Here is a 57671-nt window from a genome sequence, read left to right as displayed (position 1 = left end):
AGCTGACCAGCCTTCTAATTCGTTCATAGCATCGATTAGTTCACGACTAGTCGCATGTCCCATTGTCCAAATTGCTCTCATAACCATCCATTCAGAATCGGTGATGGTTACATTCTTTGCATCCTTCAATTGGCCTCCTCCATTAATTGAATTCTAAGTTTACGTTTGTAGTCTCTTAACGCTTATTAGTTTACAACTGTAGTCACAATAATGCAACCTTTCTGCCAGAAAATACCATGACACTAAAAAAACGCCTAGATAATATTCCAGGCGTGGTTTGATACGATATGTTAAATTAATGATCTGGGAATTTTTGGTTTTCTTGTTAGTATGGTGAAATGCCTCTTAGAACCTGTCTAGTATCTGCTGAATCTGGTAGAATTGTGGAAAACCGACTGAGGAGTTTGTCATGCCAGATTATCCAAGCAATATTTCTCGAGCGCAATTTGCGTTAATACAACCTGATTTAGAAAACTTCCGCAAGCATACAAGACCGCGTCGTTATGATCTTTATGACGTATTCAATGCCATCCTTTACTCGCTTACTACAGGGTGTCAATGGCGTGAATTACCGCACGATTTCCCGGAATGGCACACTGTCTACCGCTATTACGATATGTGGCGAGATAAACCAGACCCGACAGCTGATTCGCTATTAGAAAGGCTTTTAAAAAAACTGTTGCTTCCTATCGCTTTGCACAGGGCCGATCGGCCCGAACGTCGTTTGTGATTGTTGATGCTCAAAGTGTTAAAACCACTGATTTAACGAAAAATAGTGGCTACGATGGCGGCAAAAAGATTTCAGGGATTAAGCGTCATATGGCGGTTGATATTAATGGTTTACCACAAGCCATTCTCGTGACACGAGCTAATGTATCAGATCGTTCAGGTGCATTGGCTATGTTTAGTTTGGCTAGCCAAAATTTAGAGCTGGTTCAGCATGTCATGGTTGATGGTGGCTACACTGGCAATGACTTTGCGGATCAGGTGAAGCTCATTTTGAATGCTAAGACGACGGTAGCTAAACGCAACGAGTTGCATACGTTCACGGTGTTACCGCAACGATGGATCATTGAACGTTCATGGAGTTGGCTAGACAAATGTCGGCGACTTTGGAAAAACTGTGAACGTGCCCTTAACAGCAGTCTTCAAATGGTTGTATTGGCCTTCCTGAAGATAGCTCTTAAAAGATACTAGACAGGTTCTTAAAGCTTTGCAGGACACGATTGACGACTACGGTGTCAAGGAGTTTGAGAGTATCACGTTTGACAAAGGTTCCGAGTTTGCCAAGTTATCAGAGATTGTTGGAACCCAGATCTATTTTGCTCATCCACACTCGCCTTGGGAGCGCGGCACTAACGAGAACACCAACGGACTACTCAGGGAGTACTTCCCGAAGGGAAAGTCTCTTAGGGACGTTACGCTGGTCGAAATTCAGGCAGTCCAGTCCGCTCTGAATAATCGTCCCAGACGTATTCTGTACTATCTTAGACCATGCAATTACTACCGACGCATGGTCTAACAACTTGACCACTATCAAGGATTCATTATCATCCGTTGCACTTGGCTTGAAAATTGAGGAGACCAAAAAGGCCATGATGACCTATTCTTATAAGCAACCAAGCACATAAGAAAGGCACATCATGACCAACATCAAGCGTACCATCTCTAAGGCTTACCAACAACTATCAAATTTTGATCGCGTTCGCATTGAAACTCTGCTCAATCAGGGATTCTCCCAAGCACGGATTGCCCGCGAACTCAACCGCTCTCGTAGTACTATTTCGCGTGAGATCACTCGTGGCTCCGTTCTACAGCGAATTCCCGGGCATAAGTTAGCGTTGATTTACTTTGCTGATACGGCAGCTTATCTGCACGCTCAGCGGCGGGAGCGGTGTCGCCCCAAGACGATACTTGAGAAGAACCCCGAGTTCTACGCCGCCTGTGCCGCTGCCATCAAGCAACGTCCACGCGTACACAGTGTGGACAGCTTCGTGCACACCTTCAAACGGGAACACGCAGACGAGGTTGTTCCTTCAACACCAACGGTTTACCGGGATATTGAGGCCGGTAGATTCGAACTACGGACCCACGACTTACCGCGCAAACCCAGCTTGCGAATTAAACGAAGCCATTCCCATACCCGCACCAATAAGACGAAGCTTGGTACCTCGATTGATGAAAGACCCATTGAAGTTCAAGACCGTCGGCAAGGGGGCCATTGGGAAGGAGATTTAGTGAAAGGTAAGCGCGTTGATAGCGAACCTGCGTTGCTGGTTTTGACAGAGCGGACGAGTCGCTTCGAAATCATCATCAAGCTCGCTAACTACAAAGCAAGTACCTGTAAGGTGGGACTTCAGTCCATCATTGATGATTACGGTGCGGAATACTTCACCACCATCACCTTTGATAACGGCAGTGAGTTCGCACAACTAGATTCAGTAGAAGGAACATTCAGTAGAAGGAACATTCAGTAGAAGGAACTGATGTCTACTTTGCTCATCCGTACTCACCATGGGAGCGCGGAACAAATGAGAACCAGAACGGCCTTCTACGAGAGTTTATTCCGAAAGGTCGCTCACTCCACCATTACGACATCATTGATATTCAGAGCTTCCAGGACGCACTCAACAGCCGGCCTCGTCGTATCTTGGGCTACCGGAGTGCGGCGGAACTGATGCCGGAACTCTAAGCTGTGTACCACTTATAGGATTGGACTAGAAACTGTTGCACTTAGATTGACAATACGGGAATCTTTTTTCTTAGTGTTCCACTTCAATTGTAAATTCAAGTACTAAAAAGGGTCTAGCATCTCCAGTGTTGATTACTACCAACACCAAAAATTCTAGACCCCGTAAAGTCCGCGCCCGTGACACTGCTACGCAAGCAGAATAACGACAAGACCCGGCACGACCCATGCGCATGCTTGCGTGGAGGCCGTGTCGGGTCTTTTGTCAGATACCGTCAGTGATAAACCAATTGTAGCTTTGCTTGGATAGGGTCAGGGTGTATTGCGAGACTTGGCTCATATCATTGTCAGTGTCGAGATACTTCACTGATAAGGTGACGGTCAGGCTGTTCTTAGTCTTCTTAAAGACCGGATCTAGAAGTTCCACGAACTTAAGGTTGCGTTCGATTGGTCGCGTGCCGTCCTTGACGTAATACTTGAGTTCGTTGCGATCGCTTTGCGGGTACAAGGTGAAGAACGTCTTAAGAAACTTGGTTACGTCGTCTGCGGTGGCACTGTCTACCGAGTTATCAGATTGCGTATCTGGCAGCTTGATCCGTGCCGTCGCGGGTTCCGCAGCGAGGGTGGGATTCTTGGTGATGACCATATCACCGTTGTTATTTTTCATGATGTTGATGGTGTAAGAGCTGGCCACAGACTTCTTATCTTTACCCTTAGTGAGGTCTTGCTTCACCGTGAACAGCACGCGGAAGGTGTCTTTGGTCGTCTTGCTCACGTCCCAAACCTTGACCTCACTGACCGCGGCAGTTGTGGGAATGTCGCTCCGCACGGTGTCGGCGTTCAGCGATTGCAGTTGCTCCACAAGATACGGCTGCAAAGCTTTCTGCCGCTGATCTAGTGCTTCGTGGCTGGGTTGCCACGAATAGTAGAGCTTGGCAAAGTCGGTGGTGAAGGTCGCCAAGGCGTGCGTGTCAATCACCTTAGTCTTGATCACTTGAACTTCATGCACCGTGTGGGTGTCGATGGCGGTCATGTTCTTGTAGACACCGAAACTGGTGCTGCTGATTAACACTGCCCAGCAAAGCAGTGTGACCGGGCGGCGCAGACCATGGTGCTTAATTTTAGGCGGTTTTGGGGCGGCTGGCTTCTTCTTGAACCAGCCTTTCTTTTGGGCTTTATCTTTACTCAAGGTTCATTCACCTTGTCCTTTCTAATTTCATAGCAGCGGTAAAAGTCATCGTAAATATCGAGAAAGCGCACGAATAGGCGTTGAAGCGAGATCCGCTTGTAGCCCTCATAGTCAGTTTCGATATACTGACCGAGTTCACGGTCGTTGTTGAAGTATTCTTCGGCCAAGTAGCGTTCGCGGTCGAGGATATACTTACGGTCTTCTGGTGCAAACACCTTGCCTTTGAGCCATCGATCAACGGCCACTTCATGCGCGACGGCAAGGCGATACTCACGCCGGTGCCCGTATTCCATTTCCGGCATTCGGTCAACGAAGCGGTCAAGGACGTGGCACAGGTCGTCGGTATTGGGCAAGCGTTGTTTGAAGAATTTGATGCGTTCCCACTCGCCTGACGCAAAGTCGAGTTCCTTGTTGCGTAGTGCGCGATTATCACCAAATTTTAGATCGACATGTGCCTTTTGCAGCGCGTCGTCGTAGGTGTTGGTGATGAGATCCATCCAGTCAAAGTAGCTGATACCGTTTTGATTCATTATCGTCACCTACTTCTTCACGCGCCCAGCGCCGATCAGATGAGCGTGCCAGTAACTTGAGTTCAAATCGGCATAGCCCAGCGGGTCGCCGGCGTTGTACATTTTCATGCCGCCGACGTAGATGCCAACGTGGGTCACGTAATCTGCGGTGTCATAGGTTGAGTGGAAGAACACTAAGTCGCCGGGTTTTGCGTCTTTGATGTTCAGGTGTGCCGTGGTGTCGTATTGTGCTTGTGCGGTGCGGGGGAGTTTGATCCCAGCTTTGCCGTAGCACCAACTCGTCAGCCCGGAACAGTCAAAGCCCGTTGTTGGCGTTGAGCCACCGAAGACATAGCGAGTGCCTTGATATTTGAGTGCTTCATCCATAATGGCTTGCACCGTTTTGTCGTCGAATTTCGCACCACCAGTGACAAGGTATTGCGAGATGACCGACACGTAGTACATGTTCCCATAGGCATAGCGCCAACCGTCCTTGGCAACCGCGTTGGTGTAGGTGACTTTCTTGCCACCAGACTTTTCTTTAGCAAAAGATGTTGCCAGCTCAAGCGTGTACTTTTTGCCGTGCCTAGCAACGTAGTCAATAAAGCCGCCACCGTAGTTGTAGCTTTGAATCGCAGTGTTGAGATCCACGCCCGCAGCTTTCATGCTTTTCAGCAGCGACGCGAAATATTTCACGCCTTGCTTGATGGACGCTTCGGTATCTAGCGTATTGACCGGTAGTCCCAGCGATTCACTAGCTTGCATCACGTCGCCACCTTTGCCGCCAGATTCGACCTGCATGATGGCGAGTATCACCATTACCTGGTCTGAAATGCCGAACTCTTTACAATACTTTTCGACCGTCAGCTTATGCTTGTAGACTTCAGCGGATAAGTTCATCGCGTCGGCTGTGATCGCAGAGGCCGGCTGATCTTCGTCATCATCAGAGGCGATGACTGCAAAGAACAGACCGCCAATCAACAGTATCGGGAGTGCGGCAAGAGCTAACCAGCGCCAGAGTTTCATCGCTTCTTATGCCCCTTAGCCTTTTTGATCCGCTGTGGCTTTGGGTTGCGTGACTTAGCTGGTTTTTCGGAAACGAGGGTCAGTGGTTTCTTGGTTTTATCCGTTGGCGGAGTGGGTTCTAGGTGTGGTGTGATTGTGGGTTCTGCTTGCGGCTTCGTGACTGGACGTGGAGGCCGAGTTGAAGTTGGCTTCGTGGCAGTACGCTTAGGTTGCCCACTGGTATCAGTTTGTTCGGGCTTTGGCTTGGTAGGTGTGGCAGTTGTCGGCTTACGAGTTGGCTCAACCGGTGGCTTGGTAGCCGTTGGTTTTGGCTTTTCAGGATCAGCTTTCGGCTTGATTGCGAGCTTGCGTTCTTGCATTTGCTTACGCCGTTGCTCAAGCTGCTTGTCACGTTCTTGCTGATTGGCCTCACGCCGCCCCTTGAAGCTGTCCTTCGCAGTTTCGGCGGCCTCCTTAGTCAGTTGCTTACCACGATGTAGACCATATAAAACGTTGGTTGGTGCGTCCTTCACCTGGTCAAGGCCACGTTTAGTCTTGTTCTTGAGCTTGTTGCCGACATCAGATACATCGGCAAGTTTCTCACCCAGACGTTGGCTGCGTGGCTTCTTGGGTTGTTGCGGTTTGGTAGCGTCCGCAGTTTGTTCGCGTTGCGTACCAGCGGGGAGCTGTGGTGTTTGCGGCATTCCGCGACCTTTACCATATCCCCGTGACAGGAAACGTCCTGCCATCGCGCCACCCATGGCACTACCGACGAACTGCCGAAGCATTCGGTTACCATGACGCGAGAAGCGTTGTGCGCCTTGCTGGGCGTCAGAGCTGTGGAGCTGCATCATGCCCATCAAGTCGCCGAGCTTCATCCAAATACCGGCGAAGATAGTGACTTGCAGGAAGGCCACGAGGAAGAACGGTGAGGTGGCCGATAATCCGTAGACCATTGCCGATAGCGAGAACGCCATCGTGATCACCAGCGTCACGCCAACTCGTGTCATGATGGTGTTAAAAAGCTTCATAATGTTCTGCTTCATCAATCCGTTAAAGGACGGCAGCATAGCGAGTAAGAACGACACCGGTAAGAACGTCGCGTAGATGATAAAGAGTATCTGGCTGAACAGCATCATTGCCGTCAGGAAGAAGACAAACAAGGTGATCGCAATGTTGAACAGGACAACAAAGGTCGTGGTACCAAGGCGATTGATCGTCATAGTTGGCGAGAGATTCTCGTTATCGTTGTCTTCAATTTCAGCCTTGACCACGTCGGTACGGGTTTTGCCTTTGTCGCCAAACGGGTCGGTTTTCATTAACGTGTTTACGCGATCCTTGCCAACGGTATCAGCGTCGCTGTCGCCAAACTGCAAAAGTGTCCACGGCTGCTTCACCTGAATTTCAAACAGAGTGTCACGGATCGCGTCGACGCCTGATTTATCGGTGGCTGTATCAGTGCCCATAATCATCTTGGAGCCAGTGTTGAGCGCGCTGGCGCTGATGTCTGAACTGAACTCATTGATTTTGCTGACGTAATCTGGTGCGTAGGCGATAAAGCTGGCTGACGTGATGAAGATCACCACGAAGTTGACGATCGCCGAAATGGCTTTCGAGGTTTCGCGCTTGATGATGCCGGTGTAGGCCACGTAGATACCGACCACCAGCGTAATCATCAGGAGCATTCCGGGATAAAAGCCGTCGGTGGTGAAGCCCTCTTTTGACACGCCGGCCAAGAGCTGCATGTTCTTCCCAATCGCGTCAGACGTATCTTTGATGAAGTCTAGCGAGTAGGCTTGCTGAATTAGGTAGCCCGCAGCGTTTGAGAGGTAGACCGAGAGTGTCCACAAGAAGTTGGTGATCGCATACAGGCCATAGCTCACGGACTTACCAATGCCGTCGCCCCAGTTCCACGGGAGCCAGTCCCAACTCGTATCTACAAAGTAGTCGAGCTGGTAGTGCGATAACGGATACTTGGAATACTCGTTAGAGCCACCAGACTGATCGTCTACCAGCCCCGCAGCGTGTACCGGTTGACCGCCAGCGATAATCAGTACCAACATGAATGCCGCGATAATACCGAGGAACAGCAGTAGCCGCCGACGGTTAGCTCTCGTCATCAGCGATCACCTCCACGAGTTTCGGTGGCCGAGTATCAAAGGCGTGGTGCAGGTGTTCAAAGATATAGTCGAAGTGCAGTACGCCGACGTGCCCCCAGATGTCTTGGAACAAACACTCCCCGTTGTCTAGTGAACGGAGCCGGTTCTGATTACCTTCGTCTTCGGCATCAAGGCCAAAGAAGTTCAGCGTGTTCTTGATTTCCGTGATGTCGGTACTACGGAAGGCGAATTTCTGGGCAATGTTGTTCTTCATCTTTTCGTCGAGCAAGTCGTCCGCATTTTGAGTGACGAGGTAGACACCGGCGTTCATTGAGCGACCTTCACGAATCAGCTTCATCGACAGAGCTTTGCCTTGCGCAACGTTGAGGAACGCCCATGCTTCGTCCAAGTCTACAATCTTGAACTGGGCGCGGTCTTGGTGAATGAAGTCGATCGCGAATGTGCTAATTATCATGAGCATGGCGACGGATAACATTTCCGCAGTGATGTACTCCTCCTGCGTCTTGTCGGCGTCCGGCAGCACCAAGTCTGCAATCTGCACGATGTTGATCTTGCGGTCAAGCGCGATTGTCCGCCGCGCCGTCCCGTCAGAGAACAGCAACGCCGCAAAGTCGTAGTCCGTGAAGGATTCGATATGATCGGCAATGTTGCGTGCGATTGGCGTGTCTTCGCAGCGGAGTTCATCAATGACTTTCAACAGTCCCGGTTCGGGCGCTTGTGTCACTGCGCGAATCGCTTTGCGCAGCGTTGGGAAGCGGTCAGCGTCACGGCTTGAGATCCCCGTGAGGAAGGTTAGGGTGTCAACGGCCAACGATTCCGAATCTTTCAAGTTTGACAAGATGATATAGGGATCAAGTAGCCCACGGTTTTGTTCCTCACTGGTCAAGTTGACGATATTGATCTCGTTTTCCATAAAGTCGAGGTTCTCTGCCCAGCCGGTACGTTCCGACTTCGGGTCAAGAATCAGCGCCTGTGCCCCGTAGAGCACCGCATAGTAGACAAGCAAGTTATTGGAGAAGGATTTCCCACCACCCAGAGAGCCGAGGAAAGCAGCAGATAAAGCGTTGGTGACAGTGCCCTTGATACCTTGCGCAGCAATATCTGGTTGCAAGTAGACGTTGTGTCCGGTGTCCACGTTGTAGCCGATGTAGATACCTTCTTTTTCACCCAAGGACTGGGTCGCACCGAAACCAAGACTGGCGATGAAGTCGCTGGTCACATATTGGATATAGTCGTTGATGTAACGCTTGGAAGCGGGGATAAACTCACTGTGTAGTCCCAGCATATCGCCAAACGGTCGCACGAGCTTGATGTTGAGGCTGTCGTAGAAGTCGAGTAGCTGATCAGCGCGGCGTTTCATTTCGTCTTCGGATCGCCCGGCCACGCGAATGACGTAGCTGATCTTGTACATGGCGTTCTTAGTCTGATCAAGGTTGCTTTCAAGCTCATCGACTGAATCTAACGCGTCGCTGACGCCACGTGTAGTTTCGTTGCCGGACTGATAAGCGTGTTCGTCGAGGTCTTTCAATTCTTTCTTCTTGTTGCGTACCTTGGTCAGCGCCTTCTTGTTCGTCACGATCTCAACGTTCAAGCTGGTGTCGATTGGAAAATCGAACTGGCTTTGTTGGAAATAAAAGATTTCACTGCCAGGAAACTCCAATTCACCAACAATGTCGGAAAGCGTCAGGTACGTCACGTAACTGCTATCCAGCCCGTGGGTGATCTTGATCGAGCGTTGGTGCTGCTCAATCAGTGAGCGGGTTGGCTTGATCAGGTCATAGCGCTTGATAATCGTGTCGCGCTTGGACTTCTTGCGGGGCAAGTGATAGTCATAGTCATCGTAGACTTGCCCCGCCATGCCGTATAAGTGCTCCAACAAGTAGCCGAAGTCGTTCTTGTCGAGCGGACGGACTTTGAACCGGCGGCCAATTTTTTCGGCAAGAAACTTAGCGGACTTGGCGTAGCGTTCCACCTCTGCGTTGTTCATGGTGAAGAAGTCACCAGCAAACGTTGTGTTGAACTCGGCGAAGAAGTCCCGAATGCCCAAGGACATATCCTTGAAGATAGACTTGGCGGTAACCTCTGCGTCGTTCAGCAACAGCTTAAAGCCGATGAAGAAGCGGTAGTCCACTTGGTTGTCCCCGACGTTTTCAGTCAATGCTTCGGCTTGGCCGTCGATATGCTGGAAGGCGATGTCTTTCAGCGACCCCTTGACCAACTTCTTCGAGCGGTCGAGAGTGTCTCGGACACTAGCTTCGGTGGCGAGCTGCAATAAATGGAGCTTGCCGTCGCGATTCTGCGAGATTAACTGCCGGAAGTTCTCGTGGACTTGTTGTTTCTGTTCAGGGCTTAGAAACGAGTAGTTGTACGGGATTAATTCAAAATAGGCAAAGCACTCGCCGTCAGTGTTCCAGACGAGATTGTCTTCGATATACTTAATTGGAAATTTCATTGTGGTACCTCCAAACGTAGGTCACAGCAGCGGTTTGTTTCTCTTTCTGCGACTTCACGGGTTTACCAGCATAGATGAGCTTCGGGGTAATGGCGTAGTTGATCACCGACCGCAAGAATCCCATTGGCTTCTTGTTGTCGAAGGTCTTCTGGCTCATGAACCACGTTAGCCCAGCCGGAATGCCGACGTACTTGAGAAACGCGCCGTCAATGAATGATAGTGGCGGCAAGTCGCCCAGCAACATGACCGCAAACAGACTGACGATGAACCACGTCATTTGCGTAAATGTGATTGGAAACGGCAACTGCAAGTCGTTGATGGCGTACAGTACCTTTTCCACCGACCAAATACTGGTGTAGGATCTGACTTTCTTCATGTGATCTCCTTTCGTTGTGAGATAAAAGGACTGACGCCTTTTGCAGCGCCAGCCCAGAGAGTTAGTCTATTAATTGGTAGATGCCATAAGGTGTTTCAACGAAACCACCTTCAATTTCGAGGTCACGGCCGACCTTGGCATAGTCGATATAGTTTTCGACTTGTGGCGGAATGTCGCCGAACCAGCCTTCGTCAGCCAGTTCTTCGGCTAACTCCGTCATATTCGCAACGTGATAACAAGCGATGTCATCCTTGTGTGCAGCGAGCTCGATTACGTTATCGTACCATTCGCCAATAAGCTCTTTGATAGCGGGGTAAATCTCGGTGCCTTTCAACGCGTCAACGGCTGCGGCAGCTTCGTTGATCTCGCCAAGCGTTGAATACTCACTAAAGACGATGGGGCCTTCGTAGTCTTGAACCATGTATTCTTCGTACTGGTCGTTCAGTCCTAACTTTTCAGTGAGTTCTTCATTATTGATTGGTGGCGTGAACCATGCGCCGACGATCTCGCCCTCGTTGTACTTGCCAAGATTGGCAATAAAGACTTTGATGTCGTCCATCGGCTAAGCCCCCATGACGCGGTTGAACAGGTTCAGCAGCACGTCTTTGACCCCGGCAGTATTGAACACCAGCCCCACGGCGATGATCGCAATGACCAGAAAACCAATGAGCTTAGAGAACTCCCTCTTGAAGCCCAGGTAAACACCGATAATGGCAATCGCCATCAGTACCAAGCTCTGGGCGTTGGAGGTGAACCAGTTAAATAAGTTTTGTCCGAAATTCATAATAATCATCCTTTGATTTTTAGTTTTGTGACCGAAGCTCCTTTCAAGATTGCTGCTGTTTTGGCGCGGTCAGCAGCGACCGGATCAGGGGTAACGAATCAGAAAAGCTCGGTTTGAGTTGCGTGGTGGTGCTTGATGCGATCAAGGGCACGCCGCCAGTATTCTTCGCTAATTTCATAGCCGATGAAGTGGCGGTCAGTGTCCATTGCGGCAATCGCGGTGGTGCCAGACCCCATACAGTTATCCAGCACGATTTCGCCGGGCTGGGTGTAAGTCTTGATGAGGTAGGCAAAGAGATCGACAGGCTTTTGCGTCGGGTGCCAGCCGGTGCGATCAGACTTGTAGTTGAGCACGTCAGACGGGTAGTTCGTCCACTCTTGCGTGTAACTATCGGGAGCGTTCCACGGGTGCAGTTGATTGGAGTTTTCATACTTACGCGAGTTGACGGTTTTGTTATAGGGGAGCAGCCCTTTGGGGGAAGTAGTGCATTCCTTTGGTGTCAGGGGAGTTGCCAAAGTTGGCTGTGCCTGATTTTGAGAAGATGAGAATCTCTTCGAAACGAGATAGCGGACGGTTTTTAGCATTGACGAAGTTGGTGACAGTATTCTTGATCCAGACCCACTTGTAGCGATACAAGGCCGGGTTTGATTGCACTAGGTCCGCAGAGAACCGTTCAGTTGCGGTGAGCACAATCGCGCCTTGGGGTTTGATGAGCCGTTCGTATTGACCCCAGAGGTGGGCAAACGGAATCACCTTGTCCCAAGCGTTGGCTGTGGTGCCATACGGCAAGTCGCACAGGATCATGTCGATGGAGGCTGTCGGTAAGTCCGCCATACCTTCCAGACAATCGCGATTGTAGATGACGTCTAGTTCGATTGCGTTGATACTCCTTTAGTTGAATTTGTGACCATCACTCCCTTTTGAATTGCGATTGTTTTGGCACGGGCAATCGCGACCAAGTTAGTTAATCGAAAAACAGGTCTTCCACTGGTGCAGCGAAGACCGGCCAGCCTGAAGCTTCGGCTGTTTGATAAAGCAGTCGGCGCAGTTCGCCGTAGTTCAAGGCGCGCCCATCGCGGCCTATCAGAGCTGCCGGGTGTTCTTGTTGCTGGTGCCGCCAAGCGATGTAGTCTTGGGCCGTGAAGCCAAAACTATTCATGTCGCAGATGCGGCGGTACTGCTTGTGTTCGACGACACCGACTAGCTCGGCCTTGTAGACGTAGACGTTCAGTACGCAGTCTTTGAATGCCTTGCCGCGCAGCGGGTGAGAAGCAAGCACGTCATTGACCAAACATGTCACCTCCTAATTCCTCGCTACCGACAGTCTGTTGCTCAATCAGCTTGAGGTGCTTGTCGGTCAGCTCGGCGTCCTTGATCATGAGCTGTAAGTCAGTAGTGCCGAAGTAGTTGTCAATTTCCTTTATGACCTTGAGCGTGGGCATGACCTGCTTTTGCAGCCACGCCTTGGTTTTGTTTAGGTCAAAGGGCTGAGGATCAGTCGTCAGGCGGATCGGCTGGCGTCCTTTGCCAAGGAAGTATGCCCAGCGGTCGTTGAGCGGCCACTTGAGGCGGCTTTTGTCCGGGACTTCATCCACGAAGCGCATGTAGCGGGTGATGATACCGAACGCGACCGTTTCGGCGTCACGAGTAATCAGCATGTTCTCAATCGCCTTGATGGCCCGCTCGTTTTTCAAACGAATCTCAAATCGGTTGATGATTGGCGTGTCAGCAATGGCGATTCCGCGCTTAGCGGCTTGTTCGGCGGCCTTTTCGTAGATACAGAAGTACACGTCGCTTTTCATCGTGCCGATGTACAGTGTATTGCCCCGGCCGGCCTCGTCGAGATCCACGAGTTTGCCTGATTGCAATCCTTGAAATGACCGCATGACCGAGATGCACTCGTTGTTCAGACACTTATCAACCAGTTCTGGAATGCTTAACAGGCCAACCATGTCGTTGATTGCAATATCGACCCGTTTGAAAATACCGCCAGCTTCATCGACCCGAAGGAAGTAGTCGTACCAGTTCTCACCGTGGCTAAGCAGAATGCCTTCAAACTCTCGGCAGCCTTGGCCTTTCATTTCAACTAACGTGCCGAGATTGGAGCCAACTGGTGCCACCATGACCTGAATGTTGGAGAAGATATACATGGCCGAATAGCCGTAGAAGCCGTGTTCCTCAAATATCAGGTGCTCCGGGGTCAGGCCGAGAATCTTGGTGATCACAGCCTTGGCGTCATGGGTCGGGAACCGCACGCGCATGTAGTCAAACATTAGCGTCAGTTCTGGTTCGTCGTTCCAGTTCTTGAGCAGCCGGTCGATTTCCATTTGCAGCGACGCACTAGGGTTAGTCTTGCCGTTTTCTACTTGGACGTAATGCATCCGTGTAACACCTAAGCGCCGAGCGACTTGAGCTTGCGTCAGTCGTAATTGTTTTCGATGTAGCTTAACTTGTTCATGCCAAGAAATCACAATTTAGCCTCCTTTGATTTTTGGACAAAAAAATGATGGATGCGGGGTGCAATCCATCATTTTGTAACTATTCAATTTAAGCCTGTCATATCAGGCTTTCTACCTTGTGTTCAGGCACAGACGTTGTATTTAATACCCCCCTGTTAGAGTACTGGGGGTAAGCGGTCGGCTGGCGCCGACCGCTGCCACTCACGCTTGCGGCTTTCGCGCTGCCCGCCGCGCGTGGCGGCAGGCCCTTTTAGGCCAGTGGTTTTAGTTGCACAATATCGGCCTTGAATCGGCTGATCGGAACTCCGATGACCTGTGCAAGTATTTCCGTTGGGAAAGCCACCCCGTACTCACTGTTGAGTATTCCCGGCAATTCTCGTGCTTGTAAAACGTTTGCGCTTTCCAATAAGTCGAGAGACTGATGTAAGAGTTGCGGCTTTGAGGGCTCTACGATACCATCAAGTTTCTCTTTCTTTCGCCAGCCGCGGGCACTGATGCGTTTTTGAAGGCGAAGATACTGATCGGCATTGATTAAGCGGAGCGAGCGAGCACGGTGCACCATTGCACCGGCAGCTACGTACCATTTCATCTTAAGGCGAATATATTCATCAAGATCCATTAGATTGCCACTAATAGATTTCTCAAATGCTTGTGCGGGTAACAAAAATTCTGAAGCAAATTCGTCAGCTTCTTTTTCCATTTGACGATATTCTTGAGTATCAAGAGTTTGTGGCTCCACACTATCTGAATGAAGGATAAAATGTCCCAATTCATGTGCAAGGCTAAATTGCTGACGAAAGAAGGTTGTGCTGTTAGCATCTACAAGTACGACGTAATAGCGGTGTTGGTTGACATCGACATAGCCGCTATGGGCGTCAATTTTTTCAGAACCAGAATTCACGAGTGCTACCAAAATACCATGACTTTCTAGAAGTCGAAGTACATTTTTGATTGGATCATCTCCAAGCTCCCAAGACTGACGAAGCTGGATAGCAGCAGCCTTGGGGGACTTTGATGTGATGTCCTCCTGAAATAGCGAAGGAAACTCGACATATTCACTGAACATGTTCCGTACAAGGCCGGTTGCTTTTTTGTACGTTTCACTTGGCATTTTTTCAGACTGGGTGGAAGTCAAGCGGCTTCTAAAGTAGGTTCCTTCATCTTTATATTCAAATTTGTTGGTACCAGTAAAAAAATCAACTGGGAATTGAAGCTCCCTGACGATTTTCTGAAAAACTTCAAGACCCGGCTGAGCAGTTCCTCTTTCATATCGAGAGACCATCTGTTTTGAAACACCGGCTTTTTCGGAAAGGCTTGTAATGGTTAGCCTACGATAGCGCCGAGCTTCCCGAAGACGGTCACCATTCAGTTCAAAGCCCATTTTGCAACATCCTCACTAATAGTTAATTGTAGGCATTATGCCTTTTTGATTTTAAGCTTGACCAACGGGGTCGACTCGCTAGGACGTTTAACAGGATCAGTTCCCAGCGAATCTTCTTCAGTTGTTTCTTCTTGATCAACAAGCATGTCGCTGATGTCCATGCTTTCAATCGTCGAGCCGTTTTGGTCAAGCAGATAAACAGCGCCACCAGTCGGTAATGATTCAGCATAATCGAATGCTACGACATATACGCGATCGATTTCACCAGCGAATTCACCTAAGATATTGTCACAGTCTTTTTCTCGTGCTGCTTCTTCATCTTCGTCAAGTTGGAAAAGTGATTGTTGCTCACTTTTCGCTTCGGGATTTAGGCGAAGTAGGCTGAATAAGTAGTGGTGGCAATACCCGTTGGCTTTAAATCTTTTTTGCAGTGCCTTTAAGTTGTCATGCGTCATCAATAGGAAGACTTCGCGTTGTTGTACATCGACAACTGCTTCAAACTGCCAAAAGCCGCCACGTTGAACGTGACGAATTTTTATATTATCATCTTCTGGAAACTTGTCAGTAATCTGTTGACCACGACGAGCCCAAACAGCTTGGGATAAACCAGTATGATTTACGGAAGCAATCGAGGCATCAAAGTCAGGGCGTACATCGCGAGCGGTCGTAGACATGACATCGACTGCTGCGTGGAGGATAGTTGGGTTTGGTTTCATTGCAAACCGACCTTTCGTATTTGATATTAGAATCATATCACGTCGGTTGACGAAATTCAACAAAATCCGACTTTTACGCATTTTAGTATCACATTTTCTCAAAACGACGCAGCTTAATTTTTCCCATTTGAGATATAATCAGTAGTGGTGCGCCAAGTCATGGTAGGTGAGAACCATGCCGTCGCCAGAAATATCAGCCGTGAACCAGAAGTACACGGGTTTGCCTGATACGGTGCGGTCAGCGGTAAGCTCTAGCCAGTGATCACCGTCTTCCCACGGCTCGATGTAATCGCAAAGCTCCATCAAGGCGTCTTCGGCGTCACTCATTGTCCCAGCTTTGATTGTATTGGCGTATTCTTCTGTAAATTGCATCTTGTTTCTAAATTGTGGTGTAATCATTCTTCATCACCTTCATCTGCGACGTTGGTGTAAGTCATGATCAAGCCACCGTCGTCGCCAGTAGTGACGTTGAACCAAAAGCGCTTCGGAAAACGATCAGCGGTCAGTCCGCCGGGAGCGCCCATCCAGATCCGTGAATCCGGGTACTCGCGGGCGTGCATTGCCATCCATTCAAGTTGGTCTTTCGCGTCTTCGTCAGACTGAAATGGTACATTCTCGTGAAAGTCGTTGAGGAATTGCGTGCGGTTTTCGATTTTGACATCAGTGCTCATTTGGCACCTCCTGTTCTGTTGGGGTTGCAGGAACGGTATTAGCGGCGGCGCCGATTTCGGTGAGGAAGTCATAGCCGCGTGGCACTAGTGGTGTGTAAAACTCTGAGATCACGCTACCGCCAGTGTCCACATAGCCGCGTCCCTTGATTGGTTTTTGAAAGAAGTCTTTGTTGGTTTCGCCGAACATCATGGAATAGCCCAACTCACTCATGCGCCCAAGCGCAACACGGAACATAAACTGGTCTCTGATCCCATCGCCCAGATATTTTGCGTCAGGTCGTTGGCAAGCCAACACGAGAAAGAAGCCCGCTTGGCGCCCAAGCATGACAATCTGCTTGAGTTTGGACATGACTTGCATGGCATCGCGGCCAAGCATATCCATAAAGGCCACGTATTCATCAAAAACTAGGAAATGGGCGGGTAGTCCAAGATAGGCGTAGTTCTCGCCGGTCTTGTATCCGTCCATTTGTTTCATTTTGTCGTTGCGAGCCATCATGTCCTGATAGAAGGTTTCAAGTGCACCAAGCATGGCCTCCTTCTTCGAGTAGACCCCTGGCATCACATCAGCTAGATCGGCGAGGTCAGCATTTTTCGGGTCAAGAATAGTGAGTTGGGCACCGTCTTTCAACAACGCTTCAATCAGCGTCAAAATGAAGTAGGTCTTACCACCACCCGTGCCACCAGCGATTAACATGTGAGGCAGCGCATCATAGTGCCAAGCCACGGTTTTCATGAGCTGCATGGAGCCATGTTCACAGGTCACGTCAGCGATGGTGATACGCTTGCCGATCGTGTCGTAAAGCAAGGTGTATTCGACGTAAGAATCGTGCAGAATCTTGTCGACCAGCTCGCAGTACAGACCAGCCTCTAACTTCTTTTCCAAGTGCAGGAGCTGATCCTGATAGGAAGACATGACGATTTCAACGGAAACGTGGATCAGCCCGTCTTTGAGTCGGTAGTAGATTTTGGGAAAGTGAGAGATCTTCTCTTTGGTGCGCGTTGAGCCTAAGTCCTTGAAGAAACTCTCACTGTTGGACTGGTCAGTTTGGTACCACTTGTTTTCCATAATCATTCGGGCGAGCTTTTGGCGGTGTTCCATCTGCTTGTAGGAATCTGCAAACCAAGTTCGATAAGCCCACAGACCAACGCCAAAGAGTAGTGCCGTGCATAAACTGTTAATAATCAGCGGCAACCATGACCAAGGCAAGGCTACCAAGTCCGGCCAACTGAAGAATTTCCAGTTGATTTGTCTTAGTAGCGGCCAATAGGCAATCGCAGCCCCAATTACCCACAAGCTAACCACAACGGTCATCGCCGTGTTGTAAAGCAGGTTGCGTTGACGCGGATAGACCCGTGTACCGCGATACGTGAATTTCATTCGTCAATATTTACGCCGTCGTAGCCAATTACAAGACCAAGTGGGCTACTTGAAACGTTGACACTAAAGCGCGCGCCTTGGAGATAGGATTCGGGTTTCGCACATTGCTCGCTGGCTAAAATTAAATCACAAGCATTCATACCAGCTTGAACCGCGTGATTAGCCGCGTCGATTAAGTTGATGATGACGTCACCAGTGGGTGATGCACCGTTGTCAAAGTCAGCAATGTGTTCGTAGTGAAGTTGAAAGTCGTCCAAGTTGACGAGGGTTACTTGATCGTTCATAGTTTTCTCCTTTGGGCGTTACTTGACGCCAATATATTTGATAGCGGGTTGTCGGTCTTCGGTGTCGATATTAAAGCTGAATTCTTTGGATTCGTGATCGCGGGTACATTCGCCGTCTACCCAAATGGAAAACGGTTCGCCAGCAGCTGCCTGTTCAGCAGCCATCAGCACCATGTCGATCAAAGCGTCCGGGCTAGGATCATGGAAATCAGGGTCAACTAAAGCGGGGTAGTCTTCCAAGAATCCATCAATATTCATTGCGGACATTTTCGAGCTCCTTTCATTTGTGACAATCCGAAATTCAATCCACACCCATATAACTCACGGTGTCTTCAAGCAAGTTGAAAATGAATTCCTTAGGTTCGTCATCAATCGTGTTGTCATCAACCCAGATAATGAATTGACCGTCCATTGCCTGTGTTGCAGCATCAGCGACCAATTCCTGTAAAAAATCAGCGCTTGGGGGAACGCCATCCGTTCTGACAAGTCTGGTGTAGTCTTCGATGAATTCGCTGATTTCAAAATTTTGTGGTTGAATCGATCTCACATCCTTATTCATCGCTGACGCCCAAATACGAAAGCCGTAAGCCATCTTCGCCTTCGTAAGATGTAAATGAGAACAGCTTATTCATGCCATCGTTGGTCTGCTCGCTGTCGATATGCAGGTGCTGGTAGGATTCAGGACTTTCTTCCATGAGTTCCACCATGTCTTGCAGGATCTCGTCTGGGTCAAGGCGGTAGTCGTTGTCGATTTCTTCGTTATAGTCGTCGATGAACACTTCACGACCAACTACGGTCAATGTGGAAGTCATCATCTGTGATCAACTCCTTTCGTTAGTGGTAAGCAACCGCCGCAGCGGGCGGCGCGCGCGAGGAGTGGGGCAATGAGCTATTTCTTGTCATTGTTGTTTGGCTTTTCCTGCGGCTTGACTGGTGTGGTGGCAATCACGAGATTCTTGGCCTTCATGTACCACGAGGTTTCAACGCGGTTGAAGTTCGCGTTTGCCACGGTGTCGATCACTGGGTCAACCAAAGTAACAATCTGGTTGTACTTGAAGTCTTTGACCCCAGCCTCTGCTGGAATTGAAACTTGGATCATCATTCCCTGTTTCATTGACTTCAAGTCATAGGTGCGTTCCTTCACGTCGTCGGTACGGTTACCGTCTTCGTCTTGCACGAAGCGTTCGCGACGCTGGCCGGAGAATTTTAAGACGCCAAAGGTTTCTTCTAAGTCGATAACGATGCCTTCTGCTAATCGCATGTGGGTTCCTCTTTTCTTTTATTTGACTGGGACAATATCGTCGGCATTGCAGATGTAGCGCACAAAGGCTTGTTCACCGATCCGGTAGCCAACAGTTGCAATACGCGGTTTGATGATGGTGACCGGTGCATCAACTTCAATGCTTTCGGCCTTGTCACCTTTCTTCGCTGGAATGGTGATCTCGATGTTGTCGGTACGCTGCAAGTCAGAGAACAACTCGTAAGTGCGGGAGACAACCTTACGATTGTCGCGATCACCTTCTGACAGTTCGCGTTTGAGCGAGCCGAAGTAAAGGTGACCGAACGTCTTTTCAATATTTGGTGCAACAAATTTGAGTTCCATATTGTAGCCTTCCTTTCGTATTCAAAAAGCCGGGTAGTGGGGCTACTCGGCTGTGGCTTGGTGATAGTATTCGGTTAGTTGTTGAAGCAGGTAGTCGTAAAAAGACTTGGAGATTGGGTGAACGGTGCGGCCATCAGCGTATCGCGGGAACTGGATATACCAGCGGTACTGACCTTCGATTAGCTTCACGTTTTTCAAGATGAGTACATGATCCAGTACGATGTCGCCTTGGAGCAGTACGTCGCCACCGGGATCGGGGTACATATTCATAGAAGAAATGCGCATGTTACTTGCCGTCTTTCTTCTTGGCACCACCGATCACAACCATTGCAGCAAGGACGCCGAGCAGCAGTACCATACCGATGACGATGAGCCAGCCGGACGTCGCGTTACCGGTTTGTGGGAGGCCAGGCTTAGGAGTCTGCTTGTCGGTCATGACGGCCTTCACGATTTCACCATTCTTAGTGATCTCGAAAGGCACGAGAGCTTCACTAATCTCATAACCCTTTGGTGCATCGTATTCTTGGAAACTATACTTGCCAGCAGGTAGATTGCCAAAGGAGAAGACCCCGTTCTTGTCAGTGCGACCAGATACAACCGTCTTGCCGTTTTCGTCCAGAATGCGGATGCTGGTGTTTGGCAGCCGCTTCCCAGTAGAAACGTCGGTCTTGGTCAGTTCGCCCGTGCCCTTGATCAAGTCGTTGGTCAGTTCAAAGGCGATAGTTGGTTTCTTGGTATCAGCTTTTGTCTCGCCAATCTGCTTATCCTTGCTATCAAAGACCGTTACGCCGTCTTTTGTAGACACGAGCTTGAGGGTTTCCTTAGAGAGCACAAGGTTGGTGGCAGAAGGCTTGGATTCTCGGAGATAGAAGGTGCCGACTGGTAGGTGCTTGATGGAACCGATGGAATCCTTACCAACCGTGATGGTCTGAATGACCTTTTTATCAGCGTCGAGCAGTTCAAAAATCGCACCAGCAGCGTTACCGGTTATCGCGTAGGAGTAGCCTTTACCTGAAACCAGCGTGGCAACTTCATTGATCTTCTTGAATGACAGTTCGTTTTCATGGAGCTTGTTGTTGATCACCTTGCTGTCATTGAGGTCGATGTGTTTGATCTTCTCGTTATCGGTGGTGTGGAAGTGAAAGCCGTACATCGTGGTGTTTAAGTCGTGCTTCTCACCAGCATCAAGTTCCTTGACGTAGTAGTAGCCTTCTGGCAACTGGATCGCGCCAAATTCAGCCTTCCCGTCTTTGACCGTCGTGGTGGCGACGAGCGATTCAGATGGAATTACAGTATCGCCGATCGTGGTTTCGCCTTGCGTGAATAAGCCGAAGACTTGACCGTTCGCCGCGACGTTCTTGATTTCAGGGAGATTGTCCTTCCAGCCCGAGATGCTTTCTTCCTGCTTATTGAGCGTGATGTCGAGTTGCTGGAAGTCGTTCTTGGCTTCAAGTGAGGTGGCGGTTACCGTCACTGCTTGCCCGGCATACTTGAGGTCAAAAGCAATTGGATCAGGGTTCATGATGAACCCGGTTGGCGCAGAGATTTCAGTTGCAGTGTACTTGCCAAGATACAGCTCCGGGGTCTGAATCTGCCCTTGAGCGTCAGTGGTGCCAGTAGCAACCACGTCACCCTTGTGTGCGCGAGTTGTGCCGTCAGCCGTTGTGATGTCTTCGGCAGCACGAAATTCAAATTCGGCACCCGCTAAGGCGGTGTAGTCGTACTTGAACTTGTACTGGTCACCGTATTCAGTTTCAACCTTTTCGACGGCGACTGGGGTAGCCCCGGTCTTGGTCAAGGTGGCGACACCCTTTTGGGAGAGGTCAACGAATTTGATGACCACGATGCCGTCCTTATGGCTGCCGTCGATGGTGAACTTGGCTGGTTCCTTAGCCAGTACATAGCCTTCTGGAGCTTGAACTTCTTCGAGTTGGTACTTGCCGTAGCCGAGCGCTTCGGAGGTAATCAACTCGCCGGAGTTGTCGGTCGCGAACTTATCAGTCGTACCGGTCTTGCCGGCAGTTGGCTGGACTTCGTACTTGTTGGTTTGCAGGTTCTTAATCCGGAAGATTGCACCAGCGCGCAGCACGGTCTTACCAGTTTCGGTATCGACTTTGACTACACGCAGTTTTTCTTCGATCACCTTGTTTTCAATAGTGTAATGCTGGGACTTTTGGGTGCCGTCAACAACGACTGTGAATGGCTTGATCCCGTTGTAGCCTGTTGGGGTCTTGGTTTCAGTGACGGTGTAGGTGTCGTAAGGCAGATCCGTGAACTTTACGTAGCCTTGGGTATCGGTGAGACCGGTACGAACAACCTTACCGGTAGTCTTGCTGGTTACAGTGAACTGGGTGTCCTTGAGCATGACCGGCTTAGTGCCTTTACCTTGAGTTGACCAGTCGTAGTTCCCGTACTTGATCAGGTCGAGGTCACCAGTAATGACTTGTTCCTTGACCGTTGTGGTAGCAGTTGCAGTCGTGACGTTTTGACCAGCGTAAGCCAGCTTAAAAGTGTACTTTTGTGGATCAAGCATGTAGCCAATCGGCGACTTCACTTCTTGCCAGTAGTAATCGTCCAGTTCCAAACCGGAAACGGACGCTGAATTATTGGCAATCGTCACTGACTTAACGAGCTTGTCATCGGCTGCGCGGTAGAGCTCGTAGACAGCGCCGTTAAGGCTGGCAGCGCCTTGTGGCTGCTTACCGGTAACGGCATCAACTTTTTCGATGGTGGCAGTACCACGTTGTTCTTGATCGGCCGTATCGACGTGAGCAGTAGTGACCGTGAAAGTTTGCCCAGCATACTTCAATTCAAATGGCAGCTTAGTCGTATTCAGAACGTAGCCAGCAGGAGCTTTTTCTTCCAGTGCGTAGTAGCTACCGAGCTTGAGGTTCTGCAAGATTCCCTTGCCGTTGCCGTCAGTGGTAATCGCGCCAACTCGTGTACCGGTGCTGGTGTAGATCCCATAGACAGCGTCGTTCAATGAGTAGTAGGCATTAAACATGTCGCTGCCAAACTCTTTACCAATCTTGGCGAGGGTCACGTTTCCTAGCTGCTCCTTGTTGCCGAGAACAACTTCAACGGTCTTCCCGGGTTCGATGGTGATTTCTTTGAGTTCGCCCTTATTGACGTAGCCGTTAGGAGCAGTGACCTCGCTGATCTTGATTTTGGTACCTGCTTTGATTCCGTTCAAAGCGGCATAGCCGTCAGTGCCAGTCGTGACTTCCTCGGTGGTGCCATTGTATTCAAACTTGAGCTTGGCACCAGGAAGTGCTCGGTTGGTGTCGGCATCAACTTTCCTGGCCTTCACATTGCCGTTCAAGTTGACCTTGATTGGCAGGCTGAATTCGCCATTATTGGAGAGCTTGAAGTTCACAATCTTCTGTTGAGAACCTTTGGTGTAGACGAAGGAGGTGCCCACGTCAGCGGCTTTTGCAATCGCATAAGCGACTTTACCAGATTCTTTCGACTGGGCAGTGGCCGTCAGGGTGAGCTTGTTGCCAGACTTGGTGATCTTGAGGTTCGCAGTGTTCGCTGTTTGCTGGGCGAAAGCAGCGAGCCGTCCGTTGGTATCAGTTAAGGTGATTGAATCACCAATTGCTAGTGTGATTTGCTTACCGTTGAAAGATGGCTTGCGATCATGCGCAGCAACCTTATCGAGAATCGCTTTCTTTTCAGATTGATAGGTCTTGTTTGGTGTGGTGAGCAACGAATCGCCGAGCGTTTCCCAAATAATCATCTGGGTCACGGCGTAGTTGCGGTTGGTTGGGTTTTGATAGTAGCCGTAGTAAGCAATCTTGGCTAGTTGATCCTTCATACTGTCGGAGTAAGTGCTGGGGTTGTAGCCGGAGCCACTTATATCGAGATCGACGCCGTGCTCCACGCAGAAGGCAACTTTGCCATCCACCTTTTTCATCCACATACCGGTGTCCGTCCAATGTAAGCCATTGAACAGATGTAGGTGCCAAGTATTGCGCCAGTCAGCAACCTTGGTGTTGGTCATGCTGGCAGCAAGCGCCATTGAGACCGGGATAAAGAGCTGGACGAACAACGATACCAATGCGACAATCACAGCGGATCGTCTGGCTGTTTTCATCATAGTTGTTAGTCTCCATTCATTGAAAATTGGGTATGAAAAAAGCAAATGAAATGTCGAAATGACTTCATTTGCTTCTATATATACGAGTAGCAATCATTGGTGACCTTTATTTACTGGTGTTATGCCTGTGTGCTTAGGAGTTTGTCAGCTAGAGGGTCTTACGCCACATTTTTCGTGTACGAGAATTTGTACGCATTCACTGCAACTTGTTGAGAAAATTTGAAAGTTGACGCTGACAATAAACTTCGTGAAGCCTTATTCCATATGACTTTTTGAGAACTTTTGAGAAAAAGTCGTATAAAGTACGGGCTTACCAACAAGTAATGACCGTTTAGTCACAATGCGATCTGCGGCGTGATTTAGGGGTTTTAAAAGGCGTTTGGAATTCGCAATGAATTCCAAACGCCTTTTTGTGTCCAGTTGCGATGCTACTTGAGCGGGTCAGTTGCCAAGTAGGCAGAACTTGTGTTGATGGTTGGTTGATGAATGGTAAAAAGGATTTGCTCAGCAACCGCTGGCGAAACCGCAGGTTCTGTCAGCCAACGCGCGATGAAGCCGGCAACCGCAGCGGCTAAGTAAGCCGCGTTCAGCCGGTTGATCGCAGTGTCAGCCACCTTGGATAAGCCGCGATCACCCGCCATGACTTGCGTGTAGATGACGTCGGCCAATTGTTTTTGGAAGGTGCCGTCATCTTTGGCCAACAACGCTTGTAAGGTGGTGAGCTGGGCGCTGACACTGGCAATGATTGCTTGGGTGTAGCGCCTGATTTGGGCGGTATCGATATGGGCTAAGTCGGTTTTTGGCGCGCGAAAACTGTCTGCGATCGCCGTTAAGACGGCGCCAATGAGATGGGCTTTAAGCGCTTCTAAGTCTGGGTAATGTTGATAAAAGGTGTTGCGCGCACACTGCGCTGCTTGGCAAAGCTGGCGAATGGTGATGCGGCGGCAGTCCTGTTGCAGCATCAAGGACAGAAAGGCTTGTTTCAAATTTTCTTCAGTTTTGCGATAGCGCAGGTCATTTTTATTCATGGTTTTCCTCTTAACGGACATGATCGCGGGCAATGCCACTTAACGCACAATGGGACTTATTTTGCCAGTTGAAGCTGACAGGGACGCTTTGTATAGTGACCTTAAACAGAAAAAAGCGAGGTCAGGTTATGAATCGTGTGACATCAATTTTAGGAATCAAGTATCCGTTAGTCCAAGGCCCCATGTCTTGGCTAACGGATGCCAAATTCGTCGCGGCAGTCAGCAACGCTGGCGGACTGGGGATCCTTGGCCCCAATGCCGGTCAACATACGGTGACCACCAGCGCCGATGAAACCGCACAGCGCATGCGCGAACAGATCAAACAAGTGCAACAGCTGACAGATCAGCCTTTTGCGGTGACGTTGATCGTTGCTGGTGGCAGTACCTCGATTTTTACTCAGAAAATCTTAGCGGTAGTGATCGCCGAGCATGTGCCAGTGGTCTTGTTGAATTCTTTAGGCGGCGTGGATAGTGCCGCTTATGGCGTAGATCCTGCCACTATGGCGACTTTGAAGGCCCATGGGATCAAGACGGTGGTGCGCTCGTTGCAGCCATCGCTTAAAGACGCCCAAGCCGTGGAAGCCCAAGGTGCGGATATTTATGTGGCCACTGGCTTTGACGAAGGCGGGACGATGCCCGGTGGTGAACTCGGCGCTTTTGCCATCATGCCGCTGATCGCAGATGCGGTGCAGCTGCCAGTGCTGCTCGCCGGAGGCATCGGGGATGCCCGGACGGTGCAGGCCGCGTTTGCGTTGGGCGCAGAAGGGGTATTTGTGGGTTCGCGGCTGATCCCTACCGTCGAAAACCCAGCGGCAGACAACGTCAAGCAGCTGATCGTTGATTCGACCGCTGAAGACCTTGCGCTGTTTCGGACGCAGCCGGATTACTACCGTAGTCTGCCCACCAAGTTGCGCGAGCAACTGATCGAAAATGACCGCACCTTGCCCGCTGCCCAAGCAAAACTGGCGAATGCCAAGTTAATGGGCGGCACTAGCGGGATGCGCTTAGGGATGTTAGCTGGCGACTTTGAACACGGCTATGTGTCAGTCGGCACTGGGATCTCCATGGTGCATGCTATCCAACCAGTGCAAGCCGTCGTTGATGAGCTGATGCAAGGATACCCGCAAGCGTGAAAGACGATCAGGCGTGAGCCATGTTAAAAAGCCGCTCATTCGAGCGGCTTTTTAACTACCACAAATAATCGACTGGCCGCTTGATGTATTCGGCGTACACATCGCGTACGATCTGCATTTGCTCCGGGGTGAAAGCGGGCAGAGCAGAGGCGCGAGTGTTGCGCGCGATCTGCGTTGGGTTGCTGGCGCCTGGAATGACAGCGGAAACGGCATCATACATCAAAATGTAGCGTAACGCCATTGCAGCGAGATCGTCAGTTCCTAGTCGGCGCTGCAATTCAGCCGCTGCTTTGACACCAGTCAGGTAGTCGACGCCGGAGAAAGTTTCGCCTTTGTCAAACAGTTCACCGTGGCGGTTATTGCTGCGCTGATCCGTCGGCGCAAACTTGGTGGCTGCGGTGAATTTGCCAGATAACAAGCCTGAAGCCAAGGGGACTCGTGCTAAGATCCCCACATTAGCTGCTTGGGCCGCGGCAAAGAAATGTTCTGCCGGCCGCAGTCGAAACATGTTGAAAATGATCTCAACGGCACTGATGTCATATTGCAATGCTTTGAGGCCTTCTTCGACTCGTTCCACTGACACCCCGTAGTTGCGGATCTTACCGGCTTTTTTCAGTTGGTCCAGGTGCCAAAACATTTCTGGATCGTAGTAAGTCATCATTGGCGGGCAATGCAGCAATACCATATCCAAAGCATCCAAATGCATGTTTTGTAACGATTCGTCAACATAGCGATCCAAATGCGCGTTATCGAAGTGTTCAACGCTTAACGGAGACTCCTTGCGGCCCATTTTCGTGGTGAAGTGGACGTCTGGATGCTGACGGACGAAATTTCCCACCGTCCGTTCGGAGTTGCCGTCTTGATAACCATCGGCGGTATCAAAGAAGTTCACGCCTTGCGCGTACGCTTCTGCCAAGGTGTCATCGGCATCTTTTTGGCTAAACACAGCGCCCCACTTGCCGCCTAGCTGCCAAGTACCCAATGAGACCTCACTGATCTTAAACCCGGTTTTACCTAGTGTCCGATATTTCATGACAAGCCTCCATTTCCATTTTCAGTCTAACAAAAGAGCGATCTCGGCTCAACATAGCCACATCACAGGGCATGCCCTGTGATGTGGTCAAGGTTGTGTGGTGCGGCGCAGCAGGGTCCAGTAAAGGGTAAATATCACCCCGCCTAAAGCCACCAACAGCCAAAAAGCCCAAGCACTGCCTGCAGCAATGTTTTGCGCGTGACTCCAGCCAAGATGGTGACTGCCAGTCATCAATAGTGATAACACTGTCGTGCCGATCCCGCCCACAGCTTGTTGGCCCATGTTATACAGCGCGTTAGCATCAGGTTGCAGGTCTTTAGCTAAGGCTTTCAGGCCGAATGCCACCGAGTTGCTGAAGGCCATGGAACGGCCGATGGCAAAGATCAAATAAGCCCCGGTGATCCCGCCTACGCCTAGTGCTGGCCCAAAAATCGCCATCGTCAAAACGCCCAATGTAAACAACCCATCGCCTAAAAGCAACGGCAAGCGTCCCCCAAAGTGATCCAACATCCAACCATAAACCGGCTGGCCTAAGCCGTTAAACACCGACCCGGGTAAAAGGATCAACCCGCCGATGAACGCAGAGGCCCCAAATACGTCTTGGACGTAATTGGGCAGCAAGAAATTAATGCCGACATTGGAGAATTGCAGGCTGAGGTAAGGTAAAAAGCTGAACAAAAATGCGGGGTGTTTAAAGACAGTCAATGAAAATAAAAAACGGGTGCTGGTGCGTGATAATCGCAAAAACAACGTCATGCTCACGGCACACACCAGCAACCACAAGCCGACGATCAACCAGCGACCGCTACTGATCGTCGTCAAACCTAAGTTCAGCGTGATCAACGCAACTGCGAGCAAAAAAAACCGGCCCCAATCAAATGCCAAGCGGCTTTGCTGGGTGTATTGATGGATCTGCCCGCTGCCGAGCACCAGCAAAAGCAGTGCTAAAGGCAAGGTCAGCCAAAAAATCATGCGCCAGCTGGCAAAAGCGGTGACTGCACCGCCAAATGTCGGGCCTAGCGCTGGGGCGATCAAGACGATCACGTTGGCAATACCGAGATACAAGCCGAGTTTTGCCCGCGGCACGACGTCTAAAATGATATTGACCATCAACGGCGTACAGATCCCCACGCAGCCGGCTTGGATCAAGCGGCCAAGCAACAACTGCGCAAAGACTTGGGCACTGGCACAAAGCAAGTCTCCGATACAAAACAAAACCGCTGCAGCGATAAAAAGCTGGCGATTGGTGAAGCGGCGTTTGGTATAAGCGGAAGTCAACATGACTAATGCCGCCATCAGCAAGTAGCCGGAGGTGACCCACTGGACCGTGGCCAAGGAAACGTGGAAATTTTGCATCAGGGCTGGAAAGGTGGTGTTCAAAGAGGTTTCAGTCAAGACGCCAAGAAAAGACATCAACGCTACGATGGCCACGACTAGCATGGGCTTTGCTTGTTTATTGAGGGGTGACAAAATGTTCGCTTCTTTCAGAAAATGAAATATATTCAGTATAAGACACTTTCAATATATAAGTAAGGGCGAACTTGCCACGGCGGCCTGGCGGCTGCTGGAAAAAATATGGATAGGCATACAATTGTGGTAAACTTCAGGTTGTGGCTTGAGTGCAAGCAAAAAAGGGTTGCCGCAAATGTTTGCGCATGCTGTACAGTGCCTTCGTTGTTGTTGGCAGATGATGGGCAGTGGCGTTTTAGCAGGTAAATTGGGCTCAGCGCGAGCATGGCTGCTGTGAGTGGGTGGTTTGCCATGACCATGAAAAGCAGCGACGATGAAACGTATTTTTGTTGAAGTGCACTTTGATCCGGATCGCCGCCTTCAATGTCGGTAAGGAGAGGGAACATGATCGTTGATAAACATGAACAAACCATTATGAAACTGCTGCACACCGCGTCCAATATGGCGATTCGCACCTTAGACCGACGCTTGAAGCCACTAGGCGTTAATAGCAGTCAATATTTCTTCATCTTGAAGCTGCACGACACACCGGGTGTGACGCAAGATCAGCTGGTCCGCGCAGACAGCCGCCATCAAAGCAATGTTAATCGCGAGATCACCCGCCTAGTCGCTCTTGGGCTGGTCGCAAAGCAACAATCTGCAACTGATGGCCGGCGGTATGAGCTGACCCTCACGGCTGCCGGCGAAGCCTTGTACCCTCAGGTCAAAGCGGCCTTGGATGCGCAAGAAGCAATGTTAAGCCAATGCCTTTCTGCTGCAGACGGGCGGGTCAGCAAAAAAGATCTGCTGGCAGTTTTACATTGGATCGCCCAAAAGGCGTGAAGACCTAGTCAAAACCGGGCTAACCCCGCTGATCGTGGGGTTAGCCCGGTTTTTGTTTTAGGCATTTAGATAGGCTTTTAACTGCGGTAAGCTGGCGGCGCCGTCAGCTAAACCGGTTTGGTATAACGCTTCTAGTTTCGAAACGTCGGATTCTAAGCGCTTGACCGTCACTGGGGCTTTGGGGGCGAGCACGAATACTTGGCCTTCACCTTCCAGCGACTGCAGGGTCTGAGCTTGATGGTTGTACATTTGCGGCCGGGCGATCGCTGCTTGGACGAATGCTGGATAGTCGCTAAAAGTCCGCTGATAAGCGCGTGCCAACACCGGACTGGTAGGGTTTTTCCGATAAGCGCGCGGGCGAGTCCGAATCACCACGATCTTATCAAACCCATTGGCTTGAGCATAGGCATAAGGGATCGAATCAGCGACGCCGCCATCCAAACATAAGCCCAAGCCGGTGTATACCGGCTTGGAGATAAACGGCATCGCCGAGCTGGCTTTGAGATCAGCGATCAAGTCGCGCCCTTGGGGATGATGAAAATAAACTGCCCGCCCCTTTTCTAACGCGGTGGCCGCCACGACGAATGTCATTGGACTAGTGCGATAAGCAACCTCATCGAAAGGCTCCCAGCGCCCGCCATGTTCGGCAAACAGGTAGTCCAGGTTGATGATGTCTTGACGATGAAAGGCCCGGCGCAAGGAGATATAGTCTTTATCGTGGCGATAGCGGGTGTTGACGATATCCGTGCGGCCGCGTTGCTGGGAAATATAGTTCGTTCCGCACAAGGCACCAGCAGAAACGCCGATCACGGTATGAAAGAAGATTCCATGGTCCAAAAATGCATCAAGGATGCCTGCGGTATATTGGCCCCGTAATGCGCCGCCTTCTAAAACTAATGCTGCTTGATACATCTTGTTTCCTCCTTGTTCAACTGGTGTGCAGGGCGAATGGCTTCATTGATCGGCCAATTTGGGGCGACTGGCAATGCGGTGATCCGCTGTTCACCCCAAACACGCATGGCCTCGATGATCGGCATCAGCGAGCGTCCAAGCTCGGTGATGGCATAAGCGACATGGCGCCGGCCTTGCACCGATTCGTGGCGGGTGATCAGCTGATCTTGCGCGAGTTCGCGTAATTGGTTGGTCAGCACCTTATGCGTGATCGTTGGCAATAAGCGGCGCAATTCATTGAAGCGATAAGCCCCATGCGAGTTTAAATGACACAAGATCACCAGCTTCCATTTGCCGGAAAACATCGCCAAGGTCAATTCCTTGGCACAACTAAAATCGCCATTTTGTAAGCGCGCTAACACATCCTTGCGGACCACGTCTGTCAATCGCCGACACCTCCTGAATAGGAGTTCAGTATAATTTAGATACCCCAGATTGACAAGCAAACGCGCCTGCCCAAACTGGCGTACTGGCGGTTAGTTTGAGCACTTTACTCGCGTCGACCGAAGGACACTTGCTATACTGAAATTAGTCAATAGCCGCGCAAAATGAGGAGGAAAGCTGATGTACAAACGACTTTTAGTGCCTTTGGATGGTTCGCATAATGCATATGTCGCAATGGCGCAAGCTCAGGCACTGGCCAAGCTCACCGGCGCTGAAGTGATCCTATTGAATGTAGTTGACAGCGATCATTATGGCACCTATGCTCGCGACGTGAATTATTATGATGTTTATCGCCAATTAGCAGATGTTTCTGCCGATATGCTGAAAAAAGCGGCCAATCAGCTGCACACCGCTGGGGTCGCGACGCAAGTGGTGGTGATGGAAGGCAATCCCAAGTTTGTGATCGCTGAAGAAGCGCCTAAAAAATATAATTGTGATTTGACTGTGATCGGCAAATCAGGCGTCAATGCGATGGAACGGTTGTTGACCGGATCAACCACGGCATACGTGGTGCGCCACAGTCTTTGCAACGTGTTAGTGGTCAATGACGACGCTGATGTGGCGGCCGGCGGCTATTAAGGGTACCCGCCAGTTCATTTTTATTAAACGTTTTTTATTAATGTTGGCGAAAAAAATGATTTTGGCTAGCTATAATAAAGACATATTAAGGCAACAGTAGTCAGCCTTATGCTTACACATTAACTTACACTCCCAAAAAAGTTCCCCCAAACTTTTCCGCCAGCAATGGCGGTTTTTTTTTGCCCAAAATCCCTTGCTGGGGGTGCTGAGGCTGAGTAGACTGAAGTCTAAGGAGGGCGTTATGCACACACTTTATCGGATCCTTTATGCGTTGAATCTGGTTGGCGGGGGCTTGTACCTCATCGTTTGCGGGCTGGGTTTGATGCAAGGTCATGCGTATTATCCAGGACAAGCCATGTTATTAGGGCAAGTGGCGTTTGGCATTGTGCTGGCCAGCTTACCCGCGGTGATTGGGCGCTGGGGCCATTTCCGCTGGCCGCTGGTGATTTTATTATTATGGGAAGCCTTCATCTTGTGTGCGGTGTTATTAGGCACCGGGATGCAATTTTATAACATTCCTTATTGGGATAAGTTCTTACATCTATTTTCAGCATCGATGCTGGCAGGTTTGGGATTGGCAATTTTTGGCGCGCTGACGCCGTCCAAGCAACTAGCCCAAACCGCGCCGCTGTTGTTGGCGTTGTTTGCCGTCGCGTTTGGCACGATGCTGGGCGTTTTTTGGGAATTTTATGAATTTTCAGGAGATGGACTGCTGGGTTTGAATATGCAGCGCTACATGGTCGGCCACACCTTATTGCGCGGGCGGGCTGTCTTGATGGATACCATGGGTGACTTGTGTGCCGATTTCTTGGGGTCGCTGGCGTTAGGGGTATGGTGTTATCTCGGGGTTTCGCGAGACCGCAAGTGGCTTAGAACCTTTCAATTTACAAAAAACCGCATTGGGACTGATCAGCCCAAACGCTAGCGATCAGGTATTGCGGTAATGAATCGCGATGGGGAATACCGATCACAACTCAAAAAAGCGGATAAATCGTGCAGATTTATCCGCTTTTGGTTTGGAGTCAAAGCAGCGTACTTGACGTCAATATTGGTGCTAAGGCTGCTTTTTGTTGACGGGTGAGCGGCAGAAATTTTGCTGCGAATGCATACTCTTCTTGAGCGGCTGCGGCCGATTCTTGACGCTGGCCCAAGTAGCCCAGCCAAGCGCCATAAGCCGGCCAATCTTCCGCTTCGCGCAAGTAGGTGAATAAAGCCGGCAAGCTGGCAGCATCTGCAACCAGCAAGGCGTGAGCCAGCTGTTGTGCCGAAAAAGGCGGGGTCAATACCGGCGCACGCCACGTTAGTTGCGCCAAAAATGAGTCAAAATCCTTGGCCACCGTCAGCCGCTGGTCGACTTCTAAGTCCAAATAGCGGATCGTCCCATCGGCTGCGACCGCGAAAACTTGTTGCTGGTCACAGGCAAAAGGCCACAAGTTGCTGGGCAGTCCGGAAATTGACATTTTAGGGCCAGCTTGGGCAAAAAGGTGCACCGCCACACCATCTAAGCCGTCACTGGTAGGTTCGTTGGTCGGCAGCCAATAAGCATGCGGCCAGCGACCTGCGGCCAGCTGCCAATAAGTCGCTGGCAACGGTGCAGTGTTTGGAATCGTCAGCGTGATCGGGACAGGTAAGGTTAATGGCCAGGTGAACATAAGCGGCTCCTTTCGAATTTGAGCAATGATGCAACACTTGTAACAGAATTGATACCTGACAACGAGGCGGAAGTGGGTAAAAAGCAGTATAATCAGCTTGATATCAAGGAGGTCAGCCGTGCGTAATTCAGTTATCTATGTTCACTACGAGCCCTTGGCCCACATGTTTTTGACCGCAGGGATCTCGGCTAGCGACGTGTTAAGTGCGACCCCGACGCCTTTGCGGCATTTGCTTTTGCTGCCGCCGATCGATGAAGATGAGTTCATCGATCCGCATACTGGTTTCAATGAGATCAGCGGCGAGGCGGCGGTGGCCGATTTTTTGCGGAGCAAAGACGCCCGTGACCGGTCGTGGCTTGATTACAAGCACGGCACCTATTTGCGTGAGTTGATGCCAACGGAGATCGCCGAGTTATTGTATCTTGGGCATGCTAAGACACATATTCAACCACCATTTTATTATAAGCTACAAAACAATTTGGTGTTTTTACCGTTGCGCAACGATATGGTGACGATGTATTGTCGTCAAGTGACGTTCTTCAGCAAAACGCTGGCCGCCGCGATCGTGAAGCATTTACGTTGGGCAGCTAATGACCAGCCGTTTTGGTTGCGGTTGCGGCAGCAGCATTTTCAACCGGTGGGTGAAACGACGTTATCAGGGTTGTTCCCCAACTTGGAAGACGGGGTCTTATTTGATTTTGGTGGGGGGGTCTTCAGCCGCGATCAAGTCCGCATCCCGTTGTTGACGCTGACAGATCGCTACGTGCCTGATCAGCCTTTGGATCTGGATGGGGCGGCGCAATTTGGCGAGCTGGTGTTGGACCGTAAGGCTGATGCTTGGCAGTTGAAGTTAAAATGAGTGGTCGCAGGCGGTCGTCTGCGCTACAATAGTGACGCTGAACTGCAACGAATAGGAGTACAATACACCCATGAAAATGAAATTATCTGAGGTCGCTCGCGTGGTCGGCAGCGATTGCCCCTTGGCAGAAGCGGATTGTCCGACGATCACTGGGGTGGCATTTGACAGCCGTCAATTACATCCTGGCGATTTGTTCGTCCCGCTGCAAGGCGAACGTGATGGCCATGAATTTTTGGCTGCGGCGGCAGAACATGGTGCAGCGGCGACTTTTATCGCCGCAGCCAAAGCGCCGATTGCGACGGCCATACCGCAACTGGTTGTCGATGATCCGCTGCAGGCCTTACAAAAGCTGGCACAATATTATCTGATGATGAAGGTCAATCCGAAAGTGGTTGCGATCACAGGCAGCAATGGGAAGACGACCACTAAGGATATGGCTGCCGCGGTGTTGGCAACCCAATATCACGTCGTCAAGACGCCAGAAAACTTCAATAATGAAATCGGTGTTCCATTTACGATTTTGAGCATGGACACCAATACTGAAGTGTTAGTGGTTGAAATGGGGATGGATCGCCCAGGCCAGTTAACGGCGTTGAGTCATTTAGCCGAACCTGACGTGGTCGTGATCACCATGATCGGCGAGGCACATATCGAATTTTTCAAGACGCGTGATAAGATCGCCGATGCGAAGATGGAAATCGTCTCTGGGCTCAAAGAAGATGGGCTATTCGTTTATAACGGGGATGAACCGCTTTTGCGCCAACGCGCGACTGCCGTGACGCAAGACCAAAAGACGTTTGGCTTGGATCCGGAAAATAACTTGTATGCACGTCATATCCAGGCGTTTGAAGACCATACAGAGTTTGACTTGTCCCGCTGGCCAGATCTGCATTTTTCGATTCCGGTAATGGGCGAATACAATGTGACCAATGCGTTGGCTGCGATTTTGGTTGGTCGGCGCTTTCATGTGAAGCCTGAAGCGATCCAACATGCATTGGCTGACTTTCAGATCACTGCAAACCGGACGCAATGGTTGACCGGAGATGCTGGCGAAGCAATTTTAAGTGATGTTTACAATGCCAATCCGACCGCGATGAAGGCTGTATTGCATGATTTTGCTGAATTCCCATGTTCCGGCCGGCGCATCGCGGTGTTAGGTGATATGTTGGAGTTAGGGGCTGCTAGTGCTGAGTTGCACGCCAGTGTCGCAACAGCGCTAGATCCCACTCGGATCCCAGAAGTTTATCTGTATGGCGATGAGATCAGCTCATTGGCTGATACGTTGGCGGCAAAATATCCGGCAGCAGCGGTGCATTATTTTCCTAAGGGTCAGCAACAGGCGTTGATCAATGCATTGCAAGCAGATGTGTCCTATCAAGATATGGTTGTCTTAAAGGCCAGCCATGGGTTGCATTTAGAAAATGTGTTGCAGGCGTTGTTAGATGGTGATTCTGATTAGCACTGCGGAATAATAGGCTAAACCCCAAAGCGGTTTTAGCCCATGACACAAGCGCCTTGGCGTCACGATTCGTTGTTAGAATCGTGGTTCCAAGGCGTTTGTGTCATGCCCGCGGCTTAGTAGAACACGTCTAGGCAAAGCGGTCTTGGTCCCTTTTTTTGAAATAGAAAATCTCGGTGGTAAAAGCCCGCCATATCAGGCTTAGGCGGTAGTAGCCAGAGCAGATACTGGTGAGGCAAGTGCCGCTGGACCGGATTATTTGCTTGAATCAATTGTTTTCTATTGACAAGCGTGTTACTATGTTTAAGATGCTGTTTTCAGAAAAACAGCCACGTAAACGAGATTTACAAGGCAGACTTAGGGAATCCACTTGTTTTGTAGATCGGGTGTTACACAATCCAAGGAGGAAACCATTTGAAGTTTAAAGAACTAGGTTTAGATCACGATTTACTGAAGGCTATCACCCGTGCGGGATTTGAAGAGGCAACTCCGATTCAATCAGAAACGATTCCGCTGGCCTTACAAGGTAAAGACGTCATCGGCCAAGCGCAAACTGGTACTGGTAAGACGGCTGCGTTTGGTTTACCCGTATTGCAAGCGATCGACAAAGCTGACCGCGACGTGCAGACGCTGGTCATTTCGCCAACGCGGGAATTAGCAGTGCAGACTCAAGAAGAATTATATAAATTGGGCCGCGATAAAAAAGTTAAAGTCACCGCAGTTTACGGTGGTGCGGATATTCGCCGCCAGATCAAGCAATTGGCTGATCACCCACAAATCGTGGTGGGCACTCCAGGGCGCTTGTTGGACCACATTAACCGTCACACCTTGAAGCTGGGCGGTTTGAAAACATTAGTATTGGATGAAGCCGATGAAATGTTGGATATGGGCTTTATCGATGACATTGAAAACATCGTTAAAACAGCGCCAGATTCTCGTCAGACGCTGCTATTCTCAGCCACGATGCCGGCACCGATCATGCGTTTGACCAAGACGTTCATGCACGATCCGATCACCGTTCAGATCAAGTCTAAAGAATTGACCGCGGACACGGTCGATCAGTATTATGTCCGTTCCAAGGACTTTGAAAAGTTTGACATCATGACGCGCTTGTTTGATGTCCAAGCCCCAGAATTGGCTTTGATCTTTGGTCGGACCAAGCGCCGCGTGGATGAATTGACCCGTGGTTTGAAGGCTCGCGGCTACAAGGCAGAAGGCATTCACGGTGATTTGACGCAACAAAAGCGGATGAGCGTGTTGCGCCAATTCAAGTCAGGCGAGCTTGACTTTTTAGTCGCAACTGACGTGGCTGCCCGTGGGTTGGATATCAATGATGTGACGCATGTTTACAACTATGATATTCCTCAAGACCCAGACTCATACGTGCATCGTATCGGCCGGACTGGCCGGGCCGGGAAATCCGGCGTGTCTGTGACTTTCGTTGTACCGAATGAAATGGGTTATCTGCGGACGATCGAAGATCTGACTAAGAAGCGGATGATGCCATTGCAGCCGCCAACAGCAGAAGAAGCCTTTTTAGGCCAGATCTCAACCGGTTTGCAAAACATCAAAGAACAAGTTGCTGGGGACGATTTTGAAAAGTACGAACCAATGGCAGAAAGCCTGTTGGAAGAATACACTCCATTACAGCTGGTTTCGGCTTATCTCAAAGCCGTTTCTCCTGATGATGCATCGAGTGTTCCAGTTAAGATCACACCAGAACGGCCATTACCTAATCGTGGCGGCCATGGTGGTGGTCGCGGCGGCTATAAGGGCGGCTACAAAGGCGGCCATCGCAGCAACTCCGATCATCGCGGCTATCAAGGTCATCGTGAAGGCGGCAAGCGCCCATATGATCGCAACCGTCGTGATGGCAAGCGCAGCAGCGAACGCGCTGGCAAGCGCAATTTCAGCAAGTCACATGACTAACTGATCGCGAGTAAGAAGTACGCAAACCGTATCGGTCTGCGTACTTTTTTTGTGTTTAAGTCGCAGTTGTTTCATGGAATTATGAGTAGTTTTCATGTTGCAAAAGCTTCTGATGAGGAAAATTGGCGCTATAATGGTAGAATGTGAAACAGAGAGGTGAAACTTGATGATCTACGGGCTCGGGGTCGATATTACCGTATTGGCACGCATCCATGCGGCACAGTCGCGCAATCCCCATTTTGCAACAAAGATCCTGACTGAAAACGAATTAGCGGTGTTCACCCAACTGGGTGACAAACGGGCGCTGGAATTTTTAGCTGGGCGTTTTTCATTGAAAGAAGCATATGGCAAAGCATATGGTACCGGCTTAGGCCCGGTCCAGCTGCATGATGTGGAGTGTCTAAACGACGCCAATGGCCGCCCTGAGATCACCAAGCACCCTTATGCGGGCAAAGCCTTCGTTTCGATTTCGCATACTGATGAGCTCGTGATGACAGAAGTGATTTTGGAGGTGGCCCCATGACAATGGTGACGGCGGATCTACGGCCGACGCAAGTCTTGGTCAATGAACAGGCGATTTTTGAGAATATTCAACAGGCACAACGATTAGCCCCGCACACGCGGATCTTTGCAGTGGTCAAAGCAGATGCTTATGGTCATGGGCTGTTGCGGGTGGCGCGCATTGCGCATTTGGCGAAAGTCAGCGGCTTTTGTGTGGCCGTTTTAGAAGAAGCGTTGGCTTTACGGCAGGCGCATTTCACGGAACCAATTTTGGTATTAGGGATCGTGGCGCCAGAATTGGCACCGTTGGCCGCGGTTCATGATATATCGGTACCAGTGGGTGACGAAGCATGGTTAAAAGCCGCAGAACCATTATTGGCCAAAGCGGATACCCCGGTATTGAAAGTGCATCTTGCGGTAGATTCTGGTATGGGCCGCATCGGCTTTCGCCAGCCGCAAGCGATCGCAAAAGCGGCGGCCTTTGCTGATGCGGCGCCTCATTTGCTGGTAGAAGGCTTATTTACCCATTTTGCCACCGCTGATGAAGCGGACACGCAATATTTTGATCAGCAAAGTGCCCGCTTCAATACCATGCTGCAAGCCTTGCCGAAGCGCCCGCGCTTCGTACACGTCGCCAATTCTGCGACGAGTTTGTGGCATCAAAAAACGGCTAGTGATATGATCCGTTTTGGCGTGGCTATGTATGGGTTGAACCCTTCTGGCCGGGCGCTGCCGGAACCATATCCGTTAAAGCCTGCACTTTCGCTGGTATCGCAAATCGTGTTTGCCAAGCAGATTCACGCTGGCGATGCCGTGTCTTATGGGGCGACGTATCACGCTCAGCAAGATGAGTGGATCGGTACAGTGCCGATGGGCTATGCGGATGGTTGGCTGCGCCGGATGCAAGGATTTTCGGTATTAGTCGATGGCCAGCGCTGTGAGATCGTCGGGCGCGTATGCATGGACCAGTTTATGATCCGCTTGCCCCATGAGTATCCATTTGGCACCCCAGTCGTTTTAGTGGGAACCAGCAAGGCGGCCACCATTACCTTGCAAGATGTGGCTGATTACGCGTCAACGATCCATTACGAAATTGCCTGCAACTTGACGCAACGCGTTGTGCGGCGCTCGATTTCACGGTTGTAATTTTGGCCTCCTGTGGTAGGATGTAGGGTGAATAAAACCCACAGGAGGGCACAAAATGGTACAAGCGGAGTTCTTAAAAGTAAGCATGACTGAAGGGCTGCGACACAAACTCGATAACTATTGTAAGACGTGCATAACGGACCCAAGCGACTTGATCGATGACGTATTGACTGACTATTTGGCGCATAAAGAAGTAGAAGTAGCTAGTTTGGTCAATGGCTATCAGGAGATGGCAGCGTTGAATACCGAGATCTGCCATGAATTTATCGCTTGTGAGAGTGAGGCTTATGACCATATCCGTTAAGCCGTTGTTAGGGGTGAAGCATGGATCTGGTCGTTAAGCGTGGCGATATTTTCTTCGCCGATCTCTCTCCTGTGGTGGGATCGGAACAAGGCGGGATGCGACCCGTTTTGATCATTCAAAATAACGTCGGCAATCATTATAGTCCGACCGTGATCGTCGCGGCGATTACGTCGCGGATCGATAAGCCCAAGATGCCGACACATGTAGGCCTCAAACATGGCCATGATGGCGTTGAGCGGGATTCAGTCGTGTTATTAGAGCAGATCCGCACGATTGATAAACAACGCCTGCGCGATAAAGTCGCGACGCTTGACCGCGCGAAGATGGTCGCAGTCGACGGCGCGTTGGCGGTGTCGTTAGGGATCAAGGCAGTGAGCAGTTAGGAATTTTCCTAGCTGCTTTTTGTGTTAGAATGAAAAGCGTCGTGGTTCGAAAATCCGCCCACGTAAAAAAACTAGGAGGAAAACTTATGCAATCATCACGTACTAAGACGTTGGTCGTCAGTGCCTTGATCGCCGCGTTATACGTTGTTTTATCAGTCGTCCCTGGGGTGTTTAATCTTGCCAGCGGGGCGATCCAATTTCGTGTTTCAGAAGGCTTGAACCATTTAGTGGTCTTTAGTCGCAAGTATGTGCTCGGAGTCGTGATCGGTGTGGTGATCTTCAACGCCCTATTCAGCTCGATGGGCTGGATCGATGTGGTTTTTGGTGGCGGGCAAAGCTTGCTGGGGTTGTTGTTAGTGGCTTGGCTGGCGCCGCGATTTAAGGCGTTGTGGCAACGATTATTATTTAACATCGTGGTCATGACCGTGACCATGGCGCTGATCGCCGTTGAGATCGTTTGGACCAGTCATTTGGCGATGGGAGCGGCTTTTTGGGGGATCTATGCGAGCTTGATGCTTTCTGAAGCCTTGATCATGACCATTACGGCGCCGATCATGGCTGGGTTAGATCGCGCTTTGCATTTTCAGCGCTTGATCCAATGAGTGCCACAAAAAAAGACCGTTTAAGCGGTCTTTTTTTGTGGCTAAAATTCGTCACTGCGCAGTGGCTGGCCAGATTGCAGATCATCGATTTCCACCACGCGGTAGCCTTTCTTTTCAAGCTTGGCTACCACCGTGTTCAACGTGGTTTCGCTGGTTCCAGCTGGCAAGGTGAACAAGGTCCGGCGCACATTTTCAGTGCCCTTAGCATCTAAGGTGATGGCGCTGGCCAAGTCTGTATAGCGGGCTAAGATCTTGCTCATAGCCGCCAAATCACCGCGGCCGTTGGGACCGCTGATCGACATCACCGTCAAGACGTAAGAGCCTACGTCGATATGCCAAGACTCAGACAACATTGCCAACAAAGCGGTATGGGTCAAGATCCCAAAGAAATTTGCGTTCTCGTCTAAAACGGCAATGTACGGGAGGTCTTTAATGTTGAAAAAGACCTTGAAAAACGGGGCATTGATCGGGATTGTCTTGGTCGCGTTCTTAAGCAGATAAGTGACCGGCAGATTCATATCGCCGCCTTGTGATTTGTGCCGATAAAGGTGCATCTTGTAAATATTCCCGCGGAAGATCTGGCCGCTTTCGTCAAGGATCGGGACACAACGAAATCCAGTGTCTTCCAGCACCTGTAATGCTTCCGCTAAAGTGTCCGTTTCTTTTACAGTGGTCAAAAATTCCTTTTTGAGAACCAGCGACTTAATCAGCATCCCAAACCTCCATCGTTCATGAAAACGTTTTGATAAAATTAAAATTCTCTAATCTTTGAACATCATACCATATTCGCTTAGGGACCAAAAGTTTTCAGCGGCAAAAAAAAAACACCGGCTCGCATGCGAGTCGGTGTTATCCGCGTTAAGTTTACTGGCGGGTTTCGATGTCAGCCTTAGCAAAGGCGTCGTCGATGATCTTCTTGAGTTGCTTAGCAGACTTGTCCATGGATTCTTGTTCATGGTCAGTCAACGGGATTTCAAGAATGGATTGGATACCGTTGCGGTTGATCACGGCAGGGCTGCCAATGTAGATGTCGTTTTGACCGTATTGGCCTTCCATGTAGACAGACAATGGCAATACGGCATTTTCGTCGTCCAAGATCGCTTTGGAGATCCGTGCCAATGCAGTTGCGATCCCGTAGAAGGTCGCACCCTTGAGCTTGATGATTTCGTAAGCAGCGTCACGCACGTTTTCGAACATGTCAACTAACTTGCTTTCATCGATTTCTGGGTGATCCTTGACCCATTCGGAGATCTTGATACCACCGATGTTGGCGTGGGACCATACTGGGAATTCGGTATCACCGTGTTCACCCATGATATAAGCATGGACGGAACGCGCGTCAACGCCAACCATCTCAGCGATGGATTGACGGAAGCGAGCGGTATCCAAAGAAGTACCGGAACCGACAACGCGGTTCTTAGGGAAGCCGGAAAGCTTCCAAGTGGCGTAGGTCAAGATGTCAACTGGGTTAGCAGCGACCAAGAAGATCCCGTTGAAACCAGATTCAACGATCGGGTCAACGATGGACTTCAAGATCTTCAGGTTTTTATTGACGAGGTCAAGACGGGTCTCGCCAGGCTTTTGTGGGGCGCCAGCGGTGATGACAACTAAGTCAGCATCCTTAGCGTCGCTGTATTCAGCGGAGTAGATCGTCTTAGGAGAAGTGAAAGGTAATGCGTTGCTTAAATCGATCGCATCCCCCTTTGTCTTATCCTTAAAAATGTCAACGATCCCGATTTCTTGAGCGATGCCTTGCAAAACCATTGCGTAGGCGTAACTGGAACCAACGGCGCCGTCACCAACAAGAATTACTTTTTGGTGATCTGATTGAGCGTTTGCCACAGTGATATCATCCTTTCTTATTTGCAATTATGCAATTCGTCTGTTAGTATAGCACAACTATTCTTGTGTGCACGCATTTTCACCATATTTTTTCATTTCTAATATGAATCTTACAATTCGTGGTGTCCGTGTGGTTGCGGCGTTTTGTGAAAGATATGAAGACGGACGGCGATTAGGAGTAATCGGTTTCATGTAGCGATTTTCACAACGTGTTTGCGGCGTTTCAGGCTGTTACAATCAGCACCGGCAAACTGTGCCTTTAGCACAGGCAGATAGTGGATATGGTATACTTTGAGGGTATGTCGGGAAAGGCAACTTTCCGGCTTTTTTGCGTAGAAAATCCGTTTTGCTAATGGAGGCAAATCTTGAAAATGATCGTAGGCCTGGGCAATCCAGGCAGCAAGTATGCGAAGACGAAACATAATATTGGCTTTATGACCATCGATGCCTTGGCTAAGCGCTTAGATATCACCTTGACCAAACATGAATTTGATGCGTTGACCGGCACCGGGCTAGTCGATGGGGAAAAAGTGATGCTGGTCAAACCATTGACCTTCATGAACGATTCCGGTCGGGCTGTGGGACAGCTCAAGGCATTTTATCGGTTTGAACAAGATGAGATCATGGTGATCCAAGATGATATGGACATGGCGATGGGCCGGTTGCGGTTGCGGCCAAAAGGTTCAGCCGGCGGCCATAACGGGATCAAATCGATCATCAACGTTCTTGGTACGGCAGAATTTCAACGTGCCAAGATCGGTATCCAACATCCCGCCAAGCAAAAAGTCGTGGACTGGGTCTTGACACCATTCACGGCAGATGACCAAATTGCGATCGCCAACGGTATCGACAAAGCCCAAGACGCCTTGATCGACTGGATCCACGGCATGAGTTTTGGCCAATTGATGAATCAGTACAATTAATATAGAAAGATTAAATTATTGGAGGTGACAGCATGGATCTGATCGATCTTTTTGGTCAAGAGCCGCAACTTGAAAAATTATGGCCGCAATTGACCGCTGGCCAGCATTTGGTCACCGGTTTGGATGGCAGCGCCAAAACCTTGATGCTGGCGACGGCTTTGCGGCGATTGCAGCGGCAATTGATCGTGATCGAAAACAATCGCTATCATGCTGAGGAACTCGTCGCTGATCTGACGGATCTCGTAGGCGCTGAGCACGTCTGGTCTTTTCCAGTCGAAGACGTGCTGGCTGCTGAAGTCGCAGTGTCATCCCCAGATACGAAAAATACGCGGATCAACACCTTGAATTGGCTGGTTTCCGGCCAGCCTGGGATCGTCGTTACCAGCCTTGCCGGTTATAAGCGGCTCTTGCCGCCAGTGACCACTTGGCAAGCGGCTTCGATCCATTTGGGCATGGATAGTACCGTCGAATTGCCAACATTGACTCAGCAGCTTGTTGATAGCGGCTATCAACGAGACAGCTTAGTCGGCGCGCCTGGGCAGTTTGCGGTGCGTGGCGGGATCATCGATGTTTACCCATTGAATGCAGATGACCCTGTGCGGATCGAACTTTTTGATACTGAAATCGATTCGATCCGCCGGTTTGATATGCGCACACAACGCAGCATTCGACAATTGAATGCCGTTGATATTCCGCCAGCTACAGATCTGATCGCGACTAAAGCAACCTTGCAAGCAGCCGGTCAGCGGTTATTGGCAGCTGGTGAAGCAGCTAAGCGCCAAAGCAAGTCCAAGCCGCTTAAAAAGGCATTGACCGAGGGACTATTGGCGACGGCAGCACAGTTGCAAGCTGGTGAAGTGGTCCCGCAACTGGCATTATATATGGACGCGTTATACCCGCAAGCGGCTCGCTTGCGGGATTATGCGCGTCTTGATGCGGTATTGGTCTTAGATGATTATACGCGATTATTAGATAGTGACGTGAGTTTGGTGCAAGAAACGCTGGATTGGTATGCCAGCTTGCAAGAAGGCGGGCGGGTGTTAGGCGAACTGCCGAATCCGACCTTGCCGGCTTTGGTGCGGGCAGATACGGGTACCCATTTGTACTTGAGCTTATTTCAAAAAGGTATGGGGCAGGTCCGTTTGACGAGCTTGACGAATGTGACGAGCCGCAATATCCAGCAGTTTTTCAGTCAAATGCCGCTGCTTAAAACAGAAGCTGATCGCTGGCGCAAGCAGCACATGACCGTGGTTTATTTGGTGCCCGAATCAGGACGGGTGACGAAACTAGCCGAAAATCTTCGTGACTTTGAGGTGCAAACTGTGATCAGCGAAGCGGATGCACTGCTGTTGCAAACTCAACAATTGGTAGTCGGCAACTTACAAAATGGGTTTGAACTACCGGATCTGCATTTGGTCGTCGTCACCGCCCACGAACTGTTCAACGCCAAAGCCCACCGCAAAGCGCGTCACCAAACCTTGGCGAATGCGGAGCGCCTGCGCAGCTATACGGAATTGACCCCTGGCGATTATGTGGTGCATGTCAATCACGGGATCGGGCAATATGTTGGCCTGCAGACCCTGGAAGTCGATGGGATGCACAAAGACTATATGACGATCGTTTACCAAAAAGGCGATAAACTGTTTATCCCCGTTAGCCAATTGAATTTAGTCCAAAAATATGTCGCCGCTGATGGCAAACGCCCAAAAATCAATAAACTCGGTGGCAGCGAGTGGCAAAAAACCAAAAAGCGCGTCGCCGCTAAGATCGAAGACATCGCTGATGATCTGATCCGTTTATATGCGGCACGAGAAGCTGAGCCAGGGTTTGCCTTTGGGCCGGATGATGATCTGCAACGACAATTTGAAGCGGAATTTGCTTATCCGGAAACTGCCGACCAGTTGCGTTCGATCAAAGAGATCAAACAAGATATGGAGAAAAAACGGCCAATGGATCGCCTGTTAGTGGGAGATGTTGGTTTTGGTAAAACCGAAGTGGCCTTGCGGGCAGCCTTTAAAGCAGTGGAAAACGGCAAGCAAGTGGCCTTATTGGTGCCAACAACGATCTTGGCCCAGCAGCATTATGACACGATGATGGATCGCTTCGCTGACTTCCCGGTGAATATCGCGATGTTGTCGCGGTTTCGAACGCGTGCACAAGTCAATGCCACTTTGAAAGCCTTAAAGTCTGGTGAGGTGGATATCGTCGTGGGGACGCACCGCCTTTTATCCAAAGATGTGGTTTATCACGATTTGGGATTGTTGATCGTCGATGAGGAACAGCGCTTTGGGGTGAAGCACAAGGAACGCTTGAAAGAATTGCGTAAAAACGTTGATGTGTTGACGCTGACAGCCACCCCGATCCCGCGGACGTTGAATATGTCGATGCTGGGGGTACGCGATTTGAGTGTTATCGAGACGCCGCCGACGAACCGTTATCCGATCCAGACTTTTGTGATGGAGCAAAATGGCGGGACGATCCGCAGCGCGATCGAACGCGAATTAGAACGTGGCGGGCAAGTCTTTTACCTGCATAACCGGGTGGAAGACATCGAACACACGGTCAATCAAATCGAAGCATTAGTGCCGCAAGCAACAGTGGCGTATGCCCATGGGCAAATGACGGAGACTCAATTAGAAAGTGTGATCTATGACTTTTTGCACGGGGCTTACGACGTGCTTGTGACGACTACGATCATCGAAACCGGCGTGGATATGCCGAATGTCAACACTTTGATCATTGAACATGCTGATCATTATGGGCTGTCTCAGTTGTATCAGTTGCGCGGACGCATCGGCCGCTCTAGCCGAGTCGCGTATGCGTATTTTATGTATCAACCGGATAAGGTGCTCAGCGAAGAAGCCGAAAAACGGCTGCAAGCGATCCGTGACTTTACCGCCTTAGGCAGCGGCTTTAAAATCGCCATGCGCGATTTGTCGATCCGTGGTGCAGGCAACTTGTTGGGGTCGCAACAACATGGGTTCATTGATTCTGTCGGGTATGATCTGTACACCCAAATGCTTAATGAAGCAGTCGCGGCTAAACGCGGCCAACAAGCGCAACCAAAGTTGGATACCGAAGTGGATCTTGATTTAGAAGCCTACTTGCCGGATAGCTATGTCGCGGATTCACGCCAAAAAATCGAGCTCTACAAGCGCCTGCGTGAAGCCGACAGTGCGGATCAATTAGAAGAGATCCAAGCTGATTTGATCGATCGCTTCGGCGACTATCCCCAACCAGTGGTCGATTTATTGGCCATCACGGCATTGAAGCGGTACGCTGATGCGGCATTGGTAGAAAAGATCACGCGGCGCGATGGGGCGATCCAAGTGATCTTAAGTCCGCAGACGACGGGGCGAGTCAAAGGTGAAGCGCTGTTTCAAGCGCTGCAACACACCACGCTCAAAGCACGCGTGGCAACAGAAACCACTAAGATGCGGGTCACCTTATTGGTCCCTAAGACGATGGCTAGCGCCGACTGGTTGCGCGAATTACAAACGTTTTTGGCGGCCTTGGTCCCTTTGGTGACGACCAAACCTGATCGCCCCGTTGAGGTCTGATATGCAAAATCCGCAAATGAAGCACTTGATGAAAGGGGCGTGGACGCTGAGTTTGGCGGCTTTGATCGCCAAAGTCTTGAGTGCGGTGTACCGCGTTCCTTTTCAAAACTTAGTTGGCGACACAGGGTTTTACGTTTATCAGCAAGTTTACCCTATTTATGGCATCGGAATGACCTTCGCGCTATCTGGGTTTCCCGTGTTTATTTCGAAGCTGGTGGCAGAAGCACGCGTGCCCAATGCTCAAGCGGAGATCGCCCATCAGGCATTGGTGTTACTCACTTGGCTGTCTTGGGCGATGTTTATCGGCTTGAGTGTGTTTGCCCGACCATTAGCGACTTTGATGGCAGATCCAGAATTGACAAGCTTGATTCAAACCGTTGCTTTTATGTTCTTGACGATGCCGATCTTAGCGACGGGTCGCGGGTATTTTCAAGGGACCTTTGATATGAGCAAAACCGCAGTCAGCCAAGTTGTTGAACAACTGGTGCGGGTAGCGGTGATCTTGTTGGCAGCTTATTTTGCGACTAAAGCCCATTGGAGTGTCTATCAAATGGGCGCCATTGCCATGAGTGGGGCATTTTTTGGCGGGATCGCGGCCACGTTGACCTTGTGGCCGGCATATCAGCGCCGCTTCCGCCAGCTGCGTTTTACATTTCCCGGCCTGGCCGCGTATCAGCGCTTATTAGGGCGTTTTGTACGTGAAGGCGGGTCGATCGCCTTGTTTGCAGCATTGTTGATCGTCTTGCAGTTGATCGACAGCTTTACCGTAACGCGCGGGCTTACTGCCAGCGGGGTGGAAATGGTGGCCGCCAAACAGCTCAAAGGGATCTATGATCGGGGTCAGCCGCTTGTGCAGTTGGGGTTAGTCGTGGCCACGTCATTGTCAGCAACATTATTGCCCAGTTTGACGACTGCCTATGCACGCCACCAAGATCGGCGTTTTGTGCAAACCGCCGGGCAGCTGTTGCGCTTCAATTTAGCCTTTGCCGCAGCGGCGAGCGCTGGACTGATCGTCTTGATGCCGGCAGTCAATTGGCTCTTGTTCGGCGATGTCGCTGGGCAGTTTGCGTTGCAGGTGAATGTGTTAAGTATCGTTTTTGTTGCGATGATCAATGCTTACAATGCGATCTTGCAAAGCCTGGATCGTTATCGCAAAATGACTTGGTCGTTAGTGGTCGGCTTTGTCGTCAAGTTGGCCACGAACCAATGGCTGACTGCGCAATATGGCACGGCAGGGGCTAGTGCCAGTACGATCTTGGCATTGGGCGTGATCACCTTGTTATTGGCGCTGCAAGTACCAGTAATGATCCGGCGTGAATTGAATCAGAGGTATTTTTTATCGAAGCTGGGCTTAACGACTGTGATCATGGTTGCTGGGGTGTTTGGCAGCGAATTGCTGTTGCCGCTTGACAGCCGCTTGACAGCTGTTGGTCAAGCCGCTGCCGGAGTCGTGTTCGGCGTTGGGTTGTTTATCACAGCCGCGACTAAGCTGCGGTTATTTACCATTCGTGAGGTCTTGGCATTGCCATTGGGCCGACGATTTTTGAAAGCCATCCAGGCACGGTCTTAAGTGACCAAGGAGGAAGATATGCGTTTAGACAAGTTTCTTAAAGTTTCTCGAATCATCAAACGGCGGTCAGTCGCCAAGGAGATCGCCGACAAAGGGCGGATCACCATCAACGATAAGCTCGCTAAGTCGAGCAGCGATGTCAGTGTGGGCGATATTTTAGTGATCGCATTTGGTAACAAAACCCTGACCGTGAAAGTTGATGCTTTGGTCGAGTCGACCAAGAAACAAGACGCTGGTGAAATGTATCGTGTGGTCAGCGAGACTTACAAGGAAAATTACTAAAACAAGCTACACCCGTAAGCGGATACTTTGGTATACTGAAGAGTAATGACGAAAGGTGGGAAAACGATGCAGCAGTCAAAAAGCAAACGTGACTTTAAAGCAATGCGCTTAAGCAAGCCACAAATGAATCCACTTCATCGCCGGCGTTTACACTGGCTGTTGGGTTTATTAGCGGTGATCTTGATCATCGGTGGTTGGCAGCTGTATCGGGTCCATGCCGCAATTGGTAAAAGCGACCAGTCAGTAGCGACTGCGCGCACGGAATTACGCCAAGTCAAAGCGAAAAAGAGTGATTTGAAGATCCAAGTTGATCAATTGCGTGATTCAGATTATTTAGCTAAGCTTGTGCGGCAAAAGTATTTGGTTTCAAAATCTGGTGAGGTGATCTTTGAGTTGCCAGGAACTGCTTCTAAGCTGACGACGCCAACGCCGAGCAACTAAGCGCGCGCTTGCAGTTGGGAGCTTGCATGGTATACTAAGAGACACAATTTTACGTAGGAGGACTACTTTTTATATGGCAGTTGAAGTTGGCGCGAAGGTTTCTGGCAAGGTCACCGGAATCACGAATTTTGGCGCCTTTGTTGATCTGGGAGAAAGCAAGACCGGATTGGTGCATATTAGTGAAATATCAGACAGCTATGTTAAAGATATTCATGATGTCTTGAGTGTGGGAGACACCGTGACGGTCAAGGTCATGCAGATCAAAGATGGTAAGATCGGCTTATCGATCCGCAAAGCTCAAGATCAACCGCAAGGAGAACATGCGCAACACGGACATGGTGGGCCTGCGCAACCGCATTTTCAAAAGCCGCACCATGATAACAATCACAGCAATAGTCGGCCGGTCGCACATGCAACCAGTCACAAACAGCCGGCTGATAAAAGCGACTTTGATTCAATGATGTCAGGCTTTTTGAAAGAAAGCGAAGATCGGTTGAGCAGCCTGCGGCGCAATACCGAAGGCAAGCGCGGGGGCCGTGGCGGTCGGCGGAGCTGATCAGCGTCACCATATCAAGTGGGCGCAGTGCTTCGCTTAGCCGCAATCATGCCGGTGTTTGACGATCCGTTTGAGGATCGTTGGACACCGGCATTTGTGTGTGCCGGTTGGCCGGGAAAGCCGCGATAAATCAACTTGGTTAAAATAGGTCAACAAGACGACAAGACGTCATAATTCAGACTTTAGTCCCACGCCAAGCGCTGGTGGGGATGGTAGAGTTAATTCACGTCACGAAAGCGAGGAAACTCATGTTATCTGGTGAAGCGTTGCTGGCACCTTTTGCATTACCCCCACAAGCACCGTTAGTCATTGGGGTTTCCGGTGGCGTGGATTCAATGGTGTTGTTGACATTGTTAGCCCAAACGACACATCCGGTGATCGCGGCGCAATTTGATCATCAATTGCGGCCGCAAAGTGCGGCCGAAGCACAGCTCGTTGCAGATTATGCCACCCGCTTAGGGGCGGTCAGTGTCTTAGGCCAATGGCCGCAAGCAGCCCATCCGCAAAGCGGGATCGAAGCGGCTGCCCGTACGGCGCGCTATGACTTTCTCGTTAAAGCCGCGCATTTGCATCATGCCGCATACTTAGTGGTGGCGCATCATGCCGATGATCAGTTAGAAACCATTTTGTGGCAGCTGGCTCGCTCTGGCAATGTGATGAAAATGGCCGGAATGACCGCCCAGCGGCCGCAAGCTGACTTGCAGGTGTTGCGGCCGTTGCTGGGTATCAGCAAAAAAACGTTATATGCTTATGCCCAGCAACACCAGATCCCGTTTGCCGAAGACGCCACGAACCAAGACATGGCCATGAGCCGCAATCGCATTCGCCAGCAAGTGACACCGGTGTTGAAAACATTGAATCCACAGGTGTTGGCGCATACCGCACGCTTCAGTCAAGGCTTGCAAGGACTGCTTAGTTTAGCGCAGCCGGCATTGGCACAATTGGTTGCAGCCTGCGTCACAGGCACTCAAGCACATTGGTCAGCGATTGCGGCACAGCCGCAAACGGTACAGCGCTTGGTGCTGGAAACGATCTTGACGCAATGGCAAGTGCAAGCAACAGCTGCGGTCGTGGATGCGCTGCTGGCCGCTTGGCAAACTGGGGCAGGCCATAAAGTTTTCAGTGTTGCTGGCGGGCAATTGATCGTGAACTATCATACGCTGCAATGGCAAGCGCATGGCAGTCAGGCGCCGAGCGCAAAAGCCATCACCCCGGTGCGGTTGCGCTTAGGGACGTGGCAGGCCCTGCCAAATGGGACGCAGATCGGTGTGTTTGCCCAAAAGCCGCCCCTGGCGGCGCAATGGGCATTGGTTCCCGATGCTGCCATCATGCTGCGGCTGCGGCAGCCAGGCGATCGCGTGTGCTTGGCTGATGGTCATCACAAGCTTTTGCGACGCTGGTTGATCGATCATAAGGTGCCGCAAGCACAACGGGCCCAAACGCTGGTGGCAGCCTGCGGTCAAACCATTTTTTGGGTCCAAGGAATGCCGGGACATGAATTGTTTCACGAACAGCGAACTGATATAATGCAAGCTGTATTGGCACTGCAACCACCGATTCGATGATAGTGAGGACAATAATGGAAAACGATATCTTAAAGGTCTTGTATTCACAACAAGATATACATGACATCACGACGCGCTTGGCCGCAGAGCTCCGCCGCGATTATGCGGGTAAAAATCCGCTGGTGATTTGTATTTTAAAAGGCGCGATCATGTTCATGACCGACTTGGTGCGGGAAGTTGACGATTACTTGGAGATCGATTTCATGGACGTTTCCAGTTATGGCAATGAAACCGAGTCGAGTGGTGAAGTTAAGATCTTAAAAGACCTTGATGCCAGCGTCGCGCACCGGGATGTCTTGATCGTAGAAGATATTGTTGATACCGGACGCACATTGCATTATTTGATGGCGCTATTCAAGACACGCCAGGCGAATTCGGTCAAGATCTGCACTTTGATGGATAAACCTGAACGCCGCATCGCAGACGTCCATGCAGATTATGTAGGGACGACGGTACCAAATGAGTTTGTTGTTGGTTACGGGTTGGATTATGCAGAGCGCTACCGTAATTTACCTTATATTGGGGTCTTAAAACCTGAAGTTTATGCCCATGATGAGGGCTGATGTAGTATCATAACTACTAAAGCCCCAAGAATCTATGCATATTGTCGCTGGAGGTATCTATGAATAAAAAGCCAAATGGGCTATTCAGCAGCACGCTGACTTATGTGATCTTGTTTGTGCTGTTGGTGATTGGGTTTTCCTACTATCTGCATGATAGTGGCGGAAGTGCAACACAAGAGTTGCAAACCAGTCAGTTTATTAGCCAACTGAAGAAAGACGAAGTGAAGTCCTTTGAGATCCAACCATCTGGTGGGGTCTATAAGGTAAGCGGCGAATACCGCAAAGCACAAAAGGTCACTGGTGACTCCAGTGGTGCAGGGAGCTTGTTTAGTGCGGCACCAAGCACGACTAAGAAGTTCACTGCATACATTCCAGATAGTGATTCCACGATCGCGGATATTCAAAAAGCCGCTGAGAAAAATGACGTCAAGTCTAATACGCTGACGGAATCGCAATCTGGCACTTGGATCTCATTGCTGTTGACGATCGTGCCGATGGTTGTCATCTTGATTTTCTTCTACATGATGATGAACCAAGCGGGTCAAGGCGGCGGCAATGGCCGGGTGATGAATTTCGGCAAGTCTAAGGCTAAACAAGCCGACAAGAAGGCCAACAAGGTCCGCTTCTCGGATGTTGCCGGGGCTGAAGAAGAAAAACAAGAACTGGTCGAAGTCGTCGAGTTCTTGAAAGATCCGCGTAAATTCTCCGGCTTAGGGGCGCGTATCCCAGCTGGGGTGCTGCTTGAAGGACCTCCTGGTACTGGTAAAACGTTGCTTGCTAAATCCGTTGCTGGCGAAGCCGGGGTCCCATTCTTCTCGATTTCCGGTTCGGATTTCGTCGAGATGTTCGTCGGTGTTGGGGCCTCTCGTGTCCGGGACTTGTTTGAGCAAGCCAAGAAAAACGCGCCTGCGATCATCTTTATTGATGAAATCGATGCCGTTGGCCGGCAGCGTGGCAATGGCATGGGCGGCGGTCATGATGAACGTGAACAGACCTTGAACCAATTGCTGGTTGAAATGGACGGGTTTACCGGTAATGAAGGCGTCATCGTGATGGCGGCGACGAACCGTTCGGATGTCCTTGATCCTGCCTTGCTGCGTCCTGGTCGTTTTGACCGGAAGATCTTAGTCGGTCAACCAGACGTTAAGGGTCGTGAAGCGATCTTGAAGGTGCACGCGAAGAATAAGCCATTGGCTGATGATGTCGATTTGAAGGAATTAGCCAAGACGACCCCTGGTTTTGTCGGGGCTGATCTCGAAAACTTACTGAACGAAGCGGCCTTAGTGGCAGCGCGGCGTTCGAAGACGAAGATCGATGCTTCTGATATCGATGAAGCCGAGGATCGGGTCATCGCGGGCCCAGCCAAGAAAGATCGTGTGATCTCTAAGAAAGAACGCGAGATCGTGGCATATCATGAAGCAGGGCATGCTGTGATCGGGCTAGTCTTGTCCGATTCACGCGTCGTGCGGAAAGTAACGATCATTCCGCGTGGCCGTGCCGGCGGTTATGCGATCACCTTGCCAAAAGAAGATCAGTTCATGTTGACCAAAAAAGACATGATGGAACAATTGACCGGGTTAATGGGCGGGCGTACTGCTGAAGAACTCATTTTCCATGTGATCGCAACTGGCGCGTCCAATGACTTTGAACAAGCAACGCAAATGGCGCGTTCAATGGTCACCCAATATGGGATGTCGGAACGTCTGGGGACGGTTGCCTTAGAAGGACAATCAGCGATGAATGCGTATGGTCAAGTGATGTATTCGCCTGAAACTGCGGCGACGATCGATGAAGAAGTCCGCAATATCATTGATGAAGCGCATCAAAGAGCGCGTGCGATCATTGAAAGTCATCGTGAACAGCATAAGGCGATCGCTTTGGCCTTGCTCGAACATGAAACCTTGAACGAAAAAGAGATCTTGTCGATCTTCAATACCGGCAAGATGCCTGAAAAGAATGCAGATGCATTCCCGAGCGAAAAGGCGGCGACCTTCGAAGAATCTAAGAAGGCCCTCGAGCAAAAAGACGCCGAAAAACAAGCTGATGAAGGCAAGTCTGGCGATGACGATCAAACTGTTTTGACGCCGACGCCAAGTGCAGCTGACGATGACACCACCGCCAAACCGGATGATCATGAGCCGGATTCTGCGGATGATGATCATCCAGACGACCAAGATTAGTTGAATCAATTGCAGCTGAGTATCCTGCATTGCGGGATGGCACGTGATGAAGCAATCAATGCCTCAGCGCTAGAATAAACCAATGGCTCTGTCTAACCACCTATTGCGGTGGCCAGGCAGAGCCGTTGGTTTTTATCCGCGCACCGGGGCGCTTTTGCGCAAAATTAGGGTTTCTGTTATGATAGTTGGCGTTTACGCAACGAATTAAATTGCGGCATCAAGCGAAAGGAAGACGAATAATGGCCGATGAGATGATTACTGGGGTCAGCGCGGACGGTTTTTTCCGTGTTTTTGCCGTCGATGCAACGGCGACCGTCGCTGAGGCGCAGCGCCGCCACGACACTTATAGTGCTGCCAGTGCGGCTTTAGGGCGCACATTGGTGGCAGCAAGTCTGTTGGCAACGGCTGGCTTGAAAAATGCTGACGATCTATTGACGGTACGCATCAAAGGCGATGGCCCAGTCGGCGCGATCGTGGTTGATGGTACCGCAGTGGGGACAGTGCGCGGGTATATCCAAGAACCGCATGTGAATTTACCCTTGAACTTGGTAGGTAAGCTGGATGTGGCGCGCGCTGTTGGGAAAAAAGGACTATTGGCAGTGACCAAGTATTTGAGCGGCGGTGAACCGTTCACGGGTCAGGTGCCGTTGGTGTCTGGCGAGTTAGGTGAAGATTTTGCCTATTATCTAGCGCAATCTGAGCAGATCCCGGCCGCCATTGGCTTATCCGTGTTTGTCAACGCGGATAATTCGATCGGCCATGCTGGCGGTTTTATGGTTCAAGCGTTGCCAGGCGCCACTGATGCTGCGCTCACCGCATTGGAAACCAATGTCAAAACATTACCGCTGGTGTCAGAAATGTTAAAAGCCGGTATGGATGCGACCGCGATCGCCAAGCGGGTGTTAGGAATGGGTGACAGTGGGTTCAAGCCGCTGGCTGCCAAGCCATTACGCTTTGCTTGCACATGTTCAAAAGACCACTTTGCCAAAGTGCTGGCCACTTTAGCGCGTAAAGACCTGCAAGCCATGATCGATGAAGACCATGGTGCAGAAGCTGTCTGCAAATTTTGTGGGGCCCGATATCAGTATAGTGAAGCAGAATTGATCAAATTACGCGATCAGGAGGAAGCATAATGACAGAACAACAATGGCAGATCGGTAACGTCACGATCCCTAATCGTATCGTCGTGGCGCCAATGGCTGGGATCACCAATGCCAGTTTTCGCGTGACTGCCAAAGAATTTGGTGCAGGGCTGGTCGTGTGTGAGATGATCTCTGATCGCGGCATTATGTACGGCAACAAGAAGACATTGAAAATGATGTTTGTGGATCCGCGAGAACATCCCGTGTCCATCCAGATTTTTGGCGGCACTAAAGAAACTTTAGTCAATGCTGCGAAGTTCGTCGCTGAAAACACGGCGGCAGACATCATTGATATCAATATGGGTTGCCCAGTACCAAAAGTCACCAAGACTGACGCCGGTGCGCATTGGCTGCTCGACCCGAATAAGGTTTATGAAATGGTGGCTGCGGTGGTGGCTGCCGTCGATAAACCGGTAACCGTTAAAATGCGTACTGGTTGGGATGAAGATCATGTCTACGCCGTTGAAAATGCCATGGCAGCTCAGCGTGCCGGTGCGGCAGCTTTGGCCATGCATGGCCGGACGCGCAAACAAGGGTATTCCGGGCATGCGGATTGGAACATCCTCAAGGAAGTCCGGCAACACTTGACGATTCCGTTCATGGGCAATGGTGATGTAAAGACGCCGCAAGATGCCAAGCGAATGCTCGATGAAGTCGGTGCGGATGCCGTGATGATCGGGCGCGGCGTTTTAGGCAATCCGTGGCTGTTGACCCAAGTTGAAGAATACTTGCGCAGCGGTCAGTTGATCCCTGAACCGACACCGCGGGAAAAAGTGGCCACGGCTAAGCTGCAATTGCATCGCCTAGTGGCCTTAAAAGGCGAAAAAGTCGGTGTGCCCGAGTTTCGGCAGTTGGCGGCCTATTACCTTAAAGGGATCCCCCGTTCGGCGCGGACTAAAAATGCCGTTAATTCTGTGGATACAGAAGCAGAAGTGGATGCGATCTTTGATCAGTTCGTGGCAGAAACAGAAGCCCGCATGGCGACTGCGCATACGCGGTAAGTTTGGCATTGCAATTTACTGAAAATAAGGGCACTATCAAAATGACACTACGAATGGAGGAACATATCGGTGGCAAATGAACAGCAACCAGAATTGAATGATCAAATGCGTGCACGGCGTGAAAAAATGGACGCGTTGCGTGAAGCAGGGATCGATCCGTTTGGACATCGCTTTGACCGCTCACATCTCGCGGCGCAATTACATGCGCAGTTTGACGCGATGGATCATGACGCCGTTTTGGCGGATCCAACAGAGGTCACGATCGCTGGACGGATGATGTCCAAGCGCGGCAAGGGTAAAGTCGGCTTTGCCGATATTCGCGACCGCTCAGGCAAGATCCAACTTTATGTGCGCAAGGACGTCGTTGGTGAAGAGAATTATCAGATCTTCAAGAAGGCTGATCTTGGCGATTTTCTTGGGATCAAAGGCGACATGATGAAGACCAACGCCGGTGAATTAACGGTACGGGTCAATCACATCACGCACCTGGCGAAAGCTTTGCGGCCGTTACCCGATAAATACCATGGCTTGACGAATGTGGAACAAATTTATCGCCAACGCTATTTAGATTTGATCGCCAACCCAGAATCTTTTGACCGGTTCACCAAGCGTTCAAAAATCGTCAGCGCGGTGCGCGAATATCTGGATCAACATCAGTTTTTGGAAGTTGAAACACCGGTATTGCATAACCAAGCCGGCGGTGCTTCTGCGCGGCCGTTTATTACCCACCACAATGCGTTGAATATTGATTTATACTTGCGCATCGCTTTAGAGCTGCATTTGAAGCGGTTGATCGTCGGCGGGATGGAGCGCGTCTACGAGATCGGGCGGGTCTTTCGTAATGAAGGCATCGATACCAAGCACAATCCCGAGTTTACGATGCTTGAAACGTATGCCGCGTATTGGGATCTGACCGATGTGATGGACGAAACCGAAGGGATTTTCCGTTACGCTGCGCAAAAGGTCTTAGGGACTGGTCAAATCACTTATCAAGGCCAAAATCTTGATCTTGATGCGCCATTTGCACGGGTGCACATGGTCGATGCGATCAAAGCAAAGACGGGAGTCGACTTTTGGCAGCCGATGACGACTGCACAAGCGCGCCAAGTGGCAGATGCCCATCATGTGCACTATGAGCCATATTGGACAACTGGCCACATCATCAATGCTTTTTTTGAAGAGTTTGTGGAAAAGACGCTGGTACAGCCGACCTTCTTGTATGGCCATCCCATCGAGATCTCACCATTAGCCAAGAAGAGCCAAAAAGATCCGCGGTTTGTAGACCGTTTCGAGTTATTTATGCACGGTAATGAGTATGCGAATGCCTTCACCGAATTGAATGATCCGATCGATCAGCGTGCGCGCTTTGAAGCGCAAGCGGCAGAGAAAACTGCTGGTAATGAAGAAGCCCAAGGAATCGATGACGACTATGTTGAGGCATTGGAATATGGGATGCCGCCGACTGGCGGTTTAGGGATCGGGATCGATCGCTTAGTCATGTTGCTGACAGACGCCCCATCGATCCGTGATGTCCTCTTGTTCCCAACATTGCGTCCATAATGAAATCAAAATTGAAAGTCCACAGTGATGTGGGCTTTTTGTTTGGAAAAAGCACCGAATGACACACACCGTTTGTTGGTAGTTTTTCGGTAATTTCCAAACACTTTTAGGACATGAAAAAAGAAGCGTTCGTTTATGCAAAAAAATTCCGAAAAATGTTGACGCACCGCGGCTTGGCTGATATTATAAAGAACGTCGTTGAGACAGCGACAACGTTTTCTAACGTAAAAGATATTTCAAATTCTGATTGACAGATAGTTGTGATGATGATAAGATATCTAAGTTGTCTTTTGACAAGGTAGTCCTTTGAAAACTGAACAAAGTTTCGTTATGTGATAGGGCTTTTCTTAAGTGAAAAGAATTAAACATTGCGAAGTCAATTCGCTAGTAACAACAAATCGAGCTATTCAAATAACTCATTATATGAGAGTTTGATCCTGGCTCAGGATGAACGCTGGCGGCGTGCCTAATACATG

At 50.3% G+C, this 57671-nt stretch carries 57 protein-coding genes, 3 pseudogenes and 1 riboswitch (1 of these 61 running past the window's edge); of the genes and pseudogenes, 27 read left to right on the top strand and 33 right to left on the bottom strand.

Annotated elements, in window-relative coordinates; translation table 11 throughout:
* Nucleotides 1-129 carry the beginning of a CopY/TcrY family copper transport repressor gene (locus EKM91_RS06875; RefSeq protein ID WP_002816262.1) on the bottom strand. The gene continues 303 nt to the left of window position 1, outside the view, so the window shows 129 of its 432 coding nt (coding positions 1-129); its start codon is at nt 127-129; its stop codon lies beyond the left edge, outside the window.
* A 280-nt stretch (nt 130-409) separates the two neighbouring features.
* Here EKM91_RS06875 and EKM91_RS06870 point away from each other — a divergent pair.
* The 3 genes and pseudogenes from EKM91_RS06870 to EKM91_RS06860 all read left to right on the top strand — a co-directional run bounded on the left by EKM91_RS06870 (nt 410) and on the right by EKM91_RS06860 (nt 2692).
* Nucleotides 410-1197 (top strand): IS5 family transposase gene (locus EKM91_RS06870; protein WP_125751770.1). Its coding sequence is split into 2 segments (ribosomal slippage): nt 410-677 and nt 677-1197, totalling 789 coding nucleotides; the frame shifts between segments, so codons are not numbered across the junction.
* Between the two features lie 10 nt (nt 1198-1207).
* Nucleotides 1208-1522: pseudogene (locus tag EKM91_RS06865) on the top strand (IS30 family transposase); the annotation flags it as partial.
* Between the two features lie 121 nt (nt 1523-1643).
* A pseudogene (locus EKM91_RS06860) lies at nt 1644-2692 on the top strand (IS30 family transposase).
* 262 nt (nt 2693-2954) lie between these two features.
* Here the strand turns inward: EKM91_RS06860 and EKM91_RS06855 are convergent.
* From EKM91_RS06855 to EKM91_RS06735, 25 genes and pseudogenes are all read right to left on the bottom strand, one after another.
* A complete protein-coding gene (locus EKM91_RS06855) occupies nt 2955-3878 on the bottom strand; it encodes a conjugal transfer protein (RefSeq protein WP_125751767.1) in 924 nt (307 codons plus the stop codon).
* Nucleotides 3875-4408, bottom strand: a complete 534-nt coding sequence (locus EKM91_RS06850) for a hypothetical protein (protein ID WP_125751764.1) — start codon at nt 4406-4408, stop codon at nt 3875-3877. The genes EKM91_RS06855 and EKM91_RS06850 overlap by 4 nt, the downstream gene beginning before the upstream one ends.
* 9 nt (nt 4409-4417) lie before the next feature.
* Nucleotides 4418-5413, bottom strand: coding sequence for a bifunctional lytic transglycosylase/C40 family peptidase (locus EKM91_RS06845; RefSeq protein ID WP_125751761.1), 996 nt, complete (start codon nt 5411-5413; stop codon nt 4418-4420).
* Nucleotides 5410-7512 carry a CD3337/EF1877 family mobilome membrane protein gene (locus EKM91_RS06840; RefSeq protein WP_125751758.1) on the bottom strand — a complete coding sequence of 701 codons (2103 nt, stop codon included), beginning with the start codon at nt 7510-7512 and terminating at the stop codon, nt 5410-5412. Before EKM91_RS06840 ends, EKM91_RS06845 begins: the two co-directional genes overlap by 4 nt.
* Nucleotides 7499-9964 carry a conjugal transfer ATPase TcpF gene (tcpF, locus tag EKM91_RS06835; protein ID WP_125751755.1) on the bottom strand — a complete coding sequence of 822 codons (2466 nt, stop codon included), beginning with the start codon at nt 9962-9964 and terminating at the stop codon, nt 7499-7501. Before tcpF ends, EKM91_RS06840 begins: the two co-directional genes overlap by 14 nt.
* Complete coding sequence (locus EKM91_RS06830) at nt 9948-10340, bottom strand: conjugal transfer protein (protein ID WP_125751752.1); 393 nt, start codon at nt 10338-10340, stop codon at nt 9948-9950. The genes tcpF and EKM91_RS06830 overlap by 17 nt, the downstream gene beginning before the upstream one ends.
* Nucleotides 10341-10401: 61 nt before the next feature.
* On the bottom strand, nt 10402-10899 hold the full coding sequence (locus EKM91_RS06825; RefSeq protein ID WP_125751749.1) for an antirestriction protein ArdA: 498 nt from the start codon (nt 10897-10899) through the stop codon (nt 10402-10404).
* Between the two features lie 3 nt (nt 10900-10902).
* Nucleotides 10903-11124 (bottom strand): hypothetical protein, encoded by a 222-nt coding sequence (locus tag EKM91_RS06820; RefSeq protein WP_003606383.1) that lies wholly within the window; start codon nt 11122-11124, stop codon nt 10903-10905.
* Between the two features lie 98 nt (nt 11125-11222).
* Nucleotides 11223-11958: pseudogene (locus EKM91_RS14225) on the bottom strand (DNA-methyltransferase).
* Between the two features lie 130 nt (nt 11959-12088).
* Complete coding sequence (locus EKM91_RS06810; RefSeq protein WP_225419467.1) at nt 12089-12424, bottom strand: hypothetical protein; 336 nt, start codon at nt 12422-12424, stop codon at nt 12089-12091.
* The gene (locus EKM91_RS06805) at nt 12405-13595 is read right to left on the bottom strand and encodes an XRE family transcriptional regulator (RefSeq protein ID WP_125751743.1); all 1191 of its coding nucleotides are present in this window, start codon (nt 13593-13595) and stop codon (nt 12405-12407) included. The genes EKM91_RS06810 and EKM91_RS06805 overlap by 20 nt, the downstream gene beginning before the upstream one ends.
* A 238-nt stretch (nt 13596-13833) precedes the next feature.
* On the bottom strand, nt 13834-14964 hold the full coding sequence (locus EKM91_RS06800) for an ImmA/IrrE family metallo-endopeptidase (RefSeq protein ID WP_056989814.1): 1131 nt from the start codon (nt 14962-14964) through the stop codon (nt 13834-13836).
* Nucleotides 14965-14999: 35 nt separating this feature from the next.
* Complete coding sequence (locus EKM91_RS06795; protein ID WP_125751740.1) at nt 15000-15680, bottom strand: DUF5986 family protein; 681 nt, start codon at nt 15678-15680, stop codon at nt 15000-15002.
* 138 nt (nt 15681-15818) lie between these two features.
* Entirely contained in the window at nt 15819-16079 is a 261-nt protein-coding gene (locus tag EKM91_RS06790) for a hypothetical protein (protein ID WP_125751738.1), read from the bottom strand.
* Complete coding sequence (locus tag EKM91_RS06785; RefSeq protein WP_125751735.1) at nt 16076-16351, bottom strand: hypothetical protein; 276 nt, start codon at nt 16349-16351, stop codon at nt 16076-16078. The genes EKM91_RS06790 and EKM91_RS06785 overlap by 4 nt, the downstream gene beginning before the upstream one ends.
* Nucleotides 16341-17729 (bottom strand): FtsK/SpoIIIE domain-containing protein, encoded by a 1389-nt coding sequence (locus EKM91_RS06780; protein WP_125751732.1) that lies wholly within the window; start codon nt 17727-17729, stop codon nt 16341-16343. The genes EKM91_RS06785 and EKM91_RS06780 overlap by 11 nt, the downstream gene beginning before the upstream one ends.
* A complete protein-coding gene (locus EKM91_RS06775; RefSeq protein WP_125751729.1) occupies nt 17726-18013 on the bottom strand; it encodes a hypothetical protein in 288 nt (95 codons plus the stop codon). Before EKM91_RS06775 ends, EKM91_RS06780 begins: the two co-directional genes overlap by 4 nt.
* An 18-nt stretch (nt 18014-18031) precedes the next feature.
* Nucleotides 18032-18280 carry a hypothetical protein gene (locus EKM91_RS06770; protein WP_125751726.1) on the bottom strand — a complete coding sequence of 83 codons (249 nt, stop codon included), beginning with the start codon at nt 18278-18280 and terminating at the stop codon, nt 18032-18034.
* Between the two features lie 34 nt (nt 18281-18314).
* On the bottom strand, nt 18315-18572 hold the full coding sequence (locus tag EKM91_RS06765) for a hypothetical protein (RefSeq protein WP_125751724.1): 258 nt from the start codon (nt 18570-18572) through the stop codon (nt 18315-18317).
* On the bottom strand, nt 18565-18828 hold the full coding sequence (locus EKM91_RS06760) for a hypothetical protein (protein ID WP_003606402.1): 264 nt from the start codon (nt 18826-18828) through the stop codon (nt 18565-18567). The genes EKM91_RS06765 and EKM91_RS06760 overlap by 8 nt, the downstream gene beginning before the upstream one ends.
* A 74-nt stretch (nt 18829-18902) precedes the next feature.
* The gene (locus EKM91_RS06755) at nt 18903-19274 is read right to left on the bottom strand and encodes a YdcP family protein (RefSeq protein ID WP_125751721.1); all 372 of its coding nucleotides are present in this window, start codon (nt 19272-19274) and stop codon (nt 18903-18905) included.
* Nucleotides 19275-19292: 18 nt separating this feature from the next.
* Nucleotides 19293-19616 (bottom strand): DUF961 family protein, encoded by a 324-nt coding sequence (locus EKM91_RS06750; RefSeq protein ID WP_003606404.1) that lies wholly within the window; start codon nt 19614-19616, stop codon nt 19293-19295.
* A 42-nt stretch (nt 19617-19658) separates the two neighbouring features.
* Nucleotides 19659-19901, bottom strand: a complete 243-nt coding sequence (locus tag EKM91_RS06745) for a hypothetical protein (protein ID WP_125751718.1) — start codon at nt 19899-19901, stop codon at nt 19659-19661.
* A 1-nt stretch (nt 19902) separates the two neighbouring features.
* Nucleotides 19903-23712, bottom strand: a complete 3810-nt coding sequence (locus EKM91_RS06740; RefSeq protein WP_191987989.1) for a SpaA isopeptide-forming pilin-related protein — start codon at nt 23710-23712, stop codon at nt 19903-19905.
* Between the two features lie 431 nt (nt 23713-24143).
* Nucleotides 24144-24743 (bottom strand): TetR/AcrR family transcriptional regulator, encoded by a 600-nt coding sequence (locus EKM91_RS06735; RefSeq protein ID WP_125751712.1) that lies wholly within the window; start codon nt 24741-24743, stop codon nt 24144-24146.
* A 128-nt stretch (nt 24744-24871) separates the two neighbouring features.
* Here EKM91_RS06735 and EKM91_RS06730 point away from each other — a divergent pair, with 128 nt between their 5' ends.
* The gene (locus tag EKM91_RS06730; protein WP_125751709.1) at nt 24872-25876 is read left to right on the top strand and encodes an NAD(P)H-dependent flavin oxidoreductase; all 1005 of its coding nucleotides are present in this window, start codon (nt 24872-24874) and stop codon (nt 25874-25876) included.
* Between the two features lie 55 nt (nt 25877-25931).
* On the opposite strand, the gene EKM91_RS06725 is transcribed toward EKM91_RS06730, so the two are convergent.
* Nucleotides 25932-26909 (bottom strand): aldo/keto reductase, encoded by a 978-nt coding sequence (locus EKM91_RS06725; protein ID WP_125751706.1) that lies wholly within the window; start codon nt 26907-26909, stop codon nt 25932-25934.
* Between the two features lie 87 nt (nt 26910-26996).
* Entirely contained in the window at nt 26997-28349 is a 1353-nt protein-coding gene (locus tag EKM91_RS06720; protein ID WP_125751786.1) for an MFS transporter, read from the bottom strand.
* 414 nt (nt 28350-28763) lie between these two features.
* Between EKM91_RS06720 and EKM91_RS06715 the strand changes: the two genes are divergently transcribed.
* Nucleotides 28764-29201, top strand: coding sequence for a MarR family winged helix-turn-helix transcriptional regulator (locus EKM91_RS06715; RefSeq protein WP_164508492.1), 438 nt, complete (start codon nt 28764-28766; stop codon nt 29199-29201).
* Nucleotides 29202-29258: 57 nt separating this feature from the next.
* On the opposite strand, the gene EKM91_RS06710 is transcribed toward EKM91_RS06715, so the two are convergent.
* Both EKM91_RS06710 and EKM91_RS06705 read right to left on the bottom strand, forming a co-directional pair.
* Nucleotides 29259-30113, bottom strand: coding sequence for a patatin-like phospholipase family protein (locus tag EKM91_RS06710; protein WP_125751700.1), 855 nt, complete (start codon nt 30111-30113; stop codon nt 29259-29261).
* On the bottom strand, nt 30095-30538 hold the full coding sequence (locus EKM91_RS06705; protein WP_125751697.1) for a winged helix-turn-helix transcriptional regulator: 444 nt from the start codon (nt 30536-30538) through the stop codon (nt 30095-30097). The genes EKM91_RS06710 and EKM91_RS06705 overlap by 19 nt, the downstream gene beginning before the upstream one ends.
* A 178-nt stretch (nt 30539-30716) precedes the next feature.
* Here EKM91_RS06705 and EKM91_RS06700 point away from each other — a divergent pair, with 178 nt between their 5' ends.
* Entirely contained in the window at nt 30717-31175 is a 459-nt protein-coding gene (locus EKM91_RS06700) for a universal stress protein (protein WP_125751694.1), read from the top strand.
* Between the two features lie 241 nt (nt 31176-31416).
* On the top strand, nt 31417-32100 hold the full coding sequence (locus EKM91_RS06695; protein ID WP_125751691.1) for a DUF2238 domain-containing protein: 684 nt from the start codon (nt 31417-31419) through the stop codon (nt 32098-32100).
* A gap of 97 nt (nt 32101-32197) precedes the next feature.
* On the opposite strand, the gene EKM91_RS06690 is transcribed toward EKM91_RS06695, so the two are convergent.
* The gene (locus EKM91_RS06690; RefSeq protein WP_125751688.1) at nt 32198-32827 is read right to left on the bottom strand and encodes an SMI1/KNR4 family protein; all 630 of its coding nucleotides are present in this window, start codon (nt 32825-32827) and stop codon (nt 32198-32200) included.
* 118 nt (nt 32828-32945) lie between these two features.
* On the opposite strand from EKM91_RS06690, the gene EKM91_RS06685 reads away from it, so the two are divergent.
* From EKM91_RS06685 to EKM91_RS06650, 8 genes are all read left to right on the top strand, one after another.
* On the top strand, nt 32946-33686 hold the full coding sequence (locus EKM91_RS06685) for a hypothetical protein (RefSeq protein ID WP_125751685.1): 741 nt from the start codon (nt 32946-32948) through the stop codon (nt 33684-33686).
* A gap of 70 nt (nt 33687-33756) precedes the next feature.
* Nucleotides 33757-35145: a UDP-N-acetylmuramoyl-tripeptide--D-alanyl-D-alanine ligase gene (locus EKM91_RS06680; RefSeq protein WP_125751682.1), complete on the top strand. Its 1389-nt coding sequence runs from the start codon at nt 33757-33759 to the stop codon at nt 35143-35145.
* 414 nt (nt 35146-35559) lie between these two features.
* Nucleotides 35560-37074, top strand: coding sequence for a degradosome RNA helicase CshA (gene cshA, locus EKM91_RS06675; RefSeq protein WP_125751679.1), 1515 nt, complete (start codon nt 35560-35562; stop codon nt 37072-37074).
* A 166-nt stretch (nt 37075-37240) separates the two neighbouring features.
* The gene (gene acpS / locus EKM91_RS06670; RefSeq protein WP_125751676.1) at nt 37241-37597 is read left to right on the top strand and encodes a holo-ACP synthase; all 357 of its coding nucleotides are present in this window, start codon (nt 37241-37243) and stop codon (nt 37595-37597) included.
* Nucleotides 37598-37599: 2 nt separating this feature from the next.
* Nucleotides 37600-38721, top strand: coding sequence for an alanine racemase (gene alr / locus EKM91_RS06665; protein WP_125751783.1), 1122 nt, complete (start codon nt 37600-37602; stop codon nt 38719-38721).
* A 55-nt stretch (nt 38722-38776) separates the two neighbouring features.
* The gene (locus tag EKM91_RS06660) at nt 38777-39025 is read left to right on the top strand and encodes a hypothetical protein (protein WP_125751673.1); all 249 of its coding nucleotides are present in this window, start codon (nt 38777-38779) and stop codon (nt 39023-39025) included.
* 20 nt (nt 39026-39045) lie between these two features.
* Nucleotides 39046-39408, top strand: coding sequence for a type II toxin-antitoxin system PemK/MazF family toxin (locus EKM91_RS06655; RefSeq protein ID WP_125751670.1), 363 nt, complete (start codon nt 39046-39048; stop codon nt 39406-39408).
* A 35-nt stretch (nt 39409-39443) separates the two neighbouring features.
* A riboswitch (PreQ1 riboswitch) is annotated at nt 39444-39489 on the top strand.
* A gap of 5 nt (nt 39490-39494) precedes the next feature.
* The gene (locus tag EKM91_RS06650; protein ID WP_125751667.1) at nt 39495-40010 is read left to right on the top strand and encodes a QueT transporter family protein; all 516 of its coding nucleotides are present in this window, start codon (nt 39495-39497) and stop codon (nt 40008-40010) included.
* A 41-nt stretch (nt 40011-40051) separates the two neighbouring features.
* On the opposite strand, the gene cbpA is transcribed toward EKM91_RS06650, so the two are convergent.
* Together cbpA and EKM91_RS06640 are read right to left on the bottom strand one after the other, a co-directional pair.
* Nucleotides 40052-40723: a cyclic di-AMP binding protein CbpA gene (cbpA, locus tag EKM91_RS06645; protein WP_125751664.1), complete on the bottom strand. Its 672-nt coding sequence runs from the start codon at nt 40721-40723 to the stop codon at nt 40052-40054.
* A gap of 151 nt (nt 40724-40874) precedes the next feature.
* A complete protein-coding gene (locus tag EKM91_RS06640; RefSeq protein WP_125751661.1) occupies nt 40875-41852 on the bottom strand; it encodes an L-lactate dehydrogenase in 978 nt (325 codons plus the stop codon).
* Nucleotides 41853-42217: 365 nt separating this feature from the next.
* Here EKM91_RS06640 and pth point away from each other — a divergent pair, with 365 nt between their 5' ends.
* From pth to lysS, 12 genes are all read left to right on the top strand, one after another.
* Complete coding sequence (pth, locus tag EKM91_RS06635; RefSeq protein WP_125751659.1) at nt 42218-42775, top strand: aminoacyl-tRNA hydrolase; 558 nt, start codon at nt 42218-42220, stop codon at nt 42773-42775.
* Between the two features lie 32 nt (nt 42776-42807).
* Nucleotides 42808-46335: a transcription-repair coupling factor gene (gene mfd / locus EKM91_RS06630; RefSeq protein ID WP_125751656.1), complete on the top strand. Its 3528-nt coding sequence runs from the start codon at nt 42808-42810 to the stop codon at nt 46333-46335.
* A gap of 1 nt (nt 46336) precedes the next feature.
* Nucleotides 46337-47905 (top strand): putative polysaccharide biosynthesis protein, encoded by a 1569-nt coding sequence (locus tag EKM91_RS06625; protein WP_125751653.1) that lies wholly within the window; start codon nt 46337-46339, stop codon nt 47903-47905.
* 18 nt (nt 47906-47923) lie between these two features.
* Entirely contained in the window at nt 47924-48187 is a 264-nt protein-coding gene (locus tag EKM91_RS06620; RefSeq protein ID WP_125751650.1) for an RNA-binding S4 domain-containing protein, read from the top strand.
* Nucleotides 48188-48253: 66 nt separating this feature from the next.
* Nucleotides 48254-48628, top strand: a complete 375-nt coding sequence (locus EKM91_RS06615) for an FtsB family cell division protein (RefSeq protein WP_164508491.1) — start codon at nt 48254-48256, stop codon at nt 48626-48628.
* A gap of 73 nt (nt 48629-48701) precedes the next feature.
* Nucleotides 48702-49184, top strand: a complete 483-nt coding sequence (locus EKM91_RS06610) for a S1 domain-containing RNA-binding protein (protein WP_125751644.1) — start codon at nt 48702-48704, stop codon at nt 49182-49184.
* Between the two features lie 209 nt (nt 49185-49393).
* The gene (tilS, locus tag EKM91_RS06605; protein WP_125751641.1) at nt 49394-50749 is read left to right on the top strand and encodes a tRNA lysidine(34) synthetase TilS; all 1356 of its coding nucleotides are present in this window, start codon (nt 49394-49396) and stop codon (nt 50747-50749) included.
* 14 nt (nt 50750-50763) lie between these two features.
* Nucleotides 50764-51312 (top strand): hypoxanthine phosphoribosyltransferase, encoded by a 549-nt coding sequence (hpt, locus tag EKM91_RS06600; RefSeq protein ID WP_125751638.1) that lies wholly within the window; start codon nt 50764-50766, stop codon nt 51310-51312.
* Between the two features lie 59 nt (nt 51313-51371).
* Nucleotides 51372-53492 carry an ATP-dependent zinc metalloprotease FtsH gene (gene ftsH / locus EKM91_RS06595; RefSeq protein WP_125751635.1) on the top strand — a complete coding sequence of 707 codons (2121 nt, stop codon included), beginning with the start codon at nt 51372-51374 and terminating at the stop codon, nt 53490-53492.
* Between the two features lie 239 nt (nt 53493-53731).
* The gene (gene hslO / locus EKM91_RS06590; RefSeq protein WP_125751632.1) at nt 53732-54625 is read left to right on the top strand and encodes an Hsp33 family molecular chaperone HslO; all 894 of its coding nucleotides are present in this window, start codon (nt 53732-53734) and stop codon (nt 54623-54625) included.
* Nucleotides 54625-55635, top strand: coding sequence for a tRNA dihydrouridine synthase DusB (dusB, locus tag EKM91_RS06585; RefSeq protein WP_125751629.1), 1011 nt, complete (start codon nt 54625-54627; stop codon nt 55633-55635). The genes hslO and dusB overlap by 1 nt, the downstream gene beginning before the upstream one ends.
* A 105-nt stretch (nt 55636-55740) precedes the next feature.
* Nucleotides 55741-57195, top strand: coding sequence for a lysine--tRNA ligase (lysS, locus tag EKM91_RS06580; RefSeq protein ID WP_164508494.1), 1455 nt, complete (start codon nt 55741-55743; stop codon nt 57193-57195).
* Nucleotides 57196-57671: the final 476 nt, after the last annotated feature.

This window comes from Lacticaseibacillus baoqingensis, from assembly GCF_003946165.1.
Classification (GTDB): Bacteria; Bacillota; Bacilli; order Lactobacillales; family Lactobacillaceae; genus Lacticaseibacillus; species Lacticaseibacillus baoqingensis.
The sequence above is the reverse complement of the archived record's forward strand: the minus strand, read 5'-3'. Positions and strand labels throughout refer to the sequence as shown.

Bases quoted from the DNA above. Each gene is read 5' to 3' on its own strand.
- EKM91_RS06720 (WP_125751786.1), bottom strand. From the start codon at position 28,349: ATGCTAGTCGTGGCCATCGTAGCGTTGATGTCTTTTCTTGGCGTCTTG.
- hpt (WP_125751638.1), top strand. From the start codon at position 50,764: ATGGAAAACGATATCTTAAAGGTCTTGTATTCACAACAAGATATACAT.
- tilS (WP_125751641.1), top strand. From the start codon at position 49,394: ATGGTAGAGTTAATTCACGTCACGAAAGCGAGGAAACTCATGTTATCT.
- EKM91_RS06845 (WP_125751761.1), bottom strand. From the start codon at position 5,413: ATGAAACTCTGGCGCTGGTTAGCTCTTGCCGCACTCCCGATACTGTTG.
- EKM91_RS06745 (WP_125751718.1), bottom strand. From the start codon at position 19,901: ATGCGCATTTCTTCTATGAATATGTACCCCGATCCCGGTGGCGACGTA.
- EKM91_RS06820 (WP_003606383.1), bottom strand. From the start codon at position 11,124: ATGAATTTCGGACAAAACTTATTTAACTGGTTCACCTCCAACGCCCAG.
- EKM91_RS06620 (WP_125751650.1), top strand. From the start codon at position 47,924: ATGCGTTTAGACAAGTTTCTTAAAGTTTCTCGAATCATCAAACGGCGG.
- hslO (WP_125751632.1), top strand. From the start codon at position 53,732: ATGGCCGATGAGATGATTACTGGGGTCAGCGCGGACGGTTTTTTCCGT.
- EKM91_RS06785 (WP_125751735.1), bottom strand. From the start codon at position 16,351: ATGAGCACTGATGTCAAAATCGAAAACCGCACGCAATTCCTCAACGAC.
- EKM91_RS06770 (WP_125751726.1), bottom strand. From the start codon at position 18,280: ATGTCCGCAATGAATATTGATGGATTCTTGGAAGACTACCCCGCTTTA.
- EKM91_RS06830 (WP_125751752.1), bottom strand. From the start codon at position 10,340: ATGAAGAAAGTCAGATCCTACACCAGTATTTGGTCGGTGGAAAAGGTA.
- cbpA (WP_125751664.1), bottom strand. From the start codon at position 40,723: ATGCTGATTAAGTCGCTGGTTCTCAAAAAGGAATTTTTGACCACTGTA.
- alr (WP_125751783.1), top strand. From the start codon at position 37,600: ATGGTGACGGCGGATCTACGGCCGACGCAAGTCTTGGTCAATGAACAG.
- ftsH (WP_125751635.1), top strand. From the start codon at position 51,372: ATGAATAAAAAGCCAAATGGGCTATTCAGCAGCACGCTGACTTATGTG.
- EKM91_RS06825 (WP_125751749.1), bottom strand. From the start codon at position 10,899: ATGGACGACATCAAAGTCTTTATTGCCAATCTTGGCAAGTACAACGAG.
- EKM91_RS06625 (WP_125751653.1), top strand. From the start codon at position 46,337: ATGCAAAATCCGCAAATGAAGCACTTGATGAAAGGGGCGTGGACGCTG.
- EKM91_RS06655 (WP_125751670.1), top strand. From the start codon at position 39,046: ATGGATCTGGTCGTTAAGCGTGGCGATATTTTCTTCGCCGATCTCTCT.
- tcpF (WP_125751755.1), bottom strand. From the start codon at position 9,964: ATGAAATTTCCAATTAAGTATATCGAAGACAATCTCGTCTGGAACACT.
- EKM91_RS06735 (WP_125751712.1), bottom strand. From the start codon at position 24,743: ATGAATAAAAATGACCTGCGCTATCGCAAAACTGAAGAAAATTTGAAA.
- EKM91_RS06710 (WP_125751700.1), bottom strand. From the start codon at position 30,113: ATGTATCAAGCAGCATTAGTTTTAGAAGGCGGCGCATTACGGGGCCAA.
- EKM91_RS06850 (WP_125751764.1), bottom strand. From the start codon at position 4,408: ATGAATCAAAACGGTATCAGCTACTTTGACTGGATGGATCTCATCACC.
- mfd (WP_125751656.1), top strand. From the start codon at position 42,808: ATGGATCTGATCGATCTTTTTGGTCAAGAGCCGCAACTTGAAAAATTA.
- EKM91_RS06610 (WP_125751644.1), top strand. From the start codon at position 48,702: ATGGCAGTTGAAGTTGGCGCGAAGGTTTCTGGCAAGGTCACCGGAATC.
- EKM91_RS06840 (WP_125751758.1), bottom strand. From the start codon at position 7,512: ATGACGAGAGCTAACCGTCGGCGGCTACTGCTGTTCCTCGGTATTATC.
- EKM91_RS06760 (WP_003606402.1), bottom strand. From the start codon at position 18,828: ATGATGACTTCCACATTGACCGTAGTTGGTCGTGAAGTGTTCATCGAC.
- lysS (WP_164508494.1), top strand. From the start codon at position 55,741: ATGCGTGCACGGCGTGAAAAAATGGACGCGTTGCGTGAAGCAGGGATC.
- EKM91_RS06730 (WP_125751709.1), top strand. From the start codon at position 24,872: ATGAATCGTGTGACATCAATTTTAGGAATCAAGTATCCGTTAGTCCAA.
- dusB (WP_125751629.1), top strand. From the start codon at position 54,625: ATGACAGAACAACAATGGCAGATCGGTAACGTCACGATCCCTAATCGT.
- EKM91_RS06755 (WP_125751721.1), bottom strand. From the start codon at position 19,274: ATGCGATTAGCAGAAGGCATCGTTATCGACTTAGAAGAAACCTTTGGC.
- EKM91_RS06715 (WP_164508492.1), top strand. From the start codon at position 28,764: ATGATCGTTGATAAACATGAACAAACCATTATGAAACTGCTGCACACC.
- EKM91_RS06740 (WP_191987989.1), bottom strand. From the start codon at position 23,712: ATGAAAACAGCCAGACGATCCGCTGTGATTGTCGCATTGGTATCGTTG.
- EKM91_RS06765 (WP_125751724.1), bottom strand. From the start codon at position 18,572: ATGAATAAGGATGTGAGATCGATTCAACCACAAAATTTTGAAATCAGC.
- EKM91_RS06695 (WP_125751691.1), top strand. From the start codon at position 31,417: ATGCACACACTTTATCGGATCCTTTATGCGTTGAATCTGGTTGGCGGG.
- EKM91_RS06615 (WP_164508491.1), top strand. From the start codon at position 48,254: ATGCAGCAGTCAAAAAGCAAACGTGACTTTAAAGCAATGCGCTTAAGC.
- EKM91_RS06650 (WP_125751667.1), top strand. From the start codon at position 39,495: ATGCAATCATCACGTACTAAGACGTTGGTCGTCAGTGCCTTGATCGCC.
- EKM91_RS06790 (WP_125751738.1), bottom strand. From the start codon at position 16,079: ATGATTACACCACAATTTAGAAACAAGATGCAATTTACAGAAGAATAC.
- EKM91_RS06725 (WP_125751706.1), bottom strand. From the start codon at position 26,909: ATGAAATATCGGACACTAGGTAAAACCGGGTTTAAGATCAGTGAGGTC.
- acpS (WP_125751676.1), top strand. From the start codon at position 37,241: ATGATCTACGGGCTCGGGGTCGATATTACCGTATTGGCACGCATCCAT.
- EKM91_RS06680 (WP_125751682.1), top strand. From the start codon at position 33,757: ATGAAAATGAAATTATCTGAGGTCGCTCGCGTGGTCGGCAGCGATTGC.
- EKM91_RS06700 (WP_125751694.1), top strand. From the start codon at position 30,717: ATGTACAAACGACTTTTAGTGCCTTTGGATGGTTCGCATAATGCATAT.
- EKM91_RS06660 (WP_125751673.1), top strand. From the start codon at position 38,777: ATGGTACAAGCGGAGTTCTTAAAAGTAAGCATGACTGAAGGGCTGCGA.
- EKM91_RS06800 (WP_056989814.1), bottom strand. From the start codon at position 14,964: ATGGGCTTTGAACTGAATGGTGACCGTCTTCGGGAAGCTCGGCGCTAT.
- EKM91_RS06775 (WP_125751729.1), bottom strand. From the start codon at position 18,013: ATGAACGATCAAGTAACCCTCGTCAACTTGGACGACTTTCAACTTCAC.
- EKM91_RS06750 (WP_003606404.1), bottom strand. From the start codon at position 19,616: ATGGAACTCAAATTTGTTGCACCAAATATTGAAAAGACGTTCGGTCAC.
- EKM91_RS06795 (WP_125751740.1), bottom strand. From the start codon at position 15,680: ATGAAACCAAACCCAACTATCCTCCACGCAGCAGTCGATGTCATGTCT.
- EKM91_RS06690 (WP_125751688.1), bottom strand. From the start codon at position 32,827: ATGTTCACCTGGCCATTAACCTTACCTGTCCCGATCACGCTGACGATT.
- EKM91_RS06780 (WP_125751732.1), bottom strand. From the start codon at position 17,729: ATGAAATTCACGTATCGCGGTACACGGGTCTATCCGCGTCAACGCAAC.